Raw genomic sequence first — 43,391 nt, 5'->3', positions numbered from 1 at the left:
TTTTGTGTAACTCAATTGTTGGGGTTTTGAGGGTCGCGTTGGGGTTGGTTGTATTGTCTACAATTGCAAATGTTACAAACTGCATCATTTTTACGGTGAAAATTTAATGTTGCGTAATTGATTTTGTGAAGTTAATCACTATTTAACAATCGCTCTGGCTACTATAAATGCTGGGTTTGTTGAGTGTGATAATGAATGGGGTCACAGCTAAAATGTTAAAAAAGCCCACGTATGGGCTTTATTAAAAATTAACATGTTAAAGATTGTTGAGTTAATTTGGGCTTAATTAGTTTTAACTGGGTTTTAGTTTGGTTTTACTTTACAGCGTAATAAAGTGTGTCCTAATCCAATATTATCGATGTCTTCATCTACATATAATCCAGCTTCACTGATCATTTTTAACATATCTTTACTGTGATACATGCGGCTGTAACCATTAGCAATTGCTGTAAAGTAAAGCGACGTTGCGTTAACGCAATAAGCGCCAGCTTCATAGGGTTGCCTATCCCAATAAGTTTCTAGAATGCATAGTTCGCTATTAGGTTTCATTGCTGCCACGGTGCGTTTTAAAATAGTCACGATTTGCTGTTTAGAAAAACAATCTAGAAATTGACTCATCCAGTATAAGTCTGCACCTTGGCAAAAGGGCTTTTTGTCATCTAACAGATCGGTTTCAAAAGGGAGTACTCGCTCAGCAACTTTATTAGCACGTGCATTCTCCATCGCAACCGCTAACTGGCCTGGTAAATCCATGATGGTGACTTTGACCTTGCTATCGAAACTCGTACAGGCAAATGCCCATTTCCCTGTATTTCCACCGACATCGACAATGTGTTGCGGCTTGGATTTGAAAATGAGTGGAAGCAGGCTGTCAAATGCATGATCAGAGTAATAATGGTCAAATTCGAACCAACTGCGTTTGATTTGCTCTGGCAGTTGGCTTAAACCTGGGTAAATGGTTTCCCAATCGCCTAAATGCTTTAATCCAGCTGCATTACCTTGTTTTAATGATGCTTCTAGCTCGAATAAACCCTGATAGCATACGTCATGAATAAAGTTTAAATTTTTAGATGCCATATCATCATGGAGTAAAAAATGACCGGTTTTGTCTAAATGATAATGGTCATCTTTACACCAAAATAGCCCCATACTGAGTCCCATATCTAGCAATACATGAATTGCATATTCCGACAATTCGTTTGCTTCAACGAGTTGTTGCAATGTTATACCTTCATCGCCAGTGGTATCGACTTGCTCAAGAATGCCGAATTGACTAAGACAGCGTGCGACTTGAAAGCTAACTGGTGCAAAGGCAATTTTTTGGGCTTCAAATTTTGCATCAAACGCGGAGATTTTTTTAGGGGATTGGTAAAAAGACATAAAATGAGTCAATTTCTAGGTGAGAGGGTAAAGTACGGCGATGTTAACAAACGCCATCAAATAAGAAGTTGATCCAGCTCATGTGTTGAAATAAGACCTCATTCTGTAATGATGTAATCATGTAAATAGGATTATTCTTTCAAAGGGAATGCAATAAGGATTGTTAATTATTACCACGCAGAGACTAACACTCAGAGAGTTCACGTTAGAAGATGCTGAATTCATTTATCAGCTAATGAATTCACCACTGTATCTAAAGTTTATCGGTGATAGAAATATCAAAAACCGAGTTGATGCTAAGACTTTTTTATCGACCAAGCTTATTCCAAGTTATCAGCTTCACGGTTACGGTTTATACGCTGTTATTCGCAATCAAGATGACTGCTTGATAGGCATGTGTGGTTTAGTGAATCGAGATGGACTTGAGCACACAGATATCGGTTTTGGTTTTTTACCGCAATATATCGGGATGGGCTACGGATATGAGTCGGCAAGAGCAGTAACGCATTATGCTAATGAAACCTTATCACTTTCGCCTATTTGGGCAATTACCCATCCGCAAAATACCGCATCGATTAAATTATTGATTAAGCTTGGTTTATTGTATCAGCAGCACATCTTATGGGGTGATGATCAAGAACCGATATTACTAATGAGCACGCATGAAGTCAGTTCTGGTGAGATGAATAGTCTGGTGAAATGATTAGTGATAAATGAGATGAATAACCTGTTTCATCTTATTTATTTAAGGGGGATTGGGTGGTATTTAGCTTAATCAATGAGCCTTTAATACCATGTACTATCAAGCACTATCACTCACAATAAAGCCCAGCAATTGCTGGGCTTTATTACAACAAATAACCAAAAAGGTGAGTTATGGTTAATCGTTATTGAACGTTTTCGCTGTCGCCAAATGCACCTGCAAATAATGCAGATGATAGGTAACGTTCTGCCGCAGATGGCAGAATGACAACAATGTTCTTACCAGCAAACTCAGGCTTTTCAGCAATGCGGTTTGCGGCTACAACTGCTGCACCAGAAGAAATACCGACTAAGATACCTTCTTCTTCCATTAAGCGGCGCGCCATTGCGATTGCGTCATCGTTGCTTACTGCTTCAACAAGATCAACCATATCTAAATCTAGGTTACCTGGGATGAAACCTGCACCAATACCTTGGATTTTGTGCGGTCCAGGTGTTAAGTCTTGGCCTGCTTTTGCTTGTGCAATAACAGGAGAGTCAACTGGCTCAACAGCAACAGACACAATATCTTTGTTATGTGCTTTTAAGTAACGGCTAACACCCGTAATCGTACCACCAGTACCTACACCAGCAACAAATGCTGCAACTTCACCGTCAGTATCATTCCAGATTTCTGGACCGGTAGTTTTTTCATGGATTTCTGGGTTAGCTGGGTTGCTAAATTGCCCTAGGATAAGGTATTTAGCAGGATCAGATTGACGAATTTCTTCAGCTTTATCAATCGCGCCTTTCATTCCTTTAGCGCCTTCAGTTAACACAAGGTTAGCACCTAATGCCTTAAGCAACTTACGACGCTCAAGACTCATGGTGTTTGGCATGGTTAGGGTTAGTTTGTAACCACGTGCAGCAGCAACATATGCTAATGCAATACCTGTGTTACCTGAAGTTGGCTCAACTAGCTCGACTTCTTTAGTTAGGGTGCCTTTTTTCTCAGCATCCCAAATCATGTTTGCGCCAATACGGCACTTAACACTAAAACTTGGGTTACGTGCTTCAACTTTGGCTAACACTTTACCATTGCTTACTCGATTAAGGCGCACTAGTGGGGTATTACCTAGCGTATATGAATTGTCTTCGTAAATGTTGCTCATGGTTTGCTCCTATGTTGGCATTGTCTAATGATAATCGGTTTAGGGGTCTTTAACAGTGATAGTTTGTTATTCGTTATTCCTTTTAGTTATTAAACTAAACTCATTTATAATAATAAAGCATCTGCTTATATAACAATGTCTTAGTTAAGCACGCTAATTGAACTTGGATGGTCTGACCATCAGTAAATCATTAATTAGTACTTAGTGATCGGCATATAAGGTAATAGACTGATGTTACAAAAGCGCAATTTATCTATGTCTATTGACGCCTTATATAGTTAATAAGAGTCTGGTTAGGTCAATCTTGTTTTAAATTTAAAGATAAGTTGTTGTTTTAATAAATATAGATACGGCAGATATAATATGAATAAAGTGGTAATTTCTGGAAGTGGTTTATACACACCTCCACACAGTGTTAGTAATGAAGAGTTAGTGGCAAGCTTTAACACTTATGTTGATGAGTTCAATGTTCAGCATGAGGCTGAGATTGCGGCGGGTGAAGTCACTGCGTTATCTCATTCTTCTGCGGAGTTTATTGAAAAAGCGTCTGGGATTAAAAATCGCTATGTCATGGTTAAAGAGGGCATATTAGATCCAAAAGTGATGATGCCACTGATTAAAGATATGCCATCTGAGGCTTTATCAATGCAAGCAGAAATTGGCATTAAAGCGGCTAAAAAGGCGCTTGAGCAAGCTCAATTGAGTGCTGAGAATATTGATTTAGTCATTGTTGCCTGTGCTTATACTCAGCGCTCATATCCTGCTATTGCGATAGAAATTCAACAAGCAATGGGAACTAAAGGCTTTGCTTATGACATGCTAGTTGCATGTTCTTCGGCAACATTTGCCATTGTTAATGCGGTGAATGCGGTTCAGTCAGGTACGGCTTCGCGAGTATTAGTGATTAACCCTGAAATATGCTCTCCACAAGTGAACTACCGTGACCGAGACAGCCATTTTATTTTTGGTGATGTGGCAACCGCTGTAGTGGTTGAAAAAGCTTCGATTGCACAGTCAGAACATGCATTCAATGTGCTATCAAGTCAGTGCTTTACTGATTACTCTAATAATATTAGAAGTAATTTTGGTCATATAAATCGCTGTGATCCAGACAATGCGCAAAATAGTGATAAGTTATTTCATCAGCAAGGCCGTAAAGTATTCAAAGAATTGCTGCCAATGATCTACCAACATTTAGATAAGCAGCTAGCGCAAGAGCAAATACAAGCTAATGAATTTAAACGCTTATGGTTACATCAAGCGAATATTAATATGAATATGTTTGTAGTTCGTAAACTTCTCGGTGATAATGTTACAAAAGGTAAAGCTCCAGTAGTATTAGATGAATATGCTAACACTGCGTCAGCCGGGTCGATTATTGCATTTCATAAATACAATCAAGATTTTAAAACCGGCGATTTAGGGCTCCTGTGTTCATTTGGTGCTGGCTATTCTATTGGGAGCATCATTCTCGAAAAGACCTAATAGTAAAATGGGTGAATTAATTGCGAATTCTGATTGTTGAAGATAACGAAGCGGTATCGAAAGTCCTTCGGCATTTATTAATGCAAGACTTGCATTGTGAAGTTGACGTTGCAGCTGATGTATCATCAGCCAATGCTTTATTGGAACAGCATAAATACTTTGTGGTTGTTGCAGAGTTAAACCTTCCAGATGCACCAGATGGCGAAATCGCGCAACTGGTGCTGATGTCTTATCAAACTCCTTGTATCGTTTTATCTTCAAACTTAGACTCTCGTCAGCGTAAAAAATTACTGAAACTCGGTATTGCTGATTACGTACTGAAAGAAAATCGTTTTAGCTATGAATATGTAGTGAAACTGGTTGCTCGCTTAGATCAAAACCAACATGTAAAAGTATTGGTAGCCGATGATTCTGTTGTAAGTCGTAAATTCGTTAAAGTGCTGTTAGAGCAACAGTTATTTACAGTCCTCGAAGCTTGTGATGGTGCTGAGGCTATTCAAGTATTAAACGAAACACCAGACATTCAGCTGCTCATCACTGACTACAATATGCCTAATGTCGATGGTTTTGAGTTAATTCTTAAAGTGCGTGAAAAGTTCAGCCGAGAAGATTTAGCTATTATTGGTTTATCAAATGACACTGATGAAAGCTTGTCAGCTCGTTTCATAAAAAATGGCGCCAACGATTTTTTACAAAAACCTTTTGTTCATGAAGAGTTTCATTGCCGAGTATTAAATACCTTAGACTCTCTCGATATGCTGCGTAGCCTTTGGGAACAAGCTAATAGAGACTACCTGACTAAAGCATATACTCGTCGCTACTTCTTTAAACAGCACGAAAAAGATGTCAGTGAAGCAGGTCAATTTGCTTTAGGCTTGATTGATATCGACTTCTTCAAAAACGTCAATGATACCTACGGCCACGATGTGGGCGATCAGGTTTTGTTTGAGTTTGCTAAGCGTTTGAAAACTGCATTTGGACAACACTTTACTGTCGCGCGTTTTGGTGGCGAAGAATTTGTCGTGGCATTTAAAGGCCTCGACGGTGAGCGCGCTTTTACTGTGATGGATAAATTTAGGCAGCAACTTGCTGGGCAGCCATTCGCTACTGATGCTGGTGAATTAACCGTTAATTTCAGTTGTGGAATAGCGAGTGCTGAAAACACCGATATCAATCTAGATACTATATTACATCGCGCTGACTTGGGGCTATATGAAGCTAAAGAAGCTGGACGTAATCGCGTGATTTATTAATGGAATTTAGTTGAAAAACGCACATTAAAAAGGACTGCTGAGCAGTCCTTTTTTTGTTGGTGTATTTTAACTCTCACATTGAAAGCCGTATTGTTTATGTAACTATGAGTTGATAAACCGTGGTTTATTTAGGGGGCTTATTACAGCTAAACCTAAATCTAAACCTAAACCTAAACCTACATCTTCAACCACATCCGCACCTTAAAGAAATACCTACAGCAAAACCTACAACAACCAAGCGTAGCTGACCTTCATAAAGTAGGTTTCATCTCTTTTGGTTAATGAGTCAATATCATCATCTGCAATTAACCCATCTGAATAACCAACATAAAATACACTTTGCGGATTGAGTTTATAACCGTATAAAATCTCATTGCCTAATTTTTGATACTGCTCATTTGGTGTTTGATATTTGTATAAATCAGGGTCGCGTTCAATATCGGTGTAAACACTGGTTAAACGTAAAAAGCTATTTAATGTGATTTGCCAGTTAAGACGCAAGTCAGTTAAATTTGCGGTAAATAAACGGCCTTCATCAACATCTAAAGCTTGGTATTTATGGTTCACATCTAAAATAACTGACTCAGTAATTTTCCACTCAAAAGCGGGATTAAACATAGTGACAGTGGCTGGTCGATCGTTTGCATAATCAATGTCATCGCCATAGTTGACATCTAACTCAAGCTTTAACGATTCAATTGGCACAAAGTTGGTATAAAACCACATCAAGTCAATGGTATACATGGTGGTATTGTCATCAATTGCTAAAGATGAGGAGTCTTGGCGGCGACCAACTCGGTCTTTATGAACATAGCCACTGGCAATATAACTCTGCCAACCACCATTAAGCCTAATTGCAGCTTCGGCTTCTTGCTCTATTTTTTCATTATTTTGGTTATGGGTAATATCCCAGTCACCACCAAAATCAATTTTGTTAAAAAAGCTATTTGTTGGATACCAATAGTAATTACCGCCAGCAACAAACTTACTAGCATCAATGCGTTCAATAAAACCTAAGTCAGCTCTAAAATCTTCGCCAATTGATTCGAAACGAGAAAAGGCACGCCAATTACGTCGGTCATGGTCATAACTGATGCGATACATACTGTCAGAAAAGTTATCTTGTTTTTTGGTACGCAGAACACGCTCGTTATAGTCACAATTGCCTGTTTCACATTCCTGTGGTGGTGTTGAGCAATCATCGCCGTTACAAAACTGCTGGAAAAAGTCTTCAGGATATTCGGTGTCGGAAAACACATACTGAGCAGTAAAAGTGTCTTGCTCAGTGGGTTGCCATTTAGTATCAAAACTGGCGACATAGTTATGGTAATTGTCAGACTGTTTTGCTGTGACTAAACCACCAAAAGATAATGTTTTACTTGGGTCAAATCGGTAACGTGCGGCGAGGTTATAGCTTTCTTCATCAATGGTGGCGACATCAGAGCTTAAATTTCCAGGTACCAGAAACTGAGTTTGTTCATCGTTGGCGGCAAGTACAGCTAGCGTGTGATCATCTGTTTTACTGGTGATCTTCACCCCATAATCAGGCGAGCTGATATTTCGGGTATGTAATAAGCTGAGTTGGGTATCAAAGTAATCTTTGTTATCTAAGAAGAAAGCCCGCTTTTCAGGGTAAAACAAAGCAAAGTTATTATTGACATCTAGCTGTCCTGAATCGGCTTCAACTTGAGAGAAATCAGGATTAATGGTGGCGTTTAACAATGTTGTTGGGGTGATCCCCCAGCGTAGGTCGAGACCAACTTCAACATTATCGTCATCTTCCCAAGGCTGACTAGGGTTTAACTCTCGTTGGCTGTTACGTGCTCCAACTATCGAAGGGGTTATTTGTATATCTTGTCCTTGTTGAGCGCCCGCAAGACCAGTAACAGTTCCAAGCTGACATAACTGACACGACACATTTCGGTCAATTTTGTGGCTAGATATTCTATGGGTCTCATTACGAGGATAAAAACGGACTAATTCAATTCCCCAAGTTTGGATATCTTTACTGTCATCAAAGTTAAATAACCTTAAAGGCAGTTCAGCTTCAACTTGGTATCCCTTTGGCGTAATTTTGCCACTGCTGTACCAAATGCCATCCCATGCATCGCTTTCTTGACCGGTAAGTTCATTTTCTATCGAATCGTTTTGGACGCCATAAGGGTTGATAAAGAACTGATAAGCCAGACGCGCATTATTAAACGTATCAAGCTTGATACCCACTTGATCGTCGCCCCAAGAATTATCTCGGTCACGTAGATTGGCTCTTATTTTAGTTGGGTCAATATCATGAGCAATAAAGGCAACAAATAAACTGGTTTCTGTGGCAAAAATTTTAGCATCAGTGGTTACTGGCGCTGCAATGTTCTCACCTGGTGAGGTTTCATATTTAAGCTGCACATTAGCCGCTTGCTGCCATTGTGGTTCGGATAAGTCGCCATCTATCTCAACACCTGTAGACAAGGTCGGAATAGTGACATTGAATTGTTCTGGGTTACCAGCTAATACAGGGGCTGATAAAGTGCTGCTCGCCAATAACAATCCAGCTGAAAGAGTCTGAATAGAAAAGATTTTGTTCACAATGCACGCTGATTTTTATGTAGTTTGAGCAATTGTCGCAAAAACTTACAATAAGGTCGTTAATTATTTGTACGATAATGGTTTCAAATTGTTACAGAGGTTGTTGCTGAAAGTTATTATTGAAGGTTTGGTGTAGAAGCTTTGGTTTTAAAGGTTTGGTATCGAGAATTTAGCGCAATAAAAAGCCCCAACGTGAAGTCAGGGCGTTTACTCATTTCTAATGAAGTGGTTTTTAAAACTTATTCAGGTGCTATCTCAGGGTGTTTGTAAGCTTCACGATATTTGTCAACCCACATGGCTGTAGCGCCACAAATGGCCACTGGCATCACGATGAAGTTAACAATCGGGATCATCGAAAATAATGTCACGGTTGCGCCAAAGGTATAGCTGGTGCCTTTAGTTTGACTTAAAGCAAATTTCATATCGTTAAATGGTACCTTGTGATTATCAAACGGGAAATCACAATACTGAATCGCCATCATCCAAGCACTAAACAAAAACCATAAAATCGGCGCAGCGGTTTGGCCAACCACAGGAACGATAAATAAAACTAAAAAGATTAATGCTCGTGGCAAATAGTATTTAAGTTTTATCCATTCTCGGCCAAGAATACGAGGCAGATCTTTGATTAAGTCGATAGTCGTGCCAGAGTTTAATGACTTGCCTGTTAGGTGCATTTCGACTTTTTCAGCCAATAAGCCATTAAATGGTGCGGCAATCCAGTTCATCACTGAGCTAAATACAAATGACATCACTACCAATAAGCTAATAATTGCCAGCGGCCATAGAAAGAAGTTAAGCCAGGTAAGATATTCAGGAATTTGGCTGTTCATCCAGCCAAAAAGCTCATCTAATTTGCCCACAGCAAAATAAATAGCGGTTGAAAATAACACCAAGTTAACCATTAAAGGAATGAATACAAAGGTACGAAGGCCTGGCTGTTTTATCAGCTTAAAGCCATCAATAAAATAGTTAACGCCACTTTTTACGGGTTTGACTGCCATCTAATACGTCCTTGAAAAAACTGCTTATTACTGATTGTGGTGATGCATTGGTCGGAAAACAAGCCTTAAAGTGTGTTTAAGTCATAAAAATCGTTACAAAATGCAGCGTGATTGGTAAAGTTAGTAAAATGTCTTTGTCAGACTAATTGATTATCTTTCATCCTTACGGACGACCACACAAGCAAAATGCGATTAAAACAAATAAAACTTGCTGGCTTTAAGTCGTTTGTTGACCCCACCAAAATTCCCTTTAACCAACCTTTAACGGCCATTATTGGTCCGAACGGCTGTGGAAAATCCAATGTGATTGATGCTGTTCGTTGGGTGTTAGGGGAAAGTAGTGCCAAGCATTTACGTGGCGACTCGATGATGGACGTTATTTTTAACGGTTCAAGCGCCCGTAAGCCTGTATCTGTCGCCAGTATCGAGCTTAGTTTTGAAAACCTAGATGGTAGATTATCTGGTCAATATGCCAGTTATCAAGAGATTTCAGTTAAGCGTCAAGTGAGTCGAGAAGGTGATTCGAATTATTATTTAAATGGTCAGAAATGTCGACGTAAAGATATTACCGACCTATTTATGGGTACAGGGCTTGGACCACGCAGTTACGCCATTATTGAGCAAGGTACCATTTCAAGGCTAATTGAATCTAAGCCTCAAGAACTTCGAGTCTTTATTGAAGAAGCCGCCGGAATATCTCGTTACAAAGAGCGTCGCCGCGAAACCGAAAACCGTATTCGTCATACTCGAGAAAACCTTGAGCGATTAAGTGACATTCGGTTAGAACTTGGTAGTCAATTAGAAAAATTAGATCAACAAGCTCAAGCTGCAAAGCAGTACCGCGAGTTAAAACAGCAAGAACGAGATTTACATTCACAGTTGCTAGTGATGCGTTATCAAGAACTGCAAAATCAAACGGGTGTGATTGATAAAGAAATGCAGCAACTTGATGTGAATATCGCATCAGCTAATGCCGATGGTGAAAGCACCGAACTGACCTTGACCCAATTAAAAGCCCAATTAGCTGATTTATCTGATTCAGAACAAAATTTGGTGACTCAGTTTTATCAAGCTGGCACTGAAATCGCTAAACTAGAACAACAATTAAAGCATCAGCAGCAACAAGACTCACAACTTGAGAAACAGCTACAAGAATTTATCAGTCAGCAAAAGTTAGCGACTGAAGAATTGCAGACGCTGACGATTCAAGAGCAGCAGTTTAAAGCTGAGGTTGCTCAGTTAACGCCATCACTAGCGCTTAGCGAGGATGAGCTGCAAATCATAGATGAACAGTTACATGATATTGATGAGAGTGCGGCAGACTTACAACAACATTTAAGTGTGTTATCAGATGCGGCCTCTAATGCCAAAATGGAAGCGGCATTAACCCAGAATAAACTGCAGCATCAACAATTATCTTTATCTCAGCAGCAACAGCAATTAATTGAGCTAAAAGCCGAGCAGCAACACAATACTGATGAAAATAGTCAAACTGAATTAACCCAGTTAGATGCGCAGATCAGTGGCCTTACGCAACAACTTGAAATAGAAGATGAGATAAAGCATCAACTCACTGAAGAGTTAGAAGACAAACAAGCTAATTTACAACAAGTGAGTGAGCAATATCAGCAAAATAAGCAGCACTTAACATCAATAACTGCCAGGCATGAGTTAATTGACCAGTGGTTAAGCAACAATGAGCCTGATGACAGCAAAGCGCTTTGGCAAGTTATTGAAGTCACCCCAGGTTGGGAGCAGGCTGTTGAGCTGGTGCTTCAAGGTGTATTAAATACTAGAGTGTTGAGCGCTGATGCGAATGACGCCAATGGTGATTTAGGTTTTACCATTGATGATTCACTTGCGGGTTTAACTGAGCAATTCAGCGCACCGGTCAATCTTAACCCTTGGTTATCTCATGTGATTTGGGCAGAAGATATCAACCAAGCTAAACGTTTACTTGAAACCACTGCAGTAAAAGATAATTCGGCTATCGTTGCCAGTAAAGATGGTTACTTATTAGGTCACGGCTTTGTTATCAGTAAAACTGAAGGTAAGCAGTCAGAACTTGCTTTGAAAAATGAGCGCCAGCAGCTATCTGTTCAAATCGATGAATTACAAGCTCAGTTAGTGAGTGAACAAGTATCTGTGAGTGAACTTACTCAACAAGTGGCTGATGTCCATGCACAAATGTCTGCTTCTCAAGCTAAATGTCATCAAATGCAACTTGAGTGCAGTAAGCTCGATGCCCAAAGCCAAAGTTTGTTAAAGCAGCAACAGCTAAATCAGCGTAGAAGAGTGACTCTTGATGAGCAAGTCGCAAGTTGTGTGAAGCAAATATCTGTTGCCAAGCAACAAATTGAGCAATTAACTCTTGAGGCTGAGCAGCTTAACAACCTGCATAAACAACAACTGTCTGAGCAGCAAAAAGCCAATCAAGACTGGCAAACTGCCAGTAATCAATTGCGCGAATTTAAAACCAAACGCAGTCAACATGACAGAGACGTGGGGCAAATTCGTCAGCAATTACAAAATTTACAAACTAAAGCTGCAGTCACCCAAGCTCAATTAGTTCAACAGCAGCAGCAATGCGAACGATTAGTTGAGCAAATTAATCAGCTGAACTTATCTCAGCAACAAAGTAACGAAAGTTTAGGTGATAAACAGCTTGAGCAACTGCAGCAGCAACTCTCAAAGCAATTAGACATCCAGCAAGCAAAGCAACAATTGTTAAATTCAAATCGCACTCAACAGGCAGAGTTACAAACTCGACTAGATAGTGCGGTATTGATTCAAAAACAACAGCTTGGTGGCCTTCAAGACTTGACTCAAAAGCTCAGCGGGTTAAAGTTACGTCGTGAAGGTTTAAAAGGTCAGGCCAATGGCCAGTACCAATTACTTGAAGAACAACAGATAAATATTCAGGCGGTGCTAAAACAGATCCCTGAAGCTGCCAAAGTCAGTGTTTGGCAAAAAAAACTTGATAAAGTACGAGCAAGAATCAGTCATTTAGGGGCGATTAACCTTGCCGCAATTGAAGAGTTTGAGCAGCAGAGCGAACGTAAAGCTTATTTAGATAATCAAGATGATGATTTAAATAAAGGTTTAGCGAGTCTTGAAGAAGCCATCCGTAAAATCGATAAGGAAACTCGAAGTCGATTTAAAATCACATATGATGCGGTGAATGCTGACTTATCAAAACTGTTTCCAAAAGTCTTTGGTGGAGGTAAGGCTTACCTTGCGTTAACTGATGATGATTTACTCGAAACGGGTGTGACAATTATGGCGCAACCACCAGGTAAGAAGAATAGTACAATTCACCTTCTTAGTGGTGGAGAAAAAGCGTTAACCGCTTTATCATTAGTATTTGCCATATTTAGACTGAATCCAGCACCTTTTTGTATGCTAGATGAAGTTGATGCACCTCTAGATGATGCCAATGTTGAGCGCTTTTGTCGCTTACTAAAAGAGATGTCACAGAGTGTGCAGTTTGTTTATATCAGCCACAATAAAATTACTATGGAAATGGCTGATCAATTAATAGGTGTCACTATGCATGAACCTGGAGTTTCACGTATAGTCGCAGTAGATATCGATGAAGCGGTGGCACTTGCCGACGCGGAATAAACAGGATTACAGGGTCACCAATGGAAGATTTTCAACTGGTTTTGTTTGTACTAGGTGCAATAGCAATTATCGCAGTACTAGTTCATGGTTTTTGGTCAATTCGTAAACAACAACCTAAAACCCTCAAAGACAACCCAATGACAGGGTTTTATAAAGAACAATCACAACAGCGAGATTCTCAAGGTTTTGATGCTGACGGTATTGGTGAAGTCAGACGCGTTAAAAATGAAAATGAACCAAACAGCGACACAGAGCAAGCGCCAGCAATGCAGCCTCTGTCTGCTCATAACGATGTTGAAGTCAATGAAGCGGGCTCTAAAAAAGGCATTGGGTTACAAAATCAATCAGCAGTTAATGCTCAAGCTCCTAGCTACAATCCTGGGCGCACAGAACCAGTATTGCAGGCTGGTGGCACTGAAAATCAAGCTCCTATACATTCTCAAGCAGCAGAGCCTCAGCCAACAGCAGAACCTATCATTGATACGGTAGCGCCAACCATTGAGCCACATATTCCAACTCAACAAGCGTTGTTTGCTGAAGATAGTTTCGAGTCATCTCAGCCATCAGTTGCCCAAGCTGATCCTCAAACTATTCAGCAACAATCCACAGAGACCTTTGTTGATCAAGAGCCAGCATTAGTAGCAGAAGCATCTTCTGAATTTGGTGCAGAACCTCAAGTAGAACAGACTGCGCCAGTTGCAAAGTCAGTTACAGCTGAGCCAGTAAAAGAAGCTGAAGAGCCATTAGGCGATCCTCAAGATGTATTGGTACTACATGTGGTTGCCCGCGAAGGTGAGCAGTTACATGGTGCTGAATTATTGCCATGTCTATTGTCATTAAACTTTAAGTTTGGCGATATGGATATTTTCCACCGCCATTTAGATAATGCTGGAAATGGCAAAGTGCTGTTTTCAATGGCTAACATGTTAAAGCCAGGTGTATTTGACCCTGATAACATGGAACAATTTGTAACCCAAGGCGTGGTGCTATTTATGACGCTTCCTTGTCATGGCGATCCATTAATGAACTTCTCTATTATGCTTAACTCAGCGCAGCAACTGGCTGATGACCTAGGTGCAGAAGTGATGGATGACAAACGTTTAGCTTGGACAGAAACCAATAAACAACAATATTTAGCTAGAATTAGGGCAGTATCATAAACCTTAATTGATTCAACTTTTAAATGAGGCCGCGCTTGCGGCCTTATTTGTCTTTAGATGAGTGATTTTATGCAAGACATTAAAACCGAACTACAGCAGATCAGTACTGAACTTCACAGCCACAACATCCGATATTATGTTGATGATGCGCCTAGCATTCCAGATGCTGAATATGACCGATTAATGCAACGCTTAATCGCCATTGAAACAGCGCACCCAGAGCTTGTAAGTAGCGATTCTCCGACTCAAAGAGTAGGCGGCGCACCTTTGGCTAAGTTTGATCAAATTACTCACCTTAAACCTATGCTTAGTTTAGATAACGCATTTGAAGAAGCTGACTTTGAAGCGTTCAATAAACGTATTACCGACAAAGTCGATACCGTGAGTTATTGTTGTGAGCCAAAACTTGATGGTTTAGCTGTGAGTATTTTATACCGCAATGGAGTACTTGAGCGTGCTGCAACTCGCGGTGATGGCGCTGTGGGTGAGGATATTACTGATAATGTGCGTACTATTAATTCTGTACCGCTAAAGCTTCGTGGTGACAATTTTCCTGAGCTTTTAGAAGTTCGCGGTGAAGTTATCATGCCTAAAGCAGCTTTTGATGCTTTAAACGAGCGCCAATTAACTAAAGGTGAAAAGGCTTTTGTTAACCCACGAAATGCAGCGGCAGGTAGCTTGCGCCAGTTAGACAGTAAAATTACCGCCACTCGTGCATTGGGTTTTTATGCTTACGCATTAGGCGTGGTTGAAGGGGAAGACACACCTTTAGCTGACAGTCATTTCGGTCAATTAAACCAGTTAAAAGATTGGGGGTTACCATTAAGTCAAGAAGTGAAAGTGTGCAGCACTTTACCTGAAGTCTTTGCCTATTATGCTGACATCATGGCAAGACGTTCGGCTTTATCCTATGAGATCGATGGCGTAGTGATTAAAGTCAATGATATCGCTAAACAATCCACTTTAGGTTTTGTTGCGCGGGCACCACGCTGGGCTATTGCCTATAAATTCCCTGCTCAAGAAGAGATGACTTTACTTGAAGAAGTTGATTTTCAGGTAGGTCGAACCGGTGCTGTTACTCCTGTTGCGCGCCTTAAACCTGTGTTTGTAGGTGGTGTCACAGTCTCTAATGCCACATTACATAACGCAGATGAAATTGCTCGATTAGGCGTCAAAGTAGGCGACACAGTGATCATTCGCCGAGCGGGTGATGTCATACCGCAAATTGTGGCAATAGTACCTGAAAAACGCCCTGAAGATGCTAAAGATATTACCTTCCCGTCAGAATGCCCTGTGTGTCAAAGCTTAGTGGAGCGTCTTGAAGGTGAAGCGGTAGCACGTTGTAGTGGCGGCTTGTTTTGTGAAGCGCAACGTAAAGAAGCAATTAAACATTTTGCCTCACGTAAAGCACTTAATATTGATGGTATGGGCGACAAAGTTGTTGAGCAATTAATTGATAAAGAGTTAGTTCAAAGCCCAGCAGAATTATTTACCATCACTGCTTCAATGGTAACCATGCTCGAGCGTATGGCAATGAAGTCGGCAACCAAATTAATAGCCGCAATTGATGATGCTAAAACGACGACTTTATCGCGTTTTATTTATGCCTTAGGCATTCGTGAAGTCGGTGAGGCCACTGCTGCAAACCTAGCCAGCCATTATAAAACTTTAGAAGCAATTAAAGCTGCAAATGTGGATGAGTTAATGGAAGTTGATGATGTGGGCGCAATTGTCGCTAAGCATATTTCTCACTTTTTCGCTCAACCCCACAACCTAGAGGTGATCGACAAACTCATTGAAGCAGGAGTTAATTGGCCTGCTATTGAATCTGTTGATGAAGCAGAGTTAAGCCTTAAAGGTCAAACATGGGTATTAACTGGCACCTTAACTCAGTTAAACCGCAATGACGCCAAAGCACAGCTGCAAGCTATGGGCGCCAAAGTCGCGGGTAGCGTATCTAAAAATACAGATTGTCTTGTGGCGGGTGAAGCTGCTGGTTCTAAGCTTGCTAAAGCGCAAGATTTAGGGATAAAAATCATGGATGAAGAGCAGCTTTTGGCTTTATTGAATGGTTAAGTCAGTACTCATTACTAAGTAATCAGAACTCAATACTCAGTACTCAAAACTCAGTGCAATAATTCCTGCACCATAAATGAGTGGTTTGGGCGTTATTTACAGTGATATTACTGTTTAGATTTGGCATCTTGCTTGTTTTATGAGGTTTTGCCCTCATGTGTATTACACCAGCATCAGATTTTTAAATTTAAATCGCTAATAATAGGTATTCAGTGAATTTCAGTAATATCACTTGGCTAGATGAGAAAGGCCACATTAAACCGCCCATATTTCTGTATTTGATATTGATATTTCTTGCCCGTGGCTGGTGTGTCTTTGCTGCATCACTCACTCAGTTTAATGACCGGTCAGGTTTAGTTAGGTTATTTTATCCTGACAAAACTGACTTTCTAATGGCATTAGTGGCTGGTGTGGGCGCAGTTATTATCTATGGGTTAATCATTGCAGAAAGAAAACGCGCGCCTCAGTTTGCTAGGCCTTTATTTAATAAGATTAAATACGGACTTTGGCTATTATTAATAGTCGATGCCATAATATTAAATCAACGGCTTATGCATGATGACTTTTTGTTTCGGGTAAGCTTTGCATTAGATGCATTATTTATCTTTTGGTCATGTATTTATTTACTGAAATCCAAACGGCTGCATTATTACTTTGAAGATTGGCAGAAAGAAACCAATTATCAGCAAGCTGAAAGTGCGAAAGAACTCGCTCAAGCTGAAGAGTTAGATAATGTCGCCGATAATAGTAAACAATTGATTGAACAAGCAGTCGATGACCATCACATTAAGCATTACAATCGACCAAGAAATAGCAGTGCCTTGTCACAGCCGTTAACGCCAAATAGTGATGACAGAACGGACAAAAATGTAAAAGATTAAAATGATCAGGTTTAGTTTGCCTGTTTATTATTACCAATAGATTAAATGGATATTTCGAAGGTAAGTCATAGTGTCAAAAACGGAATCAATAAATATACCTTTGTCGCAATTGGTGGTTGGCTTAACGGTCAAACTGCCTCTGTCGTGGTTCAATAATCCTTTTTTCAGAAATAAAGTCCCTGTCACTTCTCAGGCAGAGATAGAATTAATTAATAGCTTAGATATTACTTATGTCACCGTTATAGGTGGGATGCATTTATTAGAAAGTAATGATGAGGCTGAAGAAATTGTAGTTGAAGAAGTGGTTCCTGAGTTTGATATCCAAGGGGCAATTAAAAAGTCAGTTCACTCTAGTCAGCAAAGATTCAATAAAGCCGCCAGTGATTTAAGGCCTGCTTTTAGTAAAGTGGTGAGCGACCCAGAAGTTTCGTATCGTGAATCTGCCACTGTGGTAGAGCAGTTAATGGCCCATCTTGGTGAGAGCAAGCAACCAGAAATAGTTTTCGTCACCAGCGTAGAGAAAGAGCCAAGTATCACTCAACATAGTGTATCAGTTGCTGTGTTAGCCATGATGATGGCAAATAATATTGGACTCAGTCACAGTGAGTTACGTGATTTAGCCCTAGGTTGTGTGTTTCATGATGTGGGTAAGCTAAAAATTCCTGATGTTATAAGGCGTAAGCGAACCGATTTAACAAAGGTTGAAGTCAATTATATGAAGACTCATCCCAATCTGGGCTATGAAATGCTTGATAGGAGTGGGTTATTTCCTGAACCAATGCTGGATATAGTACTGCACCACCATGAGTTTCTTGATGGTAGCGGATACCCTAATAAACTGACCGAAATCAAAATTCCCAAGCTTACTCAAATCGCTGCACTGGCAAATGACTATGCAGGTTTATTGATGAAGACAGGTTCGCCTCAAGTTGCGCTTGGCACTTTGTTCAAAACTCGAGCTGGAAAGCATGATAAAGATCTTATTCAGGTGCTAGTTAAAGTGCTTGGAATATATCCTCCAGGTTCAATCGTTACGCTATCAGATGGTTGTATTGCCAAAGTGATGATGACTTCACGGGATTCAAAAAAACCACACATATACAGTTGTAATGATCATGGTGGCCAAGCGTCTTTTCGCTGTTTAACCGATGAAGATGTGAATATTGTAGAAACTATCAAAATTGATACTTTATCTGAAAAAGTGATTAGCACGCTACAAGCTCAAAGTCCTGTCTGTTTTTACCTAAGCCATATAAAAGAATAGCCATATTTAAGACTCATCGAATGGCAAGCCTAGCTTTATAGCAATATGGACTTTTCTACGTTTGATTAACGTTCATATACTTCAAATATAAATAATGATGGAATAATAAATGAACAAAGTAGCAATTGTGGGTTGCGGCTGGTTTGGTTTACCTCTAGCTCTGCAATTAGTGAGTGATGAATACCAAGTCGCTGGCACCAAAACAACAGTGCAAGGTTGTGATGATTTAAGTCAGCAGGGAGTGATTGCTTATCAGCTCAACTTAACTCAAATCAATGATGAAACATTTGATCAAGAAGCTGATAGGCTATCTTCATTGTTTGAAGCCGATGCACTTATTGTAAATATCCCTCCAGGGCTTAGGCGTGGAGAGAGCCAATACCTTAATCATATCGAGCGTTTAAAGGCGCTTATTGGTAGCCGTCAATATCAGCGAGTCATTTTTATTAGCACCACAGGGGTTTACCCCTCAACCGATGAAGATATGCATGAAACTGATGCCCAAGCATATGATGATAAAAGTAAAATATTACTTGAGGCCGAATCACATTTCGCTGAAATGGAGAACGCTTGCATAATCCGCTTTTCAGGTTTAATTGGCCCTAAAAGGCATCCTGGGAAATTTTTTGCCGGAAGGCAAGATATTGCTGGTGGCAATGTCGCGGTAAACCTCGTTCATTTAGATGATTGCATTCAAGCGGTGAGTGTTATTCTCGCAGCGACAGCAAAAGGAAAAAACGTAGCAAGTATTTATAATCTTGCTGCTCCTAAACACCCAACTCGTGCAGAGTTTTATCGCCAAGCAGCGCTGCATTTGGGTTTAGATGAGCCTGAATTTAATCAACAAAGTATGCCGAGTAAAACAATTATCGGCGATTTAATTTGCCAACAGCTGGGTTTCAACTATATTCACCCTGATCCTGTCAGTATGCTCGACGCCTGCTAATAGGAATTGAGTTATCCTTTACATGAGTTGGTGGGTTTTAAGATTGGTATTAATTCATGTTCAGGTATAATAGCCGACATATTTATGAGTAAAGGCCAATATTAAATGAGCAGCGAAGTTGCAGAGTTCCCACTTTTGAGTGGTGATGAGTTTGTAGAGTTATATAAAGTATTAAAAGTACAAGGTTTAGTGGATGGCGGCGGCGCAGCTAAGCACGTTATCTCTGAAGGTTTCGTTAAAGTGAATAACGAAGTTGATACTCGTAAACGTAAAAAATGTGTTGTGGGCGATGTCATTGAATTCAATGGCGAGCTAATTAAAATTGTTGCCAGTGCATAAGGACAGAATAATGCAATTCCCTGATGATGATAATGGTAAAATGTTAGCAGCAATGGCTGATTCTGGTATCGATTTATCGGTAGCATTAGACGTCGATTTCTTTTTAATTTTTGATGATCAGCGCGATGCTGAGTCTGCGCTAGAAGCACTCGCACAAACTGATCTTGATGGTGAGCTTGAATTAAATTTCAGCGAAGAAATTGAAAAGTGGGAACTGATTGTTTGTCTAAACATGGTGCCTACTTATGACGATTTAGTTGCTAAAGAAATTGAGCTGAATACTTTTGCACAAGAATTTGATGGCATGACCGACGGATGGGGCGTAATGCAACATCAAGATGGTGATGATGAGTTTGCTGACGACTCAGAAGATGGCCATTCACATACTCATTAATCAATTGCCGTTAAGACATTGTTGATAGCAGATGTTATTTACTTAAATGCTTTTCACCAATTAAATACCGTTAATTCAACTAATTGGTTAGGTTAAGCAATAACAACATATTGACTGTTAAGCAATTGAAAACAAAAACCACCTTTAAGGTGGTTTTTTTGTGTCTTTCTATTATAGGATGGAGTCATATGCAGAATGATTTATAGATAATAATAATTATTAATGGAGTCGCATTTTCAATGGCAAGACATATTAGCTTTGGTACCCCAGTTAACGACGCCGAACGTTGGGCATTTTCTCTTTTATCCGACGAACTTCCTGAAGATTATTTACTCCTCACCAATGTAGAAATTCCAACTCATACCGGACAAGCGATGGAAGTTGATGCGCTAGTCGTAGGGGAGTTTGGCGTCTATGTTGTCGATGTTAAAGGCTATATTGGCCGCTTAAATGCTGGGCTGCACGCTTGGTCTTTAGATGGCAGACATGTAGATAATAGCTTATCGAAAGCTAACTATGTTGCACGTGTACTAGCTGGAAAATTAAAAAATAAAATCCCTGTTGGTGTCTATGCCCCATGGTGTCAGGGCATGGTGTTTGTCACGGGTCGTAAAGGCGAAGAGATCCTCGTTGAAAAAGACACTGGTAAACTGAGCATTTATACCCCAGCTAAAATTATTGCAGCTTTAACCAAGGAATGGGGTTTAACAGCGCCGCATATCCACCCAGTTACAGAAACACAAAAAGAAATGGTGCTCGATACCATTGGCCAAGTAGCACTTGTGGAGCAGCGTAATAATAAAATCCAAGACTTTATTAAGCTTAAATGTTTGTTTTTACAGCAAGGGTTAGAAGTTTGGCAGTCGGAATATAACCCAGGTGGTTGGACTGCTCCTTGGTTACTTAAAATTTTAGTCATCAGCCAGTTTGAAGACGCGATTGAAGCCAATTCCCATGAGCAAAAGCTCCGCGATGAATTTAAACGGATTCAATCATTGTCCGGCTGCAGTTGTGTGCCATTTTGTGCGCCGTTAATTCAAGATGGCGAACAAGTGGTACTGCCGATTAGAATGCCACGCGGTGTGCCATTAAATATCTTTGATATTGAAAAACAAACCACTTATCAACTGCTCGAAATACTGCGCCGCAGCGTGACAGGTCTTCAGCAAATCCATCGTCGTGGATATACCATTGGTGGTTGGGCTGATAACTGTATCTTTATTTCTGAAGATGCTGACGTAGAGTTCATTGATATTAAAGATTCATTGAACACCAGTGAAGACATCAAAGCATACGCTAATGCATTTTTGGACTTAGCTGAAAAAACATTACAACCACGTATTTACCAATGGTATCGCGCAGCAGCTAAAGGTAGCACAATTGATTTAGATGCAATCCGTTGTGATTTATCTGCACTGATTGATTTAGGTGTCTGCGATACCTTACCGCAGAAAATTGAAGTAGAAAAAGGCGCTGTGGTTGATCATCACTATCGTTTAGATAAATTTATTTCTGCCACCTCACGAAGCCAGCTCTGGCGTGCTATGCACCTTCAAGGTAATTACCCATGTTGTGTCAGTGTTTACCAAGATGTTGATAATCAGTGGCACACCTTAAGTAATATGTACCGCAGTTTAGCTAAAATATATCATCCTCATGTGGAGCGTGTATTGGCCTTTGGGCAGTTGCCCCAGTCTGATGACTTATTCATTGCAAGAGATTGGGTCCAAGGCGTTGGCCTTGATGAGGTCGCCACTATTGAAGTGGGTCAACCTCGTTTGTGGTTTGTGCAACTGCTAACAGCCCTGCAATACCTTCACAGTTTAGACATCCATCATGGGGCGATTTGTCCTAAGAATATTATTTGCCGTGATGAAAAAGCCACACTGGTTAACTTTGGTATTGGTTCTGATATAGCTGCGAGTCATTATGCTGCGCAATATGCCGATCCAACATTATGGTCTGTAGAAGGCGAAGCAGAGAAAGACCTTTATGGACTAGTTGCTAGCTTTATTGATGCAATGGCGCCAGAGTCAATTAAACAAGGATCTGGAGCTGATGCAATACTTAGAGCATTATTACAATACGACAAGCAATGGCTAGGCGAAGAGTTTTATGAAGCTTGCCATAAAATTTTAAAGTTTGAGTTTAGAATTGTGCCTAACATGAGCTATGCAAAACAGTTAGGTTTAGATGAAATAGAGCTAGAGAATTCTGGTTTGTAACGATACAAATATTGCTAGGCTTAGGCTGAACTTCTAGGCCTTAGCAAAAACTAAAATTAATAAACAATCCATGAGGGAAGTGATGATTATTAACCGTATAACCTTGACCGATTTTAACGACATTTTGCCTTTATTTACGCAATACATGACGTTTTATGGTGTGAACTCACCTGTTAGTGAGTATGCTGCTTATTTGTCTGAGCGCTTAACAAACCAAGACGCGTTTATTTTTGCCGCTTATGACGATAAACAACAAGTTGTCGGTTTTGTACTTAATTATCAAACTTTCTCGTCGGTTGAATTGGGCAGGGTACTCGTTCTTAATGATTTATTTGTCGACCCTAACTCGAGAAATCAAGGCGTCGCTCATAAACTTATCCAGTGTTCTATAGAGCTTGCCAGAGGAATCGAGGCTGTGCGGGTCGACTTAGGTACTGCAAAAGTTAATTTCCCCGCACAATCTGTTTATGAAAAGATTGGCTTTGTAAAAGACACTCGCTTTTTCTCATACAGCTTATCTGTAAAAGATCACCTTCCTGTCGCTTAGCTTTAGGTATTGGTTTTAGTACTCGCTGTTGTTAGAACTATAGTCCTAACTATAGTTTTAACAACAGTCCCTGAAGAGTGAATAGCAAAGGAAGATTTCGAAACTAATTTATAAAACGATAGTGTTAGAATAACCAAAATAATAATGACAACTAGGATAAATATGCAAACGAGCAAGCAATATGGCATTGGTGTGACTGGGCAAAAATGGTCAGATGAAAATAAAAAACAATGGTTGTCGCAACAACAAATTAAACGCAGTTATCAGCAGCAAGTGGTCAGTAAAATTGATGCATTAAGGGACCGCTTTAACATTTCCCAGTATGGCGCGCTTTCATACGATGAAAATAAATACCCTTTATTACTGGTTAAATCAGCTTGGGATGAAAACAAACCTGTTGTATTAGTCACTGGTGGCGTTCATGGCTATGAAACCAGCGGAGTGCAAGGTGCGATTCGTTTTGTTGAAACTAAAGCTGAGCAATATGCCGAGCACTTTAATATCATCGTCGCGCCATGTGTGAGCCCTTGGGGTTATGAAACGATCAATCGCTGGAACCCTAATGCGGTTGACCCAAACCGTTCATTTTATCCAAATAGTCCAGCTGAAGAGTCTGCAGCATTATTAAAGGTGATGGCTGAACTTAATGTTGATGTGCTGGCGCATATTGATTTACACGAAACCACCGATACTGATAACTCTGAGTTCAGACCTGCATTAGCTGCAAGAGATGGCATCGTCAATAATAACTGGAATATTCCAGACGGCTTTTACCTAGTGGGTGATACAGAAAACCCTCAAGCAGAGTTTCAACGCGCAATTATCAAAGGCGTTGAGCAAGTTACTCATATTGCCCCAGCTGATGAAGATGGGAAATTAATTGGAGTGGATTTAGCTCAGTTTGGCGTCATTAACTACCCATGTGGAGAACTTGGCTTGTGTGCAGGCTTAACCCAAGCTCAATATAAAACGACCACAGAGGTATACCCTGATAGCCCATTATCAGACGATGAAAATTGTATTTTGGCGCAAGTCGCAGCAATTTGTAGTGGACTGGACTACTTATTGGGTAAGTAACTATTGGGTAAGTAACTATTGGGTAAGTAACCTCAGCTTTGGATAATTTAAGCCACTCAGCACAGCGTTTTTAGCGCCTAACTGCTTTAAAATCAACGCAATAGGCTAGCTATTGACTTATGATTTTGCCTTGTTATCCATCTAAAACCTCTATACTGAATTGTTTAAGATGGTAACTTATTGAAAACAGATATCTATATGACTTTCTTATCCAGAGTTGAGGTTAAGTAATATCGAATTTCACTGTCGTGCAAAATGATGTTCTTAATAAGCTAATTCAACTAATACTGTTTAACTGCAATTTACGATTTCAGTTATTGATAACCTAAAGGAATTGTTTGAAATATTTTCGGATAAATCTTTTAATTCATTGAAAGCTAAAATAAAAACCTACTTAACTAGTAGGTTTTTTTATGCCTTCCTATTTAGATCTCGCTCACGTTATCGCCAATAAAGTGCTTGAGCACAGGTTGGACTGTTTCATTGTTAGATGTGTGTCACAGTTTTTGAATGGGATGAAACATTCAGTTTTACTAGAGCTAATACTAAAAAGCGTTTATTTGGAACTTAATTACCACAAGATTAGCATGGTGATTGTTCGTATGGCTCTCAAATCAATGGTTAAGTGTGCGGGAACTCACAAGTTTGTCTGATTCAAAAGTAATAAATTAACTAAAAAACAGTGCTTTATCTTATCCACTTGTGTGCTTTACATTGTTCCCAATAAAAAATAAGGGAGGGCGCTTTAATGGAAAACACACCGAACAAGTCATCTACAGCAGTGAAGAATAAAAAAGACTTTATTATTTTGTTTAGTAATATTGCGCTATTCGCTTTGCTATACAATTTTTTACCGTTTGAGCCAGGGGTGAATACTGGTCTGTCGTTATTGATATTTGCGGCAGTGCTTTGGTTAACTGAAGCCATTCATATCAGTATTACAGCGATTTTGATTCCTATTATCGCGGTCTTTTTAAATGTGTTTGATACTCAAACTGCCATGAGCAATTTTGCTAACCCCATTATATATTTATTCTTTGGGGGCTTTGTTCTGGCGGCGGCATTGAACCATCAGGGAATTGACAGGCTGATTGCACAGAAAGTGTTGGTACTTTCCAAAGGTAAACTCAGTATTGCGTGTTTATTACTGTTTTTGGTCACAGCCATTTTGTCTATGTGGATCAGTAATACCGCAACAGCAGCGATGATGCTGCCATTAGCCTTAGGTATTTTGCATCAACTTGAATTTAAAAATCATAAAACCACTTACTTATTTGTACTGCTAGGTATTGCGTACTCTGCCAACATTGGTGGTATTGGTACCTTAGTGGGTAGTCCACCAAATGCAATTGCTGCCGCTCAGGTAGGATTGACCTTTAGTGATTGGTTGGCGTTCGGCCTGCCTACGGTTGCCTTAATGCTGCCAGCTATGTTGATTGCTTTATACATCTTTTTAAAGCCTGACTTATCAGCACGCTGCGAAATAAAAACTGAGACAGAGTCTCTAACAATAAGTGGCAAGCTAACCTTAGTGGTGTTCATAGCGACCGTTTGTTGTTGGATATTCAGTAAACCACTTTCCCAAGCTTTAGGTGGCATTAGTAAGTTCGATACGATAGTGGCGTTAGGGGCAGTTGTAGTTTTAGCAGGTCTTAAGTTAGTTGATTGGAAAAAAATTGAGTCGACAACTGATTGGGGCGTACTTATCTTATTCGGCGGTGGCTTAACCCTGAGTGCGGTACTTAAAGCAACTGGCACGAGTGTATTCTTAGCCCATTTTGTAACGGATATTTTTGGTAATGCTCACATGGCGCTGTTTGTGATTGCAGTCATTGCTTTTGTGGTCTTATTGACTGAATTTGCCAGTAACACAGCAAGTGCGGCATTATTGGTTCCGGTATTTGCAGCTATTGCCGAGCCACTAGGACTCTCACCAGTCATGATATCTGTGGTTATTGGTATCGCGGCATCTTGTGCCTTTATGTTACCAGTCGCTACACCACCTAATGCCATTGTATTTGGCTCAGGTTATATAAAACAATCTGAGATGATGCGAGCAGGTATTATCATTAACTTTATCAGTATGTTTATTCTTTTCTTAATTACCAATTTCTTCTGGGGATTTTAATTTAAGCATCAATTGTTAAGGGATTAAGGGATTAAGGGATTAAGGGATTAAGGGATTAAAAGCATAATCCTAATATTAGAAAAGTAAAAAGCAGCTTCGGCTGCTTTTTTGTTTGTCGCTTTATTAAACAAAAATGTTAATGATATCTTGCAATTAGTTTTGCAAAATACACAATCTTACGTTTGTTAAAGATAGCTTTTGAATTTTACTTTTAAAGCAGGTCTAATGGCCTATAAATAATAATTCAAGATAACTCCCATGTTCGAACTGACCTTACAAATCGCTATTATTTTATTCTTTGTCGCTATTCTCGCAGGCTTTATTGATGCGATAGCTGGAGGAGGTGGTTTGCTTACTATTCCGGCTTTAATGTGGGCGGGTTTACCCCCTGCAGCAGCCCTTGGTACCAATAAACTTCAAGCCTGCGGCGGTAGTTTTTTTGCCAGTTTATATTTCATTCGCAAAGGGATGATTAATTTAAAGCAGGCGCGTCTTTCCATTATTTGTGCATTTGTCGGCGCCGCTGTGGGTACCATCATAGTGCAGATGATTGATGTGAGTATTTTGCAGTTTGTTTTACCTTTCTTAATCTTAGCCATTGGTTGTTATTTCTTATTTTCGAAAAAGATCTCCGAAGATGATAAACAGCAAGTGTTAACCCCAACCATGTTTGCTTTTACCGCAGCGCTAGGTGTCGGTTTTTATGATGGCTTTTTTGGACCTGGAACCGGAAGCTTTTTCGCGCTTGCGTTTGTATCGCTTGCTGGTTACGGATTAGCTAAAGCCACTGCTCACGCCAAAATCCTTAATTTTGCTACCAATATCTCGTCACTGATTTTCTTTCTGATTGGTGGGCAAGTCTTCATTGTTTTGGGTTTGATTATGCTGGTCGGCCAAGCTATCGGTGCGACTTTAGGTTCACGCCTAGTAATGTCAAAAGGCGTGAAGATTATTAAGCCTCTTGTTGTGACCATGTCATTCTTAATGAGTTTTAAACTACTATGGGATCAATATGGTTAGGTTCGATAAACACGGATTGTTTTATCTAGTATTCAAATTACGATTTTAAAAAGGTTTTCATGCGCATTATTCACACGTCGGATTGGCATTTAGGTCAGAACTTTTACGGAAAAAGCCGCGCCCAAGAACATCGGTTGTTCATGCAGTGGTTATTAGAACAAATACAACTTAATGATGTGGATGCGCTGATTATTGCTGGTGACATTTTTGATACTGGCACGCCGCCAAGTTATGCTCGCAGCCTTTATAATCAATTCATTGTCGATATACAAACTACAGGCTGTAAGCTTATTGTATTAGGTGGCAATCACGACTCGGTTGCGACACTCGGTGAATCTAAGCAGCTACTGGAGTGTCTTAATGCTACCGTTATTCCGGGTGCGTTAGATGATGCCAGTGAGCACATAGTGCTTGTTCAAGATAAGCAGCAAAATCCCTGTGCCATTGTTTGTGCCTTGCCATATTTACGTCCAAGAGATTTAGTTCTCAGTCAATCTGGTGAATCAAGTTCTGACAAACAGCGCAAGCTTGGAAATGAAATTGCCTCTTTATATCAGCAATGTTTTAGCGAAGCGCAGCGCATTAATAAGCAACAGCCTCAACCATTACCCATTATCGCTACAGGACACTTAACCACTGTGGGCGCCAGTACCAGTGAATCAGTGAGAGATATCTATATTGGTAGTCTTGATGCATTTAATGCAACGCTTTTCCCTGATGCAGATTACATCGCATTAGGGCACATTCATCGACCTCAAAAAATTGCTAAGACTGAACATATTCGCTATAGCGGCTCGCCAATTCCACTCAGCTTTGATGAATTGTCAGGTGAGAAGAGTGTATTTTTAGCCGAATTTAATCAGGCAAGCCTTGCAGAAGTAAAAGCCATCGAAGTGCCGCGTTTTCAGGCTATGGCGAGCCTAAAAGGCAGTTTAGCGGATATTGAACAAGCCTTAGCGGAATTTGAGTGCAAACCTAGTGACGCAGAATCAATGACTCCCCCAAAAACAACTTGGTTAAGTATTGAGGTTGCTCAGCAGGACTTTTTAAGCGACTTACAGACTCGCATAGCTGATATTACTGAACCTTTAGCCGTTGAGGTTTTGCAGCTTAAACGTGCTCGCAGCCAACGTCAGCAGCAAATTGAGCAATTGGATAACGAAACCTTATCAGAGCTGTCTGTGGATGATGTTTTCGAGCGACGATTAGCGCAAGAGGACTTTTCAGAGCCTGAGCAGCAAGCACGCTTATCAAGAGTGAAGTCTCAATTTAAACAGGTGGTTGCCCAAGTCGAAGATAGAAGTTCCAATCTAGATACTGACATAAGCAAAGTGAGTAAGCTTGGCCTTGCGGAGGACAAAGCATGAAAATCTTAAGCTTACGATTTAAAAATATAAATTCGCTGAAAAACGAATGGAAGATTGATTTTACTCAGTCACCTTTTAAAGAAAACGGCTTGTTTGCTATCACAGGGCCGACAGGCTCGGGTAAAACCACTATTTTAGATGCAATTTGTCTGGCGCTTTATCACCGGACACCTCGTTTAAAAGTGATCTCTAAAACCACCAATGAATTAATGACTCGCGGCACCAGTGATTGTTTGGCAGAGGTTGAGTTCGAAGTAAAAGGCAAAGGGTACCGCGCTTTTTGGAGCCAACGCCGTTCACGAGGCCAAATTGATGGTAATTTGCAAGACGCACAAGTTGAACTTGCTGAACTTGATTCAGGGAAAATTCTTGCTAGCCAAGTCAAACAGAAAACTGAATTAACTGAATCGGTTACCGGTTTAGATTTTGCTAGATTCACCAAATCCATGATGTTATCCCAAGGGCAGTTTGCCGCTTTTTTGAATGCTGATGCTAACGATAGGGCTGAATTATTAGAAGAGTTAACCGGCACCGAAATTTATGGCCTGATTTCAGAACAAGTTCACGTTAATTTTAGTGAAGAAAAGCAGAACCTTAAACTGCTAGAGGCGAAAACAGATAGCGTTGAATTGCTAACTGAAACCGAAATTTCAGATAAAATCGCTGATGCACAAAAACTCGAGCAGCAATCCAGCCAGTTACAAAGCCAAGTGAAGCAGTATCAACAACAGCTGACCTGGGCACAGAATTACCATAAAGCTGAGTTGCAGCTCAATAAAAACCAACAAGATTTAGCCGCAGCAGAAGCTGAAAAATCGACGCAAGCTCCATTGCTTGCAAAACTCACCGCGAGTGAACCTGCACAAATCATCGCGCCTTTGTTCAGTAACTTAAATAAGCTGAATGAGCAACATGCTCAAGCTACAACTAAGCAGCAGGTACTGACTGAAGATCGTCACCAGCATCAAAAGAGTTTTGATGAAACACTGGTTCAGCATGATGTTAAACAGCTAGCCTGTGAGCAACAAAAGCAGCAGCATCAGCAATTAATAAGCTTAATTGAGCAGCAAGTTCAGCCATTAGACAACAAAATTGAGCAACTGAAGTTTGAGGTTTCACAGCAACAAAAGGCCAAGCAACAACAGCTAAGCCAATTACAAAGTTTAGAGAATGAGCAAACTCAAACCCACGCTGAAATAAATACAATACAGCAAGCTCAGAACAATAATGCCCAGCTGATTGAGCGCTTCCCTCAAGGGCAATTGGTTCAAAGCCATATTGCTGTGTGGAAGCAGCAGTTGGCAACTTATGTTGGTTTACTCGAAAAAGATAACGAGTTAACTGCTGCAATTGAGGCGCATAATCAACAGGGCTTGCAGCATCAGCAGCGACTTGAACAAGATCAACATCATCTGCAGCAGCTTCAAGCAGATGCTCAAACTAAATTAGCGACATGCCAAGCCAGTGAGCAACAGTTAACACATATACTGGGGGCAAGTTCAGAGTCTGCATTACAGGCTGAATACCAGAGCCTCATTGATCAGCAAGTTTCTCGCAGTAGATTGCAGCAATTATCACAATTACACGATGAGGTGCAGCAAGAATTAACGAAAGGTTTAAATGACTCAGCTCAGCTTACCGAACAGGTTTCACAAATAGAGCTGCAGCTTAATCAAGTACGTGGTGAATGGAGCGAGAAAAATCAACAGGTAAAAGATTTGCAAAACCTGCTTAAGCAAGAGCAGCAGATTGTTAATCTTACTGCCGAGCGCGCTAAATTAATTAAAGGTGAGCCGTGTGCTTTATGTGGCGCGACTGAACATCCTTTAGTTGATCAGTATCAAGCGGTAGATGTGAGTGATACTGAAGTGCGTTTTCAAACTCAGTCAGATGCATTAAATGTCATTAAAACAAAAGGCGAGCAGCTTAATTTTGATATTAAGCAGTGTCATAATCAGCTTGAGTTACTCGCTGGGCAGCATACTAAGTGGCAGCAACAATGTGAGCAATATTTATCAGAGTACCAGCAAATTATTGAATGTCTGGCGATAAATCACCTTGCGCCTGTTAATCAGGTTATTGATAACGAATTGCTTAATCAGTTTGTTGAACAATCAGAGCAGCAGCAACAGCAGCTACATCATAAGCTTAGCCAAATTCGCGAACATAGCGGGGCACATCAACAATTAATTGAGCAACACCAGCAGGCTCAATCTCAAGCGGAGCAGCAACAGCATCAGCTGAATTTACTGACTCAGCAAACTCAAACTCAACTGCAAAAATTACAACAACTACAACAACAGCAACAAGATATTCAGCAGCAACTGGCGCAGCTATTAACAGATAGCCAAACTAGCGTGCAAAATGCAGGTTTGACTATGCCAGTTATGACCCAGTTTGAATCTTGGCTGGCAGAGTTAGAAATACAGATTGCACAATGGCTGCAAGCTATTGATGAACAAGGGCAATTAGCTCAGCAGCATAAGTTATCTGAGCAAAAAGCTGCCAACCTTTTAGCCCAATATCAAGATATCAGTTCGCAAATGGGCGTTACGGATATTCATTTAGCGCAAGTTACCGCAGAGCTAGGCACCATTGCTAAGCAGCGCTTTGATTTATTTGCCGATAAGCAATGTACTGCTGAGAAACACCAAAGCCAGCAGTTATTGCAGCAAGTCGAGCAAGCGTTAGCTCAAATAAGTGATAAGCGGGCAAGTATGCTGCAGCAGCTTGATAAGGCCGTTGCTCAGCTGCAAGCGAATGAGCAACAAGTTGAGCGTTTTACTCAGGAATTAAATGACGCTAAAAGTGCGTTTGATACGGCGTTATCGCAAAGTCCGTTTACAAGCCAAGTAGAATTTGAACAGGCAGTAATGCCAACTGAGCAACGTGAATCATTGCAACAACTTAAACAGCAGTTAGATCAAGAAATTGTTAAAGCCAATACCTTAGTCGAGCAAGCCAAGAGTCAACTTTTAGAACTAACTTCTCATGGTAACAAACTAGATTATGAGCTTGAACATGTTGAGAAAACCATAGATCAGCTGGGGGATCGTCTTCAACAAGTTGAAGCTAGTCTTGCTGAATTGCAGCAACAGTTATGGCAGGTGACACATCAATTACAACAAGATGAGAGCAAACGAGCTAATCAGCAGCAATTAATTCAGCAGCTGACTCAAGCAAAACAAGACTATGACGATGTGGCTTATTTACACTCTCTTATTGGATCGCAAAAAGGTGATAAGTTCCGTAAGTTTGCTCAAGGGCTAACACTGGATCATCTGGTGACGTTGGCGAACCGTCAACTGGACAGGCTGCAAGGTCGCTATTTGTTAGAGCGTAAGCAATCTGAGGCGCTTGAACTGCAAGTGTTGGATACTTGGCAAGGGGATGCGGTGCGTGACACGCGGACCTTATCTGGTGGCGAAAGCTTTTTAGTGAGCTTAGCGCTGGCGTTGGCGTTATCTGATTTAGTCAGTCATAAAACCAGTATTGATTCATTGTTTTTAGATGAAGGCTTTGGCACCTTAGATAGTCAAACCTTAGACACAGCGTTAGATGCACTGGATAACCTTAATGCCTCTGGCAAGATGATTGGGGTGATTAGTCATATTGAAGCGATGAAAGAGCGCATTAGTGTGCAAATCAAAGTGAATAAGATGAATGGACTCGGAGTGAGCCGCTTACAAGCAGAATATAAGTTCGATGCGCCTGTAATCTAAGTTTTATCGATAACTTGTCATTAAAATGGCTATTCAAGTAGCCATTTTTGTTACCTTTAGGGAGCGGTTTATGGCTTTGGCTAAAATTGTTATTAATTCACTAACTCTCTATGACTGCAGTTAATTTGTTAATTGTTTCACTCAATAGTGCATGCGCTAACTTCTGATAACACACTTCATCAAAGGATGTTACTTTCATTTATCGACTGCAGAAATACTGTTCGCTCGGGCTTTGTCTACATCAAATTTATGCAGTTCAAACGATAGTTTATATTTTTATTAGGCTATTTATTTGGTATAACAGGTCGCTAATATATCTTCTAGTGCTTAAGTACGCATTCTGTAGGTTGACAACTTGTCGACTCGACTTAGCTAAAAGGTATTACTTTTTTACGTATAAATGGCGGACCCGAGATTGCTTTCAGCTAACAGGGGTGAGTTACAAGCACGACTGAGTAAAGTGCCTAACTTACCCGCATTACATCGAAAACTATTACTTGCCAGCGTATTTGTTGTTGCAGCCGCTTTGCTATGGCCAACACCGCAAGAGTTTTCTTCTCAGCGCATTCCAGTTGCTTTGGATATAGAATCCATAGTCTCGCAAACTCCATCAACTTTTGAAATTGTTGAACCTATCAAACCTAATTTTGAGCGGGTGATTCAAAATGGTGACACTTTAGGTCACTTATTCGAACTAGCCGGTATTGGCCAGCAAACCATGTATAAGGTGCTTGAGGCCGATTTAAACGTGCTGGCATTAGATACATTGTCTTTAGGTAACCGAATTCAATTCTTTCAGGACGAACAACAAAACCTGACCAAACTTGAATTGTATTTTAATCCTGCTTATCAAGTAATTTTTACTCGCTTTGACGATGGCACTTATGGTGTTGAAGAGATTAATATCGAAGGCATTTGGCAAAATCGTATTATTAGTGGCGAGATTAATGGTTCATTCTATTTATCTGCTCAGCGAGCAGGGCTCAGCGCTGCAAATATTCAAACCATTGAAACCTTATTGTCTAGCAAGCTCGATTTTTCACGAGATTTACGCGCGGGTGATACTTTTAATGTATTGATGAACGATCAATACATTGAGGGGGTTTCAACTGGGAATACACAGTTACAAGCTGTAAGAATTAACACCCGAAGAAATAACGTGAATGCCTTTCAAAACCTTGATGGCAATTTTTATGATGAGCGCGGTCAAGGTTTAGCCAGTGCATTTCAGCGTATTCCGTTAGAGCGTCAATACCGACTATCGTCTCACTTCAATCCGCATCGTAAGCATCCTGTAACTGGTCGAGTTTCACCCCATAACGGCACTGACTTTGCTACGCCAATCGGTACTCGAGTGGTTGCACCTGGAGATGGTGTGGTATCAATGGTTACTAATCACCGCTTTGCGGGTAAATATATTGTGATTGAGCATGACAATAATATTAGAACCCGTTACTTACACTTGTCTAAATTCTTAGTACGAAAAGGTCAGCGAGTTAAGCGTGGTCAAGTTATCGGTTTAACTGGCAATACTGGCCGAGTGACAGGGCCGCATTTGCATTATGAATTCCATGTAAATGGTCGCCCAGCTAACCCAATGAAAGTGAGCATTGTGGAGGCTTCCGTATTACCTAAGAAGCAAATGGCAGAATTCAAACAATTAGTCAGTAGTAAACAAATGATGATGGATTTAGGTTAAGCTGTCATGATGTTGAACAAAGCCACGTTGTTATAACGTGGCTTTTTTGTTATATGGTTTTTTATTCACGCCATTGTGTTTCGAACTTATCGGATTTACCGATATTACAAATATCGCAAAGGATTTGAAGATTGTTAATATCTAAAGCGAGTGCTGGGTATTTTGAGCGAGGTTTAATATGATCAACGTGCATGATGACATTATGCAATGGACTACGCCCACAACATGCGCACTTGTTTCCATACTTTTCAAATGCTTCAGCCTTTAAATTGCTCCATTCTTTACTAGAGTAGAAGGAAGCTGCTTTTGGCTCTTCAAATGGGATCAGTTCCCAGTCACTGTATTCAGTAGGAGGAATATCTGGCCCCATTAACCCCACAGAGAAACCTTTATCTAGGTTATCTTTTAGCCAATTTCGAATAGACTTTAAAGCGGCCTTTTCTGATTTATAATGTTTGGTTCTACGTCCTTCGCCTCTATAGGTTGCTACGTACATGATAAGACTCCAATACTTTATGATTCATTCAGACTAATACGGAGATTTATCTAATTCAATACAAGTCAGTAATAAGCGTAAATCTAACTCGAGTTGGTGATAATCAGCCGTCATATAGGTGCACAATTGATAAAAGGCTTTGTTGTGGTCCTTTTCTCTAAGGTGAGCGAGCTCGTGTATCACTACCATTCTTAATAATGGTTCTGGCACATATTTAAGTCTTGATGAAATACGTATTTCATTCTTGGCTTTAACCTTGTTGCCTTGAACGCGATTAGCATATGTATGCAGCCCCAAAGCTTGATGACTTAGGCTTATCTTTTCATCGAAAATGACTTTTGATAATGGATCTGATTGCTTCAAGTATTGCTGTTTAAATTCCATCGCATAGTCATATAAGGCTTTATCAGTACGGATATCATGGATGGTTGGATAACGGCTTAATAGCAAGTTTGCTAAGGTGTCGTTATCAATATGACGTTTAACTTGTTCGATGGTGCTGGCTGAATAACCATTAAGATATTTTAACTGGGCTTGCTGTTTTTGCTTTGCTTGCACATCTTTACTGGTGACAAGGCCTGCTAAGGTGTTTTTTGCGGCTGCAACTTTAGCCGAGCTGGTTTTTACAGCCATTTTAGGCGGTGCTTTACGAGCGGGTTTGTCTGCTAGATTTTTGGGTGCTTTTTTTGAGCTCATAGCTTGTTAGTTTGCCCAATGGAATATGTTTAATTAGCGGGTAAAACTAAGCCTACCAATTCATCTTAATGTTTCATCAAATTGATGATTAAGGAAATCGATAGGCTTATTGTTTACTAAAGCTTAAGTCGGTATTTGACTTAAACTTTGCCGTACATGCGACGGTTTTGCTGTGCATATGCTGCTTCAAAAGCAGGTAATTGCACACGTTTTAAGCCTAATGTTTCTAAGTCTGCTTGAGGCGGGTTGCGCTTAAGCTCTTCTTTAATGATCACTGGACTAATCAAGCTTACTGGTAACTCAGTGATTTGGATTGCTGTTTCCAATTTAAAGCTAGTTGCAGAACCTGCGAACTTACCTTTTTGCTCACGTTCAATGATGACGATTTCGTCAACTTTGTAGTCTTCCATTAATTTGTGGAAAGCAAAGTGAAACTCACGAATTGATTCTGTTTCAGCAGATTTAGAAATGCTGAATGAGATTTGACGACATTCAGGTACATTGAATGTTTCTACTTCGTAAGTTAATAAGCTAATGATGGCTTCGCCACCTTTTAATTCCACGCCACAAATTTTCATGTTTCACCTTACTTTGGTACTAGTTTGTTTTGCCTAACGGAGCGAAAGCATCATTAGGCTTAAATTGGGTTTAATCTTCGCTAAGCTCTTGTTCATCATCTTGAACAATCGAGTTATCGTTTTCGATAATTTTTACAGGCTTTGCTTTACGTCGCATCGGTGCATCACCAATATCCACACCGGTAATAAAGCGCTTGTCACGTTTAGGCGCAGTTTTAGGCTTATTAGCAGTGCTGCGTTTTTTATTCGATGCTTTAGTATCGTTGGTTTTCGCATTTTTATTGTTGGCTTTAGGCTTTTCTTTTAAGCCTTTGAATTTACCTTGTAGACCATCAATGGTCGAAAAGTCGAAATTCTTGCGTAAAAATACTTGGATTTTCTTAAAGCTGTCCCAGTCTTTAGGACCGACTAAAGAAATGGCATCACCTTTAGCGCCAGCTCGACCTGTACGGCCAATACGGTGAACGTATTCTTCAGCAAATTTTGGCATGTCAAAGTTAATCACTAATGACACATTTAATAAATCTAACCCGCGCGATGCAACATCCGTCGTGACCAAAATCTTTTGTTGGCCACGGCTGAATTTATCCATAATTTGGTTACGAGCTGATTGATTTAAGTCACCACTTAACGCAGCAGTTTCTAAACCTTGTTCAGCAAGCAATTTTGCTAGTCTGTCAGTATCAGAACGAGTTGCTGTGAAAATAATCACCTGCTTGTGTTGTTCGTTCTTCAGCACATGTTGCAGTAGCGCCTGTTTATGATCTAAGTGATCAACTAAGAACACGCGCTGGTTAATGTCTTTATGTTCGTTGTGCGATGCCCCGATAGCAACATGACTTGGGGTTTTTAATAATGTCGCGGCAATATCATTGATATGGTCGTGATCAAGCGTGGCTGAAAACATCAATGTTTGTCGGCGTTTGTGATCCGCGGCATCATTAATTGCCTTAAGTTGCGGCGCAAAACCTAAATCCAGCATGCGATCTGCTTCATCTAGGATCAACAATTCTAAACCATTTAAGTAAAGGTGACGTTGTTCTAGATGATCTGCAATACGGCCTGGTGTAGCCACGATAAAGTGAGGGTCACGAGATAAGGATTTTGCTTGATCGTTAAAGTTTTCACCGCCTAAAATGCTTACCGCTTTATATTGGGTGTTGGCGACTAATAAACGCAGTTGACCATACACTTGTTGAGCAAGCTCGCGAGTCGGTAATAAAATAAGCACCCGCGGATCTTTTTTAGATAAGGCTTTAGTTGATATTACACGCTGTAGTGCAGGTAATAAAAATGCCAGGGTTTTACCTGAACCGGTTTTTGATGATGCCATTAAATCTTTACCCGCGAGGGCAATCGGCAGGGCTTGCTGCTGAATTTCAGTTGGCTCAGAAATGCCCATATGCTTTAGACTTTCAAGTAAGCGTTTGTCTAAAGAAAAATCGGTAAATAACAAAGGTAAATCCCCTAAAAAATGATAGCCAGATATTATAACGTGTAAGCCTGAGATAGCCAACAGCTTAAGCCTCAGTTATGCTGCGTTTTATTATTTTAATTTTGCATTATTTTCAGTTTAAGGATGTCGATAAACATGTCGGATGTTGCCAACGAATCAACCCAGACCAAAGAATTACGCATTGGTGTTGCACTCGGCAGTGGTGCCGCCAAGGGGTGGGCCCACATTGGTGTATTGAAAGAGCTTGCAGAGATGGGCGTACATCCAGATAAAGTGGCTGGATGCTCAGTAGGAGCATTGGTTGGTGCAGCTTATGCCAATGATCACCTCGATGAACTAGAAAGCTGGGTTCGCGGCTTTTCAAGCTGGGATGTTTTAGGCTTAATGGATTTAAGTTGGCGTAAAGGTGGCTTAATCAGTGGTGAGAAAGTCTTTGATGTTTTAGCTGGTCGAATTGGCGAGCTTAAAATTGAACAACTGAACAAGCCATTTTCTGCTGTAGCTACTGACTTGTATTCAGGCCAAGAAATTTGGTTTAAAGAAGGGGACTTGCGTCATGCAGTAAGAGCTTCTTGTTCTATGCCAGGGTTTTTGCCGCCAGTGCAATTGGAAGATCGTTGGTTGGTTGATGGAGCAGTTGTTAATCCTGTGCCTGTGTCAATGTGCCGCGCAATGGATGTGGATGTGGTTATCGCAGTTGATTTAAATGGTCATCGCCGAAATAGCATGCATATGTTGCCGCAACAAATGAAAAGCCGTGCCCCAACCGCACTAGAAAAGCAGCAACAAGAATCTAAAGAGTCTGAATCGGCATTTATGGATATTCTGGGTAAAGGTAAAGAATACATTTCAGGGCTGACTGAAAAGTTTTCTATGTCAACAAAATCACATCCAGGAATGATCGCGGTGATGTCTCAGTCAATGGATATCTTAGAGCAACGCCATAAGCGTGCAAGGTTGATGGGCGACCCACCTGATGTCTGTCTGGTTCCGCAACTTGCTGATATTGGTACAATGGAGTTTCATCGCGCCGCTGAAGCTATCGAAGCTGGTCGACAGTCGGTGCGCCAAACTGCTCATTTAATCAACTCCGCCTTAGGTCGTTAACGGTTTTCAATACCGTGGTCAAGCTCTGTTTTTCTAATTAGTGCAGAGCTTGGCAGTAATATTTTTCATTTCACCCACCCTATTAAAACTATGATCCAGATCATAGAATTCTAGTCTTCAATATTGCCTAATACACCATATCTAGTGTTTATTGATTTGTCGTTGTGGATATATAGTGTTTATATCCTGTGCATAAATGGAGTATAAAGTAATGCCTGTAGTAATTAAAAGGGACGGTTGTCGGACTTTATTTGATGAGTCTAGAATTAAGGATGCGATTGTTGCTGCGATGGCAACGGCTACAGGTATAGCGGATGTAGATTACGCTGCAACGGTTGCCTCTGTGATCAGAAAGCAAGTTTCAAACGAAGAAGAAGTGCAGATTCATCACCTCCAAGATCTAGTTGAAAACTTATTAATGGAAGGGCCTCATAAAGAGGTGGCTCGTCATTATATTGAGTACCGTCATGACCGTGATATTTGTCGTGAAGCTAAAAGTAAACTTAACTGCGAAATTCGTGGTTTGGTTGAACAAAGTGACAGTTCAATTCTTAACGAAAATGCCAATAAAGATGCGAAAGTTATCCCAACTCAACGTGATCTATTAGCAGGTATTGTGGCTAAGCACTACGCTAAATCACATCTGTTACCTAAAGATATCGTTGCAGCTCATGAGTCAGGTCAATTGCACTATCATGATCTTGATTACGCACCTTTCTTCCCAATGTTTAACTGCATGTTGATTGATTTAGCAGGCATGATGACCCATGGCTTTAAAATGGGCAACGCTGAGATTGATACCCCTAAATCAATTTCAACAGCGACCGCTGTGACAGCGCAGATTATTGCTCAAGTAGCGAGTCACATCTACGGTGGTACAACGATAAACCGTATCGATGAAGTGCTAGCTGAATTTGTGCAAAAGAGTTACCAGAAACAGCTTGTTATTGGTAAAGAGTGGGGCGTAAGCGATGTAGAAGCCTTCGCTATGGCGCAGACAGAGAAAGAATGTCATGACGCATTCCAGTCTTTAGAATATGAAGTGAACACCCTACACACAGCCAATGGTCAAACGCCGTTTGTGACGTTTGGTTTTGGTCTAGGCACTAGCTGGGAGTCACGCTTAATTCAAAAGTCGATTCTTACAGTGCGTATGGCGGGTCTTGGTAAAAACCGTAAAACAGCGGTATTCCCGAAATTGGTATTTGCTATTCGTGATGGTGTTAACCATAAAGCGACAGATAGTAATTACGATGTGAAGAAGCTGGCATTGGAATGCGCAACAATGCGCATGTATCCAGACATTCTTAATTATGAACAAGTTGAGCGCGTAACAGGTTCGTTCAAAACCCCAATGGGTTGTCGCTCTTTCTTAGGCACTTACGAAGAAAATGGCGAGCTTGTTCATGAAGGACGCAATAACTTAGGTGTTGTGAGTCTTAACCTTCCAAGAATTGCGATTGAAGCTAAAGGCGATGAAAAAGCGTTCTTTGCCTTACTAGATGAAAGAATGACATTGGCTCGTAAAGCATTAGACACGCGCATTGCCCGTTTAGTTGGTGTTAAAGCACGTGTTGCGCCAATCCTATATATGGAAGGTGCTTGTGGTGTTCGCTTAAAAGCTGATGATGATATTTCTGAAATCTTCAAAAATGGCCGTGCATCAATTTCATTAGGCTACATTGGTTTACATGAAACGATCAATGCGCTGTATGGCACTGAAGAACACGTATTTGATAGCGAGTTATTACGTACTAAAGCGATTGAAATCATTAACGTGATGAAGCGTGCAACCGAGTCTTGGAAAGCAGAAACTGGCTACGGATTTAGCTTATACAGCACGCCAAGTGAAAACTTGTGCAGCCGTTTCTGTCAGCTAGATGCAAAACAATTTGGCGTAGTTGAAGGTGTTACTGATAAAGGTTACTACACCAATAGTTTCCATTTAGACGTTGAAAAGAAAGTAAACCCATACGACAAGATTGACTTTGAATTACCATACCCTGAACTCACCAATGGTGGTTTTATCTGTTATGGCGAATTCCCTAACATGCAACACAATGTAGAAGCATTAGAGAACGTATGGGACTACAGCTATAGCCGTGTACCTTATTATGGGACTAATACGCCAATTGATGAATGTTACGATTGTGGCTTTGTGGGTGAATTTAACTGTACTAGCAAAGGGTTTGTTTGCCCTAAATGTGGCAACCATGAGCCAAGCCGTGTATCGGTGACACGTCGAGTATGTGGTTATTTAGGTAGCCCAGATGCCAGACCGTTCAACCACGGTAAGCAAGAAGAAGTGAAGCGTCGCGTTAAGCATATTTAATCAATTTCGCTAAACTTGCTCAATCAAATAAGGCGCTGATTAGCGCCTTATTTATGTAAAACTAAGGTAATGGTTATGAATTTCCATCAATATTATCCAGTCGATGTGGTCAATGGACCTGGTACTCGTTGTACCTTATTTGTGTCTGGTTGCGAGCATCAATGTCGTGGTTGTTATAATCAATCGACTTGGGATCCTCGCTCGGGTCATGATGTGGATAAACAGATGGAAGATCAAATCATTGCTGATTTGAACGATACTCGCATTAAACGCCGAGGGTTATCGTTGTCTGGTGGCGATCCATTATTTCCAGCAAACTTAACGGCTATATTATCACTGGTTCAGCGAGTTAAAGCTGAATGTCCTGATAAAGACATCTGGCTTTGGAGTGGTTATAAATTGGATGAGATGTCGCTTAAGCAACAACAAATATTGTCATATGTTGACGTATTAGTGGATGGCAAGTTCGAACAAGACTTGGCGGACCCAAGCCTTAAATGGCGTGGCAGTAGCAATCAAGTTATACACGATATCCGTGATTTACTCGTTGCAGGTTGAGAAGTCACCAAAGTGATGTACTAACTCACTATTGAAGCTCTAACTCGTTACTGAAACGCGAACTCACTAATGAAACGCTAACTCATTACTAAAAAGCTAACACCCCGTGATATTGTCGCCAATAATGACATCGTTATCGGTTCTATCAAAAACATAGTATGCAAAGCATTGATCGCTTACGCTGTAACCAGGATAGTACACGACCACTGAATTCCCAGGAATATAGGGCACGCCAATGCTTGTTGGTCCGCTTGAACCTTGAAATAACATAAAGCAAAAATCGTCACCTGTTACACATTGCTGATCGGGTAAGTTAACCCCTTCATCTTGCAAACTAGCCTCTAATATATAACTCAGCGCATCTTGACTATATATCCAAGGATGACCGTAAATGGTTTGAATAAACTCCCCAGAATCAAGGTAGAAACCACCTTGAGTGTCAGTGGAGCTTGAACTGCTATTACGATCATTTTTCTCAATACCGAGAATTGCCGCTTTTGCAAACACCAAATCATCAAATGCTTTAAAGGCTCCTGATACACCTTGGATACCTGAAGTATGAGCTTCTTCGGATATCGAAAGGAATTTAGGGGCAGCAATAACAGCCAGAATACCAAGGATCACAATAACAACGACCAGTTCAATAAGGGTGAAACCAGTGACCAGCTGAGCGCTAGTATATCTCGCTCGATAAGATGTTTTGTTATTTTTATTCATTGTTGTTTTACCTAAACTTGATCAAGGTTGTGTATTTGTCATCGAGGAAAACTGCTGATGATAAATATTAATCATAGTGCATTTAATGCTTTAGGGGCAGAGGGCTCGAGTTATTACTCGACTATTTGTAAATTTATGCACTGTAACAAGTTTTCAAGTTAGCTTATTAAGCCTCTTTAGGTATATAATTTGCGTTCGAAAAAGTGTTGTTCGATAACAAAACAACTTATTGCTATCGATAGCATGAAAGAATTTAAGGTAAAGAAATGAATTTAAAACAAGAACTGCAAACATTAAATGATAAAGCAGAGAAGTTTCGTCGTAAACTTGCTGCGGCCGAAGCTCGTGAAGACAAAGCGGTTATCATGCAGTTTAAGAAAGAAATTGCCACTGTGACAAAGCGTATTGCCAGTTTAAAGAATCAGCAATCTCGTCAGCTTAATAAACAAGGGCAAGATATCAAAAATTTAAAATTTAGCCGCGCACTAACCAAAGCTGAACAAGCTGATATGGGTAAGTTGAAAAAGTCGGTTAAAGGTCTTGTGGTTGTTCACCCAATGACGGCTGTAGGCCGTGAAATGAATGTCCAAGTTGTTACTGGTTTTGCGCCTGCAAAATTCTAAACCAGTAGTCGAATAGTCATGACATAAAAGTCAGTTCAAGGATGAAAAGTCTCAAGGATTGAGCGTTGTCTTAAAGGTTTATCCATGTCGATTAAATATATCGCCACTTCTAAGTTACCTACGCCTTGGGGCGTTTTTGCGATGCATGGTTTCGAAGATACCGAAACCGGCAAAGAACATGTGGCGTTAACTTACGGTGAGCTTGATGCTAACGGACCTATGTTAGGTCGTATTCATTCAGAATGTCTAACAGGTGATGCATTATTTAGTTTACGTTGTGATTGCGGTTTTCAGCTGCAAACAGCGATGCAAAACATTGCTGAGCAAGGCCAAGGTTTTATTTTATATTTACGCCAAGAAGGGCGTGGTATTGGTTTATTGAATAAAATTCGTGCTTACGAACTTCAAGATCAAGGTGCTAATACGGTAGAAGCTAATGAGCGTTTAGGCTTTGAAGCGGACATGCGTAAGTACGATATGATTGAGCCTATGCTTAAGCAAATCGGCGTGAGCAAAGTAAAATTAATGACCAATAATCCGCGTAAAGTAAAAGCAATGCAAGAAATGGGTATTGAAGTTGAAGAAAGAGTGCCTTTGCAAGTGGGTAAAAACCGCTACAATGAAGCTTATCTTAAAACAAAATCAACTCAGTTAGGCCATATGATGAACGAGCATCACTTTGTCGATGATGAGTTTTAACGGTTGATTTATAGCCTAGACATCGCATGTTGCCTATTCGTTTATTAAACAAAATATTTCTGGGTGCTATTAACCCCAAAAGCGYTGCAAAACCATTTGCAACGC

At 40.4% G+C, this 43,391-nt stretch carries 32 protein-coding genes and 1 pseudogene; 24 read left to right on the top strand and 9 right to left on the bottom strand.

Annotated elements, in window-relative coordinates; genetic code table 11:
- Positions 1–303: 303 nt before the first annotated feature.
- On the bottom strand, positions 304–1,380 hold the full coding sequence (locus tag FNZ24_RS15560) for a methyltransferase (protein ID WP_153915651.1): 1,077 nt from the start codon (positions 1,378–1,380) through the stop codon (positions 304–306).
- Positions 1,381–1,540: 160 nt separating this feature from the next.
- Here FNZ24_RS15560 and FNZ24_RS15555 point away from each other — a divergent pair, with 160 nt between their 5' ends.
- Positions 1,541–2,083, top strand: a complete 543-nt coding sequence (locus FNZ24_RS15555) for a GNAT family N-acetyltransferase (protein ID WP_153915650.1) — start codon at positions 1,541–1,543, stop codon at positions 2,081–2,083.
- Positions 2,084–2,267: 184 nt separating this feature from the next.
- On the opposite strand, the gene cysK is transcribed toward FNZ24_RS15555, so the two are convergent.
- Positions 2,268–3,233, bottom strand: coding sequence for a cysteine synthase A (gene cysK / locus FNZ24_RS15550; protein WP_153915649.1), 966 nt, complete (start codon positions 3,231–3,233; stop codon positions 2,268–2,270).
- A 363-nt stretch (positions 3,234–3,596) separates the two neighbouring features.
- Between cysK and FNZ24_RS15545 the strand changes: the two genes are divergently transcribed.
- Together FNZ24_RS15545 and FNZ24_RS15540 are read left to right on the top strand one after the other, a co-directional pair.
- Positions 3,597–4,718 carry a beta-ketoacyl-ACP synthase III gene (locus FNZ24_RS15545; protein ID WP_153915648.1) on the top strand — a complete coding sequence of 374 codons (1,122 nt, stop codon included), beginning with the start codon at positions 3,597–3,599 and terminating at the stop codon, positions 4,716–4,718.
- Between the two features lie 20 nt (positions 4,719–4,738).
- Complete coding sequence (locus tag FNZ24_RS15540) at positions 4,739–5,971, top strand: response regulator (protein ID WP_153915647.1); 1,233 nt, start codon at positions 4,739–4,741, stop codon at positions 5,969–5,971.
- Positions 5,972–6,196: 225 nt separating this feature from the next.
- Here the strand turns inward: FNZ24_RS15540 and FNZ24_RS15535 are convergent, their stop codons facing one another.
- Positions 6,197–8,551: a carbohydrate binding family 9 domain-containing protein gene (locus FNZ24_RS15535; protein ID WP_228768514.1), complete on the bottom strand. Its 2,355-nt coding sequence runs from the start codon at positions 8,549–8,551 to the stop codon at positions 6,197–6,199.
- A gap of 239 nt (positions 8,552–8,790) precedes the next feature.
- A complete protein-coding gene (cysZ, locus tag FNZ24_RS15530) occupies positions 8,791–9,555 on the bottom strand; it encodes a sulfate transporter CysZ (protein ID WP_153915646.1) in 765 nt (254 codons plus the stop codon).
- 186 nt (positions 9,556–9,741) lie between these two features.
- On the opposite strand from cysZ, the gene FNZ24_RS15525 reads away from it, so the two are divergent.
- The 16 genes and pseudogenes from FNZ24_RS15525 (at position 9,742) to FNZ24_RS15450 (ending at position 34,024) form a co-directional block, all read left to right on the top strand.
- A complete protein-coding gene (locus FNZ24_RS15525) occupies positions 9,742–13,179 on the top strand; it encodes a chromosome segregation protein SMC (protein WP_153915645.1) in 3,438 nt (1,145 codons plus the stop codon).
- Between the two features lie 20 nt (positions 13,180–13,199).
- The gene (gene zipA / locus FNZ24_RS15520) at positions 13,200–14,339 is read left to right on the top strand and encodes a cell division protein ZipA (RefSeq protein WP_153915644.1); all 1,140 of its coding nucleotides are present in this window, start codon (positions 13,200–13,202) and stop codon (positions 14,337–14,339) included.
- Between the two features lie 69 nt (positions 14,340–14,408).
- Positions 14,409–16,415 carry an NAD-dependent DNA ligase LigA gene (ligA, locus tag FNZ24_RS15515; RefSeq protein ID WP_153915643.1) on the top strand — a complete coding sequence of 669 codons (2,007 nt, stop codon included), beginning with the start codon at positions 14,409–14,411 and terminating at the stop codon, positions 16,413–16,415.
- Positions 16,416–16,627: 212 nt separating this feature from the next.
- A pseudogene (locus tag FNZ24_RS15510) lies at positions 16,628–17,089 on the top strand (DUF2919 domain-containing protein); the annotation flags it as partial.
- A 277-nt stretch (positions 17,090–17,366) separates the two neighbouring features.
- Positions 17,367–18,560, top strand: a complete 1,194-nt coding sequence (locus FNZ24_RS15505) for an HD-GYP domain-containing protein (protein WP_153915641.1) — start codon at positions 17,367–17,369, stop codon at positions 18,558–18,560.
- A 109-nt stretch (positions 18,561–18,669) separates the two neighbouring features.
- Positions 18,670–19,506 carry an SDR family oxidoreductase gene (locus FNZ24_RS15500; protein ID WP_153915640.1) on the top strand — a complete coding sequence of 279 codons (837 nt, stop codon included), beginning with the start codon at positions 18,670–18,672 and terminating at the stop codon, positions 19,504–19,506.
- Between the two features lie 105 nt (positions 19,507–19,611).
- Positions 19,612–19,845: an RNA-binding S4 domain-containing protein gene (locus FNZ24_RS15495; RefSeq protein WP_153915639.1), complete on the top strand. Its 234-nt coding sequence runs from the start codon at positions 19,612–19,614 to the stop codon at positions 19,843–19,845.
- Between the two features lie 10 nt (positions 19,846–19,855).
- The gene (locus FNZ24_RS15490; RefSeq protein ID WP_153915638.1) at positions 19,856–20,239 is read left to right on the top strand and encodes a ribonuclease E inhibitor RraB; all 384 of its coding nucleotides are present in this window, start codon (positions 19,856–19,858) and stop codon (positions 20,237–20,239) included.
- A 239-nt stretch (positions 20,240–20,478) separates the two neighbouring features.
- On the top strand, positions 20,479–22,464 hold the full coding sequence (locus FNZ24_RS15485) for an NERD domain-containing protein kinase family protein (RefSeq protein WP_153915637.1): 1,986 nt from the start codon (positions 20,479–20,481) through the stop codon (positions 22,462–22,464).
- Positions 22,465–22,546: 82 nt separating this feature from the next.
- Positions 22,547–23,011: a GNAT family N-acetyltransferase gene (locus FNZ24_RS15480; RefSeq protein WP_153915636.1), complete on the top strand. Its 465-nt coding sequence runs from the start codon at positions 22,547–22,549 to the stop codon at positions 23,009–23,011.
- 162 nt (positions 23,012–23,173) lie between these two features.
- Positions 23,174–24,088 carry a M14 family metallopeptidase gene (locus FNZ24_RS15475; protein WP_153915635.1) on the top strand — a complete coding sequence of 305 codons (915 nt, stop codon included), beginning with the start codon at positions 23,174–23,176 and terminating at the stop codon, positions 24,086–24,088.
- A gap of 748 nt (positions 24,089–24,836) precedes the next feature.
- Positions 24,837–26,216, top strand: coding sequence for an SLC13 family permease (locus FNZ24_RS15470; protein WP_153915634.1), 1,380 nt, complete (start codon positions 24,837–24,839; stop codon positions 26,214–26,216).
- A gap of 258 nt (positions 26,217–26,474) precedes the next feature.
- On the top strand, positions 26,475–27,236 hold the full coding sequence (locus FNZ24_RS15465) for a TSUP family transporter (protein ID WP_153915633.1): 762 nt from the start codon (positions 26,475–26,477) through the stop codon (positions 27,234–27,236).
- Between the two features lie 59 nt (positions 27,237–27,295).
- Positions 27,296–28,603, top strand: a complete 1,308-nt coding sequence (gene sbcD, locus FNZ24_RS15460; RefSeq protein ID WP_153915632.1) for an exonuclease subunit SbcD — start codon at positions 27,296–27,298, stop codon at positions 28,601–28,603.
- Positions 28,600–32,325 carry an SbcC/MukB-like Walker B domain-containing protein gene (locus FNZ24_RS15455; RefSeq protein ID WP_153915631.1) on the top strand — a complete coding sequence of 1,242 codons (3,726 nt, stop codon included), beginning with the start codon at positions 28,600–28,602 and terminating at the stop codon, positions 32,323–32,325. The genes sbcD and FNZ24_RS15455 overlap by 4 nt, the downstream gene beginning before the upstream one ends.
- Before the next feature lie 400 nt (positions 32,326–32,725).
- Positions 32,726–34,024 carry a peptidoglycan DD-metalloendopeptidase family protein gene (locus tag FNZ24_RS15450; RefSeq protein WP_153915630.1) on the top strand — a complete coding sequence of 433 codons (1,299 nt, stop codon included), beginning with the start codon at positions 32,726–32,728 and terminating at the stop codon, positions 34,022–34,024.
- A 61-nt stretch (positions 34,025–34,085) separates the two neighbouring features.
- Here FNZ24_RS15450 and FNZ24_RS15445 read toward each other — a convergent pair whose 3' ends face one another.
- From FNZ24_RS15445 to FNZ24_RS15430, 4 genes are all read right to left on the bottom strand, one after another.
- The gene (locus FNZ24_RS15445; protein ID WP_153915629.1) at positions 34,086–34,520 is read right to left on the bottom strand and encodes an HNH endonuclease; all 435 of its coding nucleotides are present in this window, start codon (positions 34,518–34,520) and stop codon (positions 34,086–34,088) included.
- Between the two features lie 33 nt (positions 34,521–34,553).
- Positions 34,554–35,153 (bottom strand): M48 family metallopeptidase, encoded by a 600-nt coding sequence (locus FNZ24_RS15440; protein WP_153915652.1) that lies wholly within the window; start codon positions 35,151–35,153, stop codon positions 34,554–34,556.
- A 203-nt stretch (positions 35,154–35,356) separates the two neighbouring features.
- Positions 35,357–35,794 (bottom strand): DUF3010 family protein, encoded by a 438-nt coding sequence (locus tag FNZ24_RS15435; protein WP_153915628.1) that lies wholly within the window; start codon positions 35,792–35,794, stop codon positions 35,357–35,359.
- A 70-nt stretch (positions 35,795–35,864) separates the two neighbouring features.
- Positions 35,865–37,250, bottom strand: coding sequence for a DEAD/DEAH box helicase (locus FNZ24_RS15430; protein WP_153915627.1), 1,386 nt, complete (start codon positions 37,248–37,250; stop codon positions 35,865–35,867).
- Positions 37,251–37,385: 135 nt separating this feature from the next.
- Here FNZ24_RS15430 and rssA point away from each other — a divergent pair, with 135 nt between their 5' ends.
- The 3 genes from rssA to nrdG all read left to right on the top strand — a co-directional run bounded on the left by rssA (position 37,386) and on the right by nrdG (position 41,247).
- Entirely contained in the window at positions 37,386–38,357 is a 972-nt protein-coding gene (rssA, locus tag FNZ24_RS15425; RefSeq protein ID WP_228768512.1) for a patatin-like phospholipase RssA, read from the top strand.
- A gap of 211 nt (positions 38,358–38,568) precedes the next feature.
- Positions 38,569–40,689: an anaerobic ribonucleoside-triphosphate reductase gene (gene nrdD / locus FNZ24_RS15420; protein WP_153915625.1), complete on the top strand. Its 2,121-nt coding sequence runs from the start codon at positions 38,569–38,571 to the stop codon at positions 40,687–40,689.
- A gap of 75 nt (positions 40,690–40,764) precedes the next feature.
- A complete protein-coding gene (gene nrdG, locus FNZ24_RS15415) occupies positions 40,765–41,247 on the top strand; it encodes an anaerobic ribonucleoside-triphosphate reductase-activating protein (RefSeq protein WP_153915624.1) in 483 nt (160 codons plus the stop codon).
- 96 nt (positions 41,248–41,343) lie between these two features.
- Here nrdG and FNZ24_RS21895 read toward each other — a convergent pair whose 3' ends face one another.
- Positions 41,344–41,964: a type II secretion system protein gene (locus FNZ24_RS21895; RefSeq protein ID WP_153915623.1), complete on the bottom strand. Its 621-nt coding sequence runs from the start codon at positions 41,962–41,964 to the stop codon at positions 41,344–41,346.
- 266 nt (positions 41,965–42,230) lie between these two features.
- Between FNZ24_RS21895 and FNZ24_RS15405 the strand changes: the two genes are divergently transcribed.
- Positions 42,231–42,587 (top strand): YibL family ribosome-associated protein, encoded by a 357-nt coding sequence (locus FNZ24_RS15405; protein WP_153915622.1) that lies wholly within the window; start codon positions 42,231–42,233, stop codon positions 42,585–42,587.
- An 84-nt stretch (positions 42,588–42,671) separates the two neighbouring features.
- Positions 42,672–43,286, top strand: a complete 615-nt coding sequence (gene ribA, locus FNZ24_RS15400) for a GTP cyclohydrolase II (RefSeq protein WP_153915621.1) — start codon at positions 42,672–42,674, stop codon at positions 43,284–43,286.
- Positions 43,287–43,391: the final 105 nt, after the last annotated feature.

Origin of the sequence: Shewanella sp. TC10, from assembly GCF_009663145.1 — a bacterium.
In the GTDB taxonomy this organism is placed as follows: Bacteria; Pseudomonadota; Gammaproteobacteria; order Enterobacterales; family Shewanellaceae; genus Shewanella.
The sequence above is the reverse complement of the archived record's forward strand: the minus strand, read 5'-3'. Positions and strand labels throughout refer to the sequence as shown.

What these genes read in the sequence shown, in the direction of transcription:
- FNZ24_RS15560 (WP_153915651.1), bottom strand. Translation starts at nt 1,380, where the DNA reads ATGTCTTTTTACCAATCCCCTAAAAAAATCTCCGCGTTTGATGCAAAA.
- cysK (WP_153915649.1), bottom strand. Translation starts at nt 3,233, where the DNA reads ATGAGCAACATTTACGAAGACAATTCATATACGCTAGGTAATACCCCA.
- FNZ24_RS15545 (WP_153915648.1), top strand. Translation starts at nt 3,597, where the DNA reads ATGAATAAAGTGGTAATTTCTGGAAGTGGTTTATACACACCTCCACAC.
- cysZ (WP_153915646.1), bottom strand. Translation starts at nt 9,555, where the DNA reads ATGGCAGTCAAACCCGTAAAAAGTGGCGTTAACTATTTTATTGATGGC.
- FNZ24_RS15525 (WP_153915645.1), top strand. Translation starts at nt 9,742, where the DNA reads ATGCGATTAAAACAAATAAAACTTGCTGGCTTTAAGTCGTTTGTTGAC.
- zipA (WP_153915644.1), top strand. Translation starts at nt 13,200, where the DNA reads ATGGAAGATTTTCAACTGGTTTTGTTTGTACTAGGTGCAATAGCAATT.
- ligA (WP_153915643.1), top strand. Translation starts at nt 14,409, where the DNA reads ATGCAAGACATTAAAACCGAACTACAGCAGATCAGTACTGAACTTCAC.
- FNZ24_RS15500 (WP_153915640.1), top strand. Translation starts at nt 18,670, where the DNA reads ATGAACAAAGTAGCAATTGTGGGTTGCGGCTGGTTTGGTTTACCTCTA.
- FNZ24_RS15495 (WP_153915639.1), top strand. Translation starts at nt 19,612, where the DNA reads ATGAGCAGCGAAGTTGCAGAGTTCCCACTTTTGAGTGGTGATGAGTTT.
- FNZ24_RS15490 (WP_153915638.1), top strand. Translation starts at nt 19,856, where the DNA reads ATGCAATTCCCTGATGATGATAATGGTAAAATGTTAGCAGCAATGGCT.
- FNZ24_RS15485 (WP_153915637.1), top strand. Translation starts at nt 20,479, where the DNA reads ATGGCAAGACATATTAGCTTTGGTACCCCAGTTAACGACGCCGAACGT.
- FNZ24_RS15480 (WP_153915636.1), top strand. Translation starts at nt 22,547, where the DNA reads ATGATTATTAACCGTATAACCTTGACCGATTTTAACGACATTTTGCCT.
- FNZ24_RS15475 (WP_153915635.1), top strand. Translation starts at nt 23,174, where the DNA reads ATGCAAACGAGCAAGCAATATGGCATTGGTGTGACTGGGCAAAAATGG.
- FNZ24_RS15470 (WP_153915634.1), top strand. Translation starts at nt 24,837, where the DNA reads ATGGAAAACACACCGAACAAGTCATCTACAGCAGTGAAGAATAAAAAA.
- FNZ24_RS15465 (WP_153915633.1), top strand. Translation starts at nt 26,475, where the DNA reads ATGTTCGAACTGACCTTACAAATCGCTATTATTTTATTCTTTGTCGCT.
- sbcD (WP_153915632.1), top strand. Translation starts at nt 27,296, where the DNA reads ATGCGCATTATTCACACGTCGGATTGGCATTTAGGTCAGAACTTTTAC.
- FNZ24_RS15455 (WP_153915631.1), top strand. Translation starts at nt 28,600, where the DNA reads ATGAAAATCTTAAGCTTACGATTTAAAAATATAAATTCGCTGAAAAAC.
- FNZ24_RS15450 (WP_153915630.1), top strand. Translation starts at nt 32,726, where the DNA reads ATGGCGGACCCGAGATTGCTTTCAGCTAACAGGGGTGAGTTACAAGCA.
- FNZ24_RS15445 (WP_153915629.1), bottom strand. Translation starts at nt 34,520, where the DNA reads ATGTACGTAGCAACCTATAGAGGCGAAGGACGTAGAACCAAACATTAT.
- FNZ24_RS15440 (WP_153915652.1), bottom strand. Translation starts at nt 35,153, where the DNA reads ATGGCTGTAAAAACCAGCTCGGCTAAAGTTGCAGCCGCAAAAAACACC.
- FNZ24_RS15435 (WP_153915628.1), bottom strand. Translation starts at nt 35,794, where the DNA reads ATGAAAATTTGTGGCGTGGAATTAAAAGGTGGCGAAGCCATCATTAGC.
- rssA (WP_228768512.1), top strand. Translation starts at nt 37,386, where the DNA reads ATGTCGGATGTTGCCAACGAATCAACCCAGACCAAAGAATTACGCATT.
- nrdD (WP_153915625.1), top strand. Translation starts at nt 38,569, where the DNA reads ATGCCTGTAGTAATTAAAAGGGACGGTTGTCGGACTTTATTTGATGAG.
- nrdG (WP_153915624.1), top strand. Translation starts at nt 40,765, where the DNA reads ATGAATTTCCATCAATATTATCCAGTCGATGTGGTCAATGGACCTGGT.
- FNZ24_RS21895 (WP_153915623.1), bottom strand. Translation starts at nt 41,964, where the DNA reads ATGAATAAAAATAACAAAACATCTTATCGAGCGAGATATACTAGCGCT.
- FNZ24_RS15405 (WP_153915622.1), top strand. Translation starts at nt 42,231, where the DNA reads ATGAATTTAAAACAAGAACTGCAAACATTAAATGATAAAGCAGAGAAG.
- ribA (WP_153915621.1), top strand. Translation starts at nt 42,672, where the DNA reads ATGTCGATTAAATATATCGCCACTTCTAAGTTACCTACGCCTTGGGGC.